Origin of the sequence: Prevotella sp. P5-108, from assembly GCF_002251385.1 — a bacterium.
Taxonomy (GTDB): domain Bacteria; phylum Bacteroidota; class Bacteroidia; order Bacteroidales; family Bacteroidaceae; genus Prevotella.
Map to the genome: position 1 here is coordinate 1 of NZ_NPJJ01000058.1, position 57671 is coordinate 57671.

The window sequence follows — 57671 nt, forward strand, 5'->3', positions numbered from 1 at the left end:
GATAGATCCTTTCTAATTACAGTTCGAGGGAAGATATGGTGTTCAAACAGGCGATTTATCCATGTTTAACCCAAATCGATCATTAGAACTTACTTGGATTTTGCTTTTAGAAGAGTGGATTTTGTTTTGGGTTAAAATGCGCGAAACAGGGGGCCATACATGAAGATGGCCATATACTTGACCACATCGGGCCTTGAGCAGGCTGCATCATACGATTTTCTCCCCCAGCCATCACTTTCCTGCCGATTTCCTTGGCGCGTGTGTACATTATTATTATATTTGCAATGTAAACATCTTAACCCCTGACCATGCGCCGCCAGATTGTCATAATGCTGTTGGGGCTCATGACCACTCTGAGCCTCCCTGCTTTCGCCAATATCGAAAGCAGAGAGAATGACCACGCCACCCAACCCTACAAATACATAGGCAAAGAGCTCGACCGCACCCACGGACTGGACTGGTATGACCACGGTGCCCGCCACTACGACCCCGTCACGGGAAGATGGAACGTAATGGATGCCTTGGCGGAGAAATATTACCCATGGTCGCCATACGTGTCGTGTGGGGACGACCCGGTAGATGCAGTTGATATTGATGGAGATAGTATTTTTTATTTCAAACCTATTATTAAACAAAGGGTAACTACAGGCTATATACCATTTTATGTTAAAAAAGCTGATGGCCAATATAAATTTTATTCCAAGAATGGAAAATGCTATACTGGTAAAAACGTTTTTATGGGCCAAGTCTTGAATGCCTTGAAACTTTTATCTTTAACTCCTACAGGGAAAAAACTTATAAACACACTATTAGGGAGAAAAAATATAATCATTAGATATGGAGAAAATGGAACAGAGGGAAATGTCGTAACATGGAATGATGTTATAAACGAGGGCGGCATAAATGAGAATGGTAATATAACCCGTCCTACATATATAGCTTTAGGACACGAATTAGCGCACGCTGTGGACCAGTTATATAAAAAAACAGAATATGGGATTTGGACTAAGGGGCCTAATTCTGAGGACATACCTAACACAGAGAAATATGCCACATATATAGAAAACGAAATTAGAGCAGAAGCAAAGTTGCCTCTGAGAACTCATTATGCAATTATTGGAAATAAAGGGTATGAGCCCACGAGAATTATAGATAAGAAAACTAAAAAGAATTTGTTTTATGGTAATTAGAATTATTATTTTGCTATTGATGTTTGCAGCTAATGCATCAGCACAGAACTGGAAGGAAATCTCGAAAGCGGTCGCTATCGAGCATAAAAAACTATTAGGCGAAGCGGAAAAGTTTATAATGCATAGTAAAGTAGATTATTATAGGAAATTGCGGAATAGAACCCACTTCTATAACATTGAGAGCTTTCATGTCAACCATAATGACACTCTCATAATGATTGAACTCTACCCGTCTACTGGTTATGGCCGCGGCACCATTTGGAAATATTGCAGTAATTATCAGGATGTTTTTGCACGAGACTATGGCAACAGGTTAGTAGAATATTACTATCATAAAGGGAAAATTAGAGCTATGAGAGATTATGAGCAGATGTACTATGATTATGATTTCCGGAAAATGTGCAATGACTGGGATTTCCTGGAATATGAAAAAAAAAGGAAGAAACTCCTTTACGGGGGTGCGGAAGTATGGAGTGTCAGAATAATTACAAAAATAATCATTGACGGCACAAAATATAGGATATTTACACACGAATTGAAGTAAGAAGGCACTCATAGGCAACAGGGCTGACGACAGCCATGCGCGCCGTCCGATACGGACACGCGTTTCGGACGATACGGATGTGCGCACCGTCCGATGCGGATGCTCGTTTCGGACGATGCGCATCAACCAATGACATGGATAGCACGACTGAAGCGACTGAAGGGCACGACTGAAGCGACTGAAGGGCACGACTGAAGCGAATGGTTGGCACGACTGAAGTGACTTGGTGGCACGACTGAAGGGCATGGATAGCGTGACCCGACGCGCTGACTGGCGCAACCAGTGGCATGGCGACACTACCCTACTGGCTGACAATGATGACAGAGGTGGAGACAGATGTGCAGACGGTGTCTGCAGGACCGCTATAGAGAAAAAGGTGCGGAAGGAAGAAGGTGATGATTTTTTTTGCTACCTTTGCAGTAGATTCATTCACGATAAGCCGTAGATAAATCATCAAACTTAGGTTTATGACAAGAACAAGGAAAAGTATACCTATAATAATATACCACACTGCACAATATGCCATGTATGCATATTGCATCTTCGCCTTTCTCTCGCTGGCCATCTCCGTTTGCGGAGAACTCGGCATGCCCATCAGCATGGGCCACATGGTGCTTACCGTAGAGCATTTGTTGCTGCGGCTTACCCCTATTGTCTTATGGGCAATGTTCAGTCTGGCACTACCTGCAGACACAAGACTGCTACGATACTGCAGCAAAGTGGTGACGATATGCTATATGCTCACATTCATCCTGGGGCTATGCTTCAGGTCCAATCTGGTGACAATGACGGAAGACGGACAGACACCCCAGATGGTGACCGTGCTTACCTGGATACAAGGCACAATAGGACTGCTCTCGGTCATCGCATCGCTGATGGCAGGCTGCCATCTGTACAGCAAGTATAAGGGGAACATGCACAAACTGGGCATAGCCCTTGTTATGGTGTTCCTCGTATGGCTGGCAGGCTCTAACATCATCCCGTCGGCTGTGTTCTATCTGGCAGGAAACACGCAGCAGACAGCCATCACCTGCGTAAACATCATCATTGAGGTCAGCAGCACATCGGTGTATATATACGCATACTACATGATGTGCAGGGCGATAAACGACGGAGTGCAAGACACCCCAAGAGACAAGACCATGTAAGATAAAAACAATTACCCACAACCACACGCGACAGATATGATATCCATCCATTGCACCCTCGTAGGTTTCAGACATCACGCATGGCGTGGCACACAGCTCGAAGAGCGACTGGCTCGGGCCATAGGCCAAGAGGTGGTGCTGATGCGCGACCGTGAAAACCACCGCAACCCCGAGGCCGCCATTGCCTGCATAGACAGCGAGGTGGTGGCATATGTCAACAACGACGACTGCCACCGCATAGCCGCCTATCTCGACGCCACGGAGTATGGGCTGCTCTACGGCGTGATAACTGCTGCCGACGCCCACTCCTGCCGGTGTCATGCCGAGATGGAGGTTGACAAGGAGATATACATAGAACCCCTGATGAGCGACGGGCGATATGACGAATGGGATGAAGCCTGGAGCCATATACCCATAGCCCGACTGGGCGACGACGAACTGCGCCAGGACATGCTCCAGCGCCATGTGCTGGCACAGCTGAGCCACCACACGGCGGCGAGCGACAATCTGTGCAGAGACATAGAGCGATATATGCAAGGGATGCGCTATGACCTGAGTGGCGAGGCTTCGCAGACGCGGCGCACCATAGCCGACAGGCTGCTGGCGAGTGGCGACGAGCAGCTGGCAGAGTATGGCCGACGCATGGATGTGGCCATAACCGAGATGGGCAACAACGAGGTGTGTGCAGACATAGCCCACCACATCACCCGCAGACTGGCGCAGAGTGCGGGCGTGGCCGACGCGCTGCGACACATAGGTGGCATAGACCGCCACGAGATGGAGCAGGCGCTGAAGGCTATGCCCCACGGGCTGCACGACGAGTATCGGCTGTCGGTGGCCGACTTTGTGTCGCGCGCCTACTATCTGCAGATACCCCGCCGCATACTGCGCCGTTTTGTCAGTGCCGAGCTGCTGCTGGACCGTCTCGTCCATGCCGATGCCGCCGACGGCGCCAACGAAGAGATAAGACTTGCCGCCATCGAATATATAAGTCGCGCCAACCCATATATCACCCCGGGATGGCTGTCGAGGGCCGATGCGCTCTGGAGCGACATCATCGAGCAGTATGCCCTAAGGCTCACCCGCCTCAACGGCGCCAAGGACACGCTGTTCAACGCACGGTTTATCTGCCAGGTCATGGGCAGGCTCATAGACCTGGGCATCTATGACGATGCGGTGTCGCAAGCCGAATACGGACGACGCATGGCGCTGAACGGAAGAGACATGCGGTCGTCGATAAACCGGGCACTGATAGACGACGAGGAGACCCGCAGAGCCATCGGGATGATGGTAGAAAGATACAGATAGGCAGAGGCCACGAGGGCGATGGCCATGGCTGTCACCACTGTTACACACCTGTTATATTTCATGTACACTATATCGTTGATGGCAAAGTTGGAAGTGCTTAACTTTGCAGTGTCTAATCAAAACTAACAGGTAACATGAAACAGAACAAAAGAAAAAGAAACAAGCTGTGGACAGCGATAGCTGCAACATGGCAGAGATGGAAACGACGACACCGCACGGCAGCCCAAACCATACTGGCAGACGAAGAACTGTGGCTGCAGGCTCTGATGACAGCATCACTGATAGCACTCTACATGAAAAAACACTGAGAAACACACTGACTGAAACACAACAGACAAACTACAGGATAACAATGGAAATTAAACTTACACGAATAGCCCGACGCAAGGACTACACCATAGGTAGGATGGAGATAGACAACGAGTATATCTGCGACACGCTCGAACCCACGTGGCGCGACCTGGCCCACGGCGGTCGCAAGCAGAAGGGAAAGACTGCCATACCCGAAGGGCGGTATGCCCTGGTGGTGACCAAGTCGCCTAAGTTCAAGAAGTGGCTGCCTCTGCTGCTCGGCGTGCCAGGTTTCGATGGTGTGCGCATACACTCTGGCAATACGCCCAAAGACACGCAAGGGTGCATACTGGTGGGACAAAACCGGAAGAAAGGCATGGTGCTCAACTCGCGCATAGCCATGGAAGAGATAATGAAGATACTGGACAGCCGCAAAGCCGGCGAACCGGTCTTCATCACAATCGTGTGAACGCTGCAGGAGCAGCACCACACGCCGGGTGACGACGGCAAGAGGCATGCCCCCTACAACAAAAATAATAAAACAATCTGCCAGCCACTGGAGCGCTGGCAGATTGTTTTGCGTTTATACCCAGAGGGTCGGCAGAAGGATGTCTATGACCGAGACTGCGATGGAGACACCCGGGCAGCCCACAGGGGCACGGAACAGCGGTGCTGCCATAGGAGCAGAGCCCAGGGGCGGGTCATCGCTGGCTGAGCTTGTCTATCATAATGCGGGCAGCATTGTCGGGTGCCACCTCGTCGCCCAACCTGCGCTGCACCTCGGCATAGCCCTCGAGCATGGGGGCGCGGTCGGCTCCGCCAGGGAGTATGCGCTCCAGATGGGCGGCGATGCCTTCGAGGGTAAAGCGGTCGGCAAGCAGCTCGGGCACCACCTCGCTGTCGGCGATGAGATTGACCAGACTGATGAAGCGCACATGGATGATGTGGTTGAACGCAAAGCGGATGAGCCGTGGCACCGGCGTCTTGTAGCACACCACCTGGGGCACGCCGAAGAGTGCCGTCTCGAGGGTGGCGGTGCCGCTGGTGACGAGCGCCGACACAGCATGGGAGAGCAGCGGATAGGTCTCGTTGCGCACCATCGCCACATCGTGACCCTCGAGGAAGGGCGCATAGTAGGCATCGTCTATCGAGGGTGCTCCTGCCAGCACCATCTGGTACTGGCGGGTAAGTCCGCGCCGCTCGAGCAGCCGCTCGGTGGCAGCAATCATCATAGGCAGATTGTCCTTGATTTCCTGTCGACGGCTGCCGGCAAGCAGGGCTATGATGGGGCGGTCGACGAGCTGGTGACGGGTACCGAAATCCTGGCGCGACTCGGTGTAGGATGCCCTGAAGTTGCGCACCTCATCGGCAGTGGGGTTGCCCACATAGTGGATGGGGTAATGATGGCGCACCTCGAAGAACGGCACCTCGAAGGGGAGGATGGAGAAGAGCTCGGAGACATCGCGCTTGATGTTGCGGATGCGCCACTCCTTCCACGCCCATATCTTGGGCGAGATGTAGTAGAACACGGGGATGCGGGTATGGCTGTGCAGATACTGGGCGATATTGAGATTGAAGCCCGGATAATCGACGAGGATGACCACATCGGGCTGCCACTCCACAATGTCGCGCTTACACATGGCCATGTTGCGGAAGATGGTGGGCAGATGCAGCAGCACGGGCACGAAGCCCATGTAGGCCAGTTCGCGGTAATGGCGCACGCGGGTGCCGCCGACTGCCGTCATCAGGTCGCCGCCGAAGAAGCGGAACTGGGCGTCGGCGTCATACCTACAGAGCGACTGCATGAGATGGCTGGCATGCAGGTCGCCGCTGGCTTCGCCTACGATAAGATAGTATTTCATAGTTTCCAGTTGTTGACAGTATCTATCATCTGATAAGCAGTAACATCAATGGTGGTGGGGGTAACAGCCACATAGCCGTGGGCAAGTGCCCACTGGTCGGTGTCCTGGGCATCGGGCTCGGCATTGCGGTAATGGCCCACCATCCAGTAGTAAGGATAGCCGAGAGGATGGCGCTGGGGGGAGACCTCGTTGACCCACTCGCCGAAGGTCATGCGGCAGGCTCGGATGCCTTCAAAGGTCTTGCGGTCGGGGAAATTGACATTGAGGCAGACGCCCTTGGGCAGTCCCTCGGCCAGCACCCGCTCTACCACGCGGCGCACATAGTGGGTGAGGTGAGTCTGCGACGACTGGGGGTTGTAATCGCAGTTGGAGAACGCCACCGAGGGAATGCCCTTGATGCAGCCCTCGACAGCCACTCCCATGGTGCCCGAATAGTGGTTGTTGACGGTGGAGTTGTCGCCATGGTTGATGCCACCGATGACAAGGTCGGGAGTGCGTCCTCCACAGAGCTCATCGACAGCCAGTTTGACACAGTCGACGGGGGTGCCGTTGGTAGACCATACCTCGACTTCACCCATATTGTGGCGGCGCGTCAGGCGCAGGGGGACAGTGGCAGAGAAGGCGCATGAAAAGCCCGAGCGGGCAGAGTCGGGCGCGCAGACGATAATCTCGCCCATATCGCCAATCATCTCGACAAGCGAACAAATACCTACGGCATCGTAGCCGTCATCATTGGATACCAATATCAGTGGTTTATTAATACTCATTATTTTTCGTTATTTTTTCGCTACAAAAGTACGAAAAAAGGGCCAAGAATACGACTATATCATATAAAATATGTATCTTTGCAGTCTAAATAATCGATAGAATTACATAGGAAATGGGAAAAATTATAGCTGTGGCAAACCAGAAAGGCGGTGTAGGTAAAACTACTACTACGATAAACTTGGCCGCCTCGTTGGCAACTTTAGAGAAAACCGTGCTGGTGGTAGATGCCGACCCACAGGCCAACGCTTCGAGCGGACTGGGCGTAGACATCAAGGAGGTGGACTGCTCGCTCTACGAGTGCATCATTGACCATACCGATGTCAAAGAGGCCATCTACACCACCGACATCGACGGTCTCGACATCATACCCAGCCATATCGACCTGGTAGGCGCCGAGGTGGAAATGCTCAAGATAAAGAACAACCGCGAGAAGATGATGAAAGAACTCCTTGCACCCATGCGCGACGAGTACGACTATATACTGATAGACTGCGCGCCTTCGCTGGGACTTATCACCGTCAACTGTCTCACTGCCGCCGACTCGGTTATCATCCCCGTACAGTGCGAATACTTTGCGCTCGAGGGTATCAGCAAGCTGCTCAACACCATCAAGATCATCAAGAGCAAGCTCAACCCGAGACTGGAGATAGAAGGCTTCCTGCTCACGATGTATGACAGCCGTCTGCGTCTGGCCAACCAGATATACGACGAGGTGAAGCGCCACTTCCAGGAGCTGGTCTTCAAGACTGTCATCCAGCGCAACGTGAAGTTGAGCGAAAGCCCGAGCCACGGACTGCCCGTGATCCTCTACGACGCCGAATCGGCTGGTGCCAAGAACCATCTGAACCTGGCCAAGGAAATCATTGACAAAAACATGTAAGACTATGCCTCCACACAAGAAATTCAACATATCGGGCAAAGGCACCGCGCTGGGACGCGGACTCGATGCGCTCATCTCAACCGAAGATGTAAGGACGAGCGGGTCGTCGACCATCAACGAGATTGCCCTCAACCAGATAGAACCCAACCCTAACCAGCCACGCCACGAGTTTGACCAAGAAGCTCTCGACGAACTGGCTACAAGCATACGCGAACTGGGCATCATCCAGCCTATCACGCTGAGACAGGTGGCCGATGACAGGTATCAGATTATTGCTGGCGAGCGCCGTTGGCGTGCCTCCCAGCTGGCTGGGCTTGAAACCATTCCCGCCTACATCCGTACCGTCAACGACGAGAACGTGATGGAGCTGGCTCTGGTCGAGAACCTGCAGCGCCAGGACCTCAACGCCATCGAAATCGCTTTGGCCTACGAGCATCTGCTCGAAGGCAGCGGCATGACTCAGGAACGCATCAGCGAGCGCGTGGGCAAGAGCCGTACTGCCATCACCAACTATCTGCGTCTGCTCAAGCTGCCTGCTCAGGTCCAGATGTCGCTCCAGAAGAAAGAACTCGACATGGGCCACGCCCGCGCTCTGCTGTCGCTCGAGTCGCCTACCCAGCAGATTAAGCTCTTCAAGGACATCATCAAGAACGGTTACTCGGTGCGCAAGGTCGAAGAACTGGTGAAGCGCATCAAGAACGAAGAGCAGATGGACAATGACCAGAGCAACATACAGAAGAACCCGCTCAGCGAGAAGTTGGGCACGCTGTCCAAGCAGCTTTCGGGCGTACTGGCCACCAAGGTCCAGATGACCTGCACCAGTAAGGGCAAAGGCAAGATAAGCATCCCCTTTGCCAACGAGAGCGAGCTGGAGCGTATTCTGCTGATGTTCGACAAACTCAAAGGCTAATCAACGTGAAGTCATACACTAAGTTATATCTCATAATACTGGTGGTTTGCATGGCCATGACTATGCCCCTGGCAACCGCTGCCCAAAGCCGGAAGACCGACTGGGGCACCACTCCCGCGCCGCAGAAGAAGGACACGGTCAAGGTGGTAAAGGGCACAGCCGAGGCGATCAAGGACACGGTCAAGGCTGTCAAGGACGCAGAGACAGTTATCTCTACCAAAGGACTCACCACGCCCGACACTGCGCAGACTGTGCAGGCAGAGACGCCGCTGACCCTCACGCCCGACACGCTGACCCAGAAGAAGAAGAGAGACTGGAGCACGTGGCGCCCAGAGACCAAGCGCGCAATGTGGCTTGCCCTGGTGCTGCCCGGAGCCGGACAGATATACAACCGCAAGTACTGGAAGCTGCCCATCATCTACGGTGGATTTGTAGGCTGTGCCTATGCGCTGCGCTGGAATAACATGATGTACAAGGATTATTCCCAGGCCTACATGGACTTGATGGACAACGACCCCAACACCCAAAGCTACAACAAATTCCTTTATTTGGGCAACCAAATAGATAACAGCAACAAAGAATATTACCAGAAACTGTTCAAGAACCGTAAGGACAGATACCGCAAGTGGCGCGACATGAGTGTCTTCGCCATGGTTGGCGTGTATCTGATATCCGTGGTCGATGCCTACGTTGACGCGTCGCTGTCAGAGTTTGACATATCGAGAGACCTGAGTATGAAGGTAAGTCCCGCAGTCATCAAGGAGCGCAGCGAATGGACAAGCTACAATCCGCTCAACTCGTCGGCAGTGGGGCTGCAGTGCTCGCTGACATTCTGAACTATCTCTGGGAAGACAAAAGACAAACAAGAAAAGATATCTTATTATATAATGAAGAGAATATATGCGATTATGACCGTTTTGGCCCTGTGTGGATGGAATACTACCCAAGCCCAAAACGTGGAAACTGAAATAACGGTAACAGACAAAGGAAAAGAAGAAGTAATCGAACTGCCGCAAGGTATGATCACAGAGGTTGACAGCCTGCTGCATCTGTATAACACCAAGACTTACATGAAGCCGGCGACAGACTGCAATGTGCCCAACGTCAATCCCATATACACCAAGGAGGAGTATATGGAGAGGCTCAAGCGCATCCCGTCGGTGATAGAAATGCCCTACAACGACATCGTCCAGAAATTCATTGACCGCTACAGCAGCCGCTTACGCCGTTCGGTAAGCTATATGCTGGGCGCACAGAATTTCTATATGCCCATTTTTGAACAGGCGTTGGAAACCTACGGACTCCCCCTCGAACTCAAATATCTGCCCGTAATCGAGTCGGCACTTAACCCCAAAGCCGTATCGAGAGTCGGCGCCACAGGTCTGTGGCAGTTTATGCTCAAGACAGGCAAGAACTACGGACTGGAGGTCAACTCGCTGGTCGACGAGCGCCGCGACCCCGTCAAGGCATCCTACGCCGCAGCAAGGTATTTGAGCGACCTGTACAAGATATTCGGCAACTGGAACCTGGTGATTGCCGCCTACAACGCCGGACCTGAAAAAATCAACAAGGCCATTCACCGTGCCAACGGAAAAGCAGATTATTGGGAAATTTATCCCTATCTCCCCCAGGAGACGAGAGGCTATGTACCTGCTTTCATAGCCGCCAACTACATCATGACTTATTACTGCGACCACAATATCTGTCCGATGGAGACCGACCTGCCAGCCAAGACAGACACCGTGATGATAGACCGCGACGTACACTTTGAGCAGATAGCCCATGTGCTCAACATGGACGTGCGCCAGATAGAGGAGCTCAACCCCCAGTATCGCCGCGATATCGTCAACGGCACCTCCAAGCTGTCTGCGTTGAGGTTGCCATCGACCCAAATCACCCAGTTCATCGACAATCAAGACTCCATCTTCGCCTACAACGCCCAGGACCTGCTGTCCAAGCGCGAGGAGGTGAAGGTCAACGACGACGTGCCCACCTACACCAAGTCGAGCAAAAGCAAGAGCCGACGCAAAGGCAGAAGAGGCAGAGGCAGCAGACGCGTGACCATCAAGAACGGCGATACGCTGTCTGAAATTGCACACCGCAACCACACCACGGTAGCCAAGCTCAAGAGGCTCAACAAGATAAGTGGAACCAACATCAGAGCCGGCAAGAAAATCAGAGTCAAGTAAACCCTCGTATATCAACCCTACAACCCTAAGGATATGGAAAGTCAGTTGCCTAAGACCAAAGAAGAACTGGAAGAGCAGATGGTAGACGATGCCTTCCAGCACCTCAAAGATACGTATCTCGCGTCGCGCCACCGCAAGAAAATAGATATTATCAACAAGGCTTTCAACTTCGCCCGCCAAGCCCACAAGGGCGTGAAGCGACTGTCGGGCGAGCCCTATATCCTGCACCCCATCGCTGTGGCGCAGATAGCCTGCGAGGAGATGGGACTGGGCTCGACCAGCATCAGCGCAGCCCTGCTCCACGACGTGGTCGAAGACACCGACTACACCGTCGAGGACATCGAAAACATCTTCGGTGCCAAGATAGCGCAAATCGTTGACGGACTGACCAAAATCAGTGGAGGCATCTTCGGCGACCATGCCTCGGCACAGGCAGAAAACTTCAAGAAACTGCTGCTCACCATGAGCGACGACATAAGGGTCATCCTCATCAAAATCTGCGACCGACTCCACAACATGCGAACCCTCGAGTCGCAGCCCGCCAACAAGCAGTACAAGATAGCAGGCGAGACCCTGTACATCTACGCTCCATTGGCCAACCGCCTGGGTCTCAACAAAATCAAGACCGAGCTCGAGAACCTCAGTTTCAAGTTCGAGCACCCCGAGGAGTACGCCAACATCACCAACAAGCTCAACTTCACCAAGGAGGAGCGCGACAAGCTCTTCGAAGAATTCACCGCCCCCATCAGGCAAGCCCTCGATGCGGCTGGGGTGAAATACAAGATTATCGCCCGCGTCAAGAGCCCATACTCTATATGGAACAAGATGCAGACCAAGCACGTCACCTTCGAAGAAATCTATGACCTCCTTGCCGTACGTATCATCTTCACGCCCAAGGTAAGGGAAGAGGAAATCAACGAGTGTTTCAAGATTTACGTCGCCATAAGCCGCATCTACAAGTCTCACCCCGACCGCCTGCGCGATTGGCTCAACCACCCCAAAGCCAATGGCTATCAGGCTCTGCACGTCACACTGATGAGCAAGCAGGGACGATGGATAGAGGTGCAGATACGCTCCGACCGCATGGACGAGATAGCCGAACAGGGATTTGCCGCCCACTGGAAGTACAAGGAGGGCAACGACAGCCAGGACAGAGATATCCAGGAGGACGAGGTGGAACTCAACAACTGGCTGCGCACCATCAAGGAGATACTCGACGACCCACAGCCCGACGCCATGGACTTCCTTGACGCCATCAAGCTCAACCTCTTTGCCTCAGAGATTTTCGTCTTCACCCCCAAGGGCGAAATCAAGACCATGCCCGCCGGCAGCACCGCCCTCGACTTCGCCTTCCAAATCCATACCTTCCTCGGCAGCCACTGCATCGGCGCCAAAGTCAACCACAAGCTGGTGCCACTGAGCCACAAGCTGCAGAGTGGCGACCAGGTAGAAATCCTCTCGTCCAAGGCACAGCACGTGCAGCCCTCGTGGATTAACTTCTGCTCGTCGGCCAAAGCCAAGGCAAAGATACAGGCCATCCTGCGCCGCGAAAACCGTGAAATCCAGAAGAAGGGAGAGCAGGTTCTGACCGACTGGATGAAGAAGAACGACTTCGAGCTTACCACCTCCAATCTGGACAAGCTCTGCGAGTATCACGACATGCAGAAGCACGACGACCTGTTCCTCGCCATCGGCGAGCGCACCATCCTGCTCGGCGAGAAAGACATAGACAAGCTCAACGAGAAAGACAAGAAGAGCACCTCGACCTCCAGCTGGCGCAAGTACGTGTCGTTCCTCGGCCTCGACAAGAAAAAGAAGAAGGATGAAGACGACACTGTGGAACCCGTCACCGTCAAGGAGGGGTTCAACAAGAAGAAGCCGTGCATTATCAACGAAGAGCACATCGGCAAATACTTCTTCCGCGACTGCTGTCACCCCATTCCCGGCGACGACATCCTGGGGTACATCGACAACAAGAACCATATCGAGATACACAAGCGCAACTGCCCCGTGGCGAGCCGACTCAAGACGAGCTACGGCAACCGCATACTCGACGCCAAGTGGGATATGCACCGGCTAATGTTCTTCGATGCGACCGTCGAAATCAAGGGTATCGACCGCAAGGGTATGATATTCGATGTGGCCAAGGTCATCACCGACGAGCTCGACATCAACATCCACCGCGTCACTGTCACCGCAGACGAGGGCATCTTCGACGGCTCGATAGAGCTTCGCGTCCACGACCGTAGTGATGTCAAACTCATCATGGACCGGCTCAAGAAAGTCGACGGCATACAGGAGGTGATGCGCATCAACTGATACTGCCGCCATGCCTGCCACAGGCGCACGCACAGGATATAGCAAGGTAAGACTCCACATCGGGTCTTACCTTTTTTTGTTGCCCTCCCAGCAGACGGGCATTGCCGCCTGCACGCCAGTCATTATCGCCACAGCCGCGCAGAGCCCATTCACGCTCGCACTGACCACGACGGGTGGCTCGTAACATAAGGCACGTGGGCTCGTGTCGTATGAAACGTGGGCTCGTGCCTTACGTTACGTGTCCTCGTACCTTACGTTACGAGCCAGCAACCATCATCACAGACACGACTATCCATGACCATTATTGCAATGTCTATCATAGCAGATGCCCAGATTGCACTGAGCAGCGCTCTCGCCCTGTTCGGCAGCGAGCCGATACCAGTGGGCAGCCTCGTCGTCGCTCTGGTCTACCCCCAGTCCTTCCTGAAAACAGAAGGCAAGATTGTACTGGCCGCGACCGTCGAAATCAAGAGGATCGACCGCAAGGGTATGAACTTCGATGTGGCCAAGGTCATCACCGACGATCTCGACATCAACATCCAACGCTTCACTGTCACCGCCGACGAGGGCATCTTCGACGGTTCGATAGAGCTTCGCGTCCACGACCGTAGTGATGTCAAACCCATCATGGACCGGATCAAGAAAGTGGATGGTATACAGGAGGTGATGCGCATCAACTGAGACTGCCGACGCGCCAGCCACAGACACGCACACAGGATATAGCAAGGTAAGACTCGCCATCGGGTCTTACCTTTTTATTCGGCAAGCCCCCATAGGCGGAGCCGTAGGGCTGACCTATGGGGGCGAGTACTGTGCAGACGGGGCTGCGGCAGCCATGCCGTCTTATCTCATTGTCTATTACCTTTTACAGCTTTACCACCTTACCCATAAAGAGGATGGCACCCGTGGTGTTCTCGCGGACGGCGTAGATGAAGGGGTGGTCGAAGGAGAGATTGGGCATAGGAGTCATAGCGCCGTCGATGCCAACCCCTGCCGACACACCTGCTGCCTTTGTGCCATTCTCATTTACATGGATGGCCACCTTGTGGGCGATGAGGTCAATGACAGTATTATTATATTCATTAATAATTTTAGGAATTCCAGCCCAGTCAAGTGAGGGCATACCCAAAGATTCCATCGCGCGCATAATGTTCTTCCAACTGGCCTCTGCCGAGAAGCGTGGAAGCCGAATGATAGCCATGCCCTTGGTCATCTGGTTGTGCCATCCCCACCAGTCGGCTTTCTCAATAATATCGTTCAGGTATTCCGACTTCTTGGGCATCACCACCATCATGCTGTAATAGCCCTGTCCGTAAGGCATTTCCACCATCTGCAGCGAGTCGTCTTGATAGTGGTTCACCTCTTCCGTGTTGCACATGGTCATCACGTTGCGTTGGTTGCCATCAAGGCCATAGAATGGAAGGGCTTTGGATTCGGCGGCATTGAAAGGATTGGACCATTTACCGTCAAAATAGTTTGCATTTACTACAATGAATTCTGTTAGATTGTCTATACTCAAAGGGAAACTGGTGATAAGTCCTTTCGTGCTTTCCTTAGCCCATGCGTCAACCCGTTGCTGCATTGCTTTGGGATTGTTGCGAATATCCACCACGCTCAGGTTTGCCTTGTAATACTGATCCATCGTGCTCTTAAACCCAGACCGATAGGTATATTTCTTGTCCAACCAGGCGCTGTTGTTTAGGCCTATCTTGACGTATTGGTCATCTTCGCCCAACTTGTTGAGCATAGCCAGATTCTCCTGGTTCAGACTCTCTATATCGTCATACCCCAAGGCTTCCACTATCTCTTTCGCCGCAACATCGTCAACGCCATTGGCCAGCATCGAGAGCACATACTGCATGCTCATGGGAGCCACGCACACGTTCTCACCCTGCTTCTCTGGGTCGGCCGAGAGCAAGGCCATCAACTTGTTGGCAAACTTGTTGCTCTGCTGTGCAAACTCGGTCTGCTGCACCTGGCTGTATGCCAGCGGTATGGGCTTCAGATCCACATCATTTCCACCGCCGTTTCCCTTGTCGTCGGTGCAACTTGCCATCGACACCAATAGCGCCGAAATGGCAAACATAGAAATCATCTTTCTCATAATCGCTTGATATTTATCAGTTAATATTATTTCTCTAATTTGAAGTATCTCCAGTTTGTGTGATATCCAAGAATATTACCTATCACATAATAGGTATCATCAGCATCCGAACCTAATGGATGGAAACTTAGATTTCATCCGAAATTGCCCTGGCAAGCATAATCTCGTTTGTAAGCCCTGCTTTCTCATACACTACAAGGATACTTGCAGCCGTCTATCACGAACAGGTGCTGCTGCACGATGCCAAGAAGGCCAACAAGGGCAGAAGCAGATAGATTTTTGCTTTCTTTGTCATAATGATGTCATTTTGAGTTTAGTCCAACGTTTCAGGTGTTTGGCTTCCTCCTTTGGGCAGCGTGGTCTGGTATATCGTGATGTGTTAGAGAACTATGGTTATACTAATAGCGTTTGTAGGCTTTTACGGCTGTAAAGATATGAATAATAAGAGAAACCACAAAAAAAAAGCAGAAAAATTCATTCTGTGACGAAAAAAAAGACAAAATGCTGAAACATCATGACTTATAAGGGTAATTGAAATGCTGTGCTTTATCCCAAATCGGTCATTAAGGCTTGCATGGATTTTACTTTAGAAGAGTGGATTTGGGTTGGGTTAAGCCACAGGTCTGATACTCTGATTGCCCATAACCCACCATCTTAATCCTAACAAACCACATAGCAGCAAGTTCCCAAGCAGCGGCAACTCTGAACCGCAGGTCACCGGCGCGGAGCGGAAAGGTAAAGGAGTTGCGATTCCCCAGCCCAGGGTTGCGGGCGAAGCACGCTACCCTGGGTAGCTGACACCACTATTATAGCTACTCTGTAGGAGTTGCGCTTAGCCGTAGGCGTCATGTGTGTCTCGTGCGCTTCGATATTCTCTGGATATACTCGCATAAGAAGATACAAAAAGTCCGCCGTTGGCGGTAAAAAAAGTCCGGCTTGCGCCGGTAGAAAAAGTGATTAGCTTATTTCTTGTCGATATATAACACCTCTTCTTCATTGCTCTCTTCGAAGAACCATACAAGCAGTTGTTTTTTTACCGCCAACGGCGGACTTTTTGAACGGCCAACGGCCGCTTTTTTTACCATGCCGGCTGTTGTCGCCATGCGTCGCATGGCGCTGGGGATGGTGGTGATGACAAGGAGGAAAACTCGTTTTCCAACTGGCGTCACCGCCGTCAACAAAAAGGCGAAGCCGACAACAGCCGCCATGGCTTTTTGTATTTATATCATCCTATATATTATGTCCTGCTGCAGGTAACGCCTACGGCTAATCGCAACTCCGTTTCCTTTCCGCTCCGCACCGGTGACCTTCGGTTCAGAGTTGCCCCCATCTACGACCAGGGCTGGACCCTACACGGTGGTAGCGTCCAGCCCTGGCTGTATCTGTGCGCCCGTAATGGGCGGCTGTGTCATTATAATATAATAAGGTGTACCCTCTCTCGCCGCTCAGACCATTCCTCCGAGCTGGCGCTTCAGCTCCTGCAACTGCGAGCGCACGGAGATGAGCGTCTCGAGCACCTCGCTGCTGCGGTCGGCGCCCCGGCGGTTTTCGTTGAGCATCTTGCGGGCGGCGGCGAGCTTGAAGCCACGCACCTTGACCAGATTGTATATCGTCTTGAGCAACTCCATATCCTCGGCGGTATACTGGCGCACCTTGTTGAGCGCCTGGGTCTTCGGCTTGAGCTGTGGGAACTCCTTCTCCCAGTATCTCAGCGTGCTCTCGTTGACCCCCAACTGCTGGGCCACTTCCTTGATGGAGTAGTACAATTTCAGTTCCTTGTCCTTTTTAAGCATCTTACTTGTAGCTTTTTATTCCAATTTCTTGCAAAAATACTCAAAACTTGGTAACTTTGCAAGTGTTTTCATAAAATGTTGAATATTAAGCATAATAAAAAGCAAAATAAAGATGATGACAGCTAAAGAAATCCGCGACTCGTACAAAAAATTCTTCGAGTCTAAAGGACACGTTATCGTTCCGTCGGCCCCGATGGTAATCAAGGACGACCCTACGCTGATGTTTACCAATGCCGGTATGAACCAGTGGAAAGATATCATACTGGGTACCAAGGACCCCGAGCCACGCCGCCGGGCCGACACGCAGAAGTGTCTGCGCGTAAGCGGCAAGCACAACGACCTCGAGGAGGTTGGCCACGACACCTACCACCACACCATGTTTGAGATGCTGGGCAACTGGAGCTTCGGCGACTACTTCAAGGAGGGTGCCATCGACTATGCGTGGGAGTATCTCGTCGACGTGCTGCATCTCGACCCCAACGACCTCTATGTCACCGTCTTCGAGGGCTCACCCGAAGAGAATATCCCCCGCGACGAAGAGGCTGCCCGTTACTGGCTCAAGCACGTGCCCGCCGACCACATCATCAACGGCAACAAGCACGACAACTTCTGGGAGATGGGCGATACCGGCCCCTGCGGCCCCTGTAGCGAGATTCACGTAGACTCTCGTCCCCTGGACCAGCGTGGCGACGTGCCCGGCCGCGACCTTGTCAACAAGGACGACCCACAGGTCATCGAGATATGGAACATCGTGTTCATGCAGTTCAACCGCAAGGCCGACGGTTCGCTTGAGCCGCTGGCTATGAACGTCATCGATACCGGTATGGGCTTCGAGCGTCTGGTGCGCATGATGCAGGGCAAGCACTCCAACTACGATACCGACATCTTCCAGCCCATCATCAAGGAGGAAGAGCGCATCACCGGCAAGAAATACGGTGAGAGCGAAGAGACCGACGTGGCTATGCGCGTAGTGGCCGACCACCTGCGTGCCGTGGCCTTCTCTATCGCCGACGGTCAGCTGCCGTCCAATGCCAAGGCTGGCTACGTCATCCGCCGCATCCTGCGCCGTGCCATCCGCTATGCCTATACCTTCCTCGGACAGAAAGAGGCATTCATCTACCGTCTGCTGCCCGTGCTCATCCAGGAGATGGGCGACGCCTTCCCCGAGCTGCCCGCACAGCGCGAGCTCATCGCCCGCGTGATGAAGGAAGAGGAAGACTCGTTCCTCCGCACGCTCGAGAAGGGTATCAACATGCTCCAGAACGCCATGGACCAGCTCAAGGCTGAGGGCAAGAACCAGCTCGACGGCGTTCAGGCATTCCGACTCTTCGATACCTATGGTTTCCCCCTCGACCTCACCCAGCTCATCTGTCGTGAACACGGTTTCACCGTCGACGAAGAGCAGTTTGACGCCGAGATGCAGAAGCAGAAAGAGCGCGCCCGCAATGCCGCTGCCGTAGAGAATGGCGACTGGGTCGACGTGGCCGAAGGCAACCAGCAGTTTGTGGGTTACGACTACACCGAATACGAATGTCACATCCTGCGCTACCGCAAGGTGACTCAGAAGAAGAACACCTTCTACGAGCTGGTGCTCGACTATACACCCTTCTATGGTGAGATGGGTGGCCAGGTGGGCGACACCGGCGTGCTGGTAAGCGAGGACGAGACTGTAGAGGTAATCGACACCAAGCGCGAGAACAACCAGTCTATCCACATCGTCAAGGCTCTCCCCAAGAATATCAACGCACAGTTTATGGCATGTGTCGACACCGACAAACGTGCCGGCAGTGCTGCCAACCATACCGCTACCCACCTGCTCGACTATGCGCTCAAGCAGGTACTGGGCGACCACGTAGAGCAGAAGGGCTCGTATGTCAGTGCCAATACGCTGCGTTTCGACTTCTCTCACTTCCAGAAGGTTACTGATGACGAACTGCGTCAGGTTGAGCGTCTTGTCAACGACATGATACGCCAGGACATCCCTCTCGACGAGCATCGCGACACCCCCATGGAGGAAGCCAAGGAACTGGGAGCCATCGCCCTCTTCGGCGAGAAGTATGGCGACCGCGTACGCGTGGTCCGTTTCGGTCCCTCATGCGAGTTCTGTGGTGGTATCCACGCCCAGAGCACCGGCCGCATCGGTATGTTCAAGATTGTCAGCGAAAGCTCGGTAGCCGCCGGCATCCGCCGTATCGAGGCACTTACTGGCAAGACTTGTGAAGAGGCTTACTACGCTCTCGAAGACAGCATGCGCCAGATTAAGGCTCTCTTCAACAATGCCAAAGACCTGCAGGGCGTCATCGCCAAATATATCGAGGAGCACGACGCCATGAAGAAGGACATCGAGGCATTCCGTGCCCAGGCTGTAGAGCGCATGGCGAAGACTCTGGTAGAGAAGGCCAGCGTCGTCAATGGTGTCAACGTCATCAAGGCGGTCATCCCCTTCGAGCCATCGGCAGCCAAGGATCTGGTGTTCAAGATCCGCGAGGCTCTGCCCGAAAATCTGCTCTGCGTCATCGGCTCTACCGCCAACGAGAAGCCTATGCTCTCTGTGATGCTGAGCGACGACATGGTGAGCAGCCATGACCTCAACGCCGGCAAGATGGTACGCGAAGCCGCCCGCCTCATCCAGGGTGGTGGCGGTGGTCAGCCCCACTACGCCCAGGCTGGTGGCAAGAACCTCGACGGTATCTCTGCCGCTGTAGACAAGGTTATCGAGTTGGCCAATCTGTAAGCAGACATCTCCTGAGTACATATAACGCAAGTGGCAGCCCATTCCGGCTGCCACTTTTTTTGTTACTCCGTTTGTCAAAGCCAAATCGGTCATTAGGGCTTGCTTGGTTTTTGCTCTTGCTTGACTACATCGGGACGCGGCAGGCTTCAGCATATTATTTTCGCCCCCAGCCATCACTTTTCCCCCGATTTCCTTTGCGCGTGTGTACATTATTATTATATTTGCAATGTAAACATCTTAACCCCTGACCATTCGCCGCCTGATTGTCATAATGCTGTTGGGGCTCATGACCACTCTGAGCCTCCCTGCTTTCGCCATTGCCGGAAGCAGAGAGAGTGACCACGCTACCCAACCCTACAAATACATTACTCTTATGGAAAAGGAAAAAGACTGGGTGCCCACTTTACCCGACCAATAAATAAAATTCTTAATCTCAAAAGTAGATAATATGTATAGGCTTATAACTTTTATACTTTTATGCGCGAATATATGCATCGCAGATATATTTGCCGCTACTGTAAAGGAGTGTGAAGTGGACAGTATGTACAACGACACGCTCATCGTAGGCAAGAAAGTGATATGCGGGCAAAAAATCTATCCACAAAGAGATGATGTCATAACTGCGTGCTTGGCACACGAAAAAAGATTATACCTTGTAGGGAAGTTGAAAGACACTCTTCTCGTCATCACCGATGACCCCGCTCTCTTTTCTAATGATGCATTCTGCGATGTCAACTTCAAGCATTTCAAGTCCCCATACTATAAATGTATCAAGAAAAAGCAGGGGAAGACACGGTATGTACATGTAGTCAACGAAACAGACACTTTGATATTCAAGAAAAACGACAGCAAGTCCAGCTACAGTTTGCAAAGAGGAATATCAAAAGGTCTTTCCATATCATGCACATTTACTGATTTGCCAGACCACGTTTCCCTTCTGGAGGAGTTTTTCAGCCAGCCGTTCAAAATCGACTCTGATAAAATATCCCATGTCATTATACGCCCCCTCAAAAATGACGAACGCATTTGGTACTCAAAATACGACATTCCCATGAATAGTTCAAAAAGCCTATTCCATGAAATTGTCTTAGATAAAGATCAAAACGAGATAATAGATATAAATCCATATATAACAACCTTCAAATAGTATTCATTATGAGATACTCATTTTTATTAATCACACTATTGGTTGCTGGTATCAGCAATTTGTGGGGATTCACGCCACACCCGCCATGTGAAAAAGACACTCTCCTGCTTGCACAAGGCCCTTATCTTTCAGGAGATACTATTTGCTATCATTCCAAAATAGGGGTGCGTATCTTTCCGAAGTACGACTCCTTTGAATATGCAGTTCTGGCACGTTCGTTGGGATTATACCTTGTTGGTATTGTGAAAGATACAATGGTTGTCATCACCGACAATCGCAAATACTTCTATAACAACTCGCTGCAGAATTTAACGACGAAAGAATTGAAGAAACGCTATAGAAGCAAGTTCAAGATATACATGGAAGAAACGAGTGGCCCCGCAAATTATGCAATACTAACCAATAAGACAGACACATTGATTTTCGGCCGCTATATGGATGATGGAGTGTTCAGCCTAACCACTGGAAGCGTAGAGGGAAAATTCTGTGACACGGACAATCTGCAGGCTGGTGTTTATTGTGCCAATATTGCTTCGGAATTAGGTTTTGTATGGGATGACAAATACCCAGTAAAACACATGGTTATAATGTGTGCCGGAACCGACGAGGGGAATACGTGGTATGATAAATATGAGATAGGACACAGACGGTATATAGATAAATTTCTAGGAGCATCCACTCCCCTATTCTATAATACTATCTTTTTGAACCTGGATCATGACAGCAGTGGAAAATCCTTTGTCAAGCGCATTAGAATAAGTTGGTTTCGCAGGGAGGAGAGTCTCTATAAAGATTATGACTTCCATGACGCGGATGAGTAGCTTTGTCCTCGTGCAGGCTACATCATACGATTTTCTCCCCCAGCCATCACTTTCCCCCGATTTCCTTTGCGCGTGTGTACATTATTATTATATTTGCAATGTAAACATCTTAACCCCTGACCATTCGCCGCCTGATTGTCATAATGCTGTTGGGGCTCATGACCACTCTGAGCCTCCCTGCTTTCGCCATTGCCGGAAGCAGAGAGAGTGACCACGCTACCCAACCCTACAAATACATTACTCTTATGGAAAAGGAAAAAGACTGGGTGCCCACTTTACCCGACCAATAAATAAAATTCTTAATCTCAAAAGTAGATAATATGTATAGGCTTATAACTTTTATACTTTTATGCGCGAATATATGCATCGCAGATATATTTGCCGCTACTGTAAAGGAGTGTGAAGTGGACAGTATGTACAACGACACGCTCATCGTAGGCAAGAAAGTGATATGCGGACAAAAAATCTATCCACAAAGAGATGATGTCATAACTGCGTGCTTGGCACACGAAAGAAGATTATACCTTGTAGGGAAGTTGAAAGACACTCTTCTCGTCATCACCGATGCCCCTGCTCTTTTTTCTAATGATGCATTCTGCGATGTCAACTTCAAGCATTTCAAGAGCCCATACTATAAATGTATCAAGAAAAAGCAGGGGAAGACACGGTATGTACATGTAGTCAACAAAACAGACACTTTGATATTCAAGAAAAACGACAACAAGTCCAGCTACAGTTTGCAAAGAGGAATATCAAATGGTCGTTGCTTATCATGCACATTTATTTATTTTCCAAGCAACGTTTCCAAGCTGATGTATTTTTTCAGCCTGTCGTTCAAAATCGACTTTGATAAAATATCCCATGTCATTATACGCCCCCTCAAAAATGACGAACGCATTTGGTACTCAAAATACGACATTCCCATGAATAGTTCAAAAAGTCTATTCCATGAAATTGTCTTAGATAAAGATCAAAACGAAATAATAAATGAAGATATATATATGACAACTTTCAAATAGTATTCATTATGAGATACTCATTTTTATTAATCACACTATTGGTTGCTGGTATCAGCAATTTGTGGGGATTCACGCCACACCCGCCATGTGAAAAAGACACTCTCCTGTTTTCACAAGGCCCTTATTATTCATGCGATACTATGTGCTATCATTCCAAAATAGGGGTGCGTATCTTTCCGAAATACGACTCCTTTGAATATGCAGTTCTGGCACGTTCGTTGGGATTGTACCTTGTTGGTATTGTGAAAGATACTATGGTTGTCGTCACCGACAATCGCAAATACTACTATAACAACTCGCTGCAGAATTTAACGACGAAAGAATTGAAGAAACGCTATAAAAGCAAGTTCAAGATAGACATACAAGATAGGTATGACCGAGCAGATTATGCCATACTAACCAATAAGACAGACACATTGATTTTCGACCGCTCTGGGGAAGATGAACTGTTCGACCTACTCGCAGGAAGCGTAGAGGGAAAGTTCTGTGACACGGACGATCTGCAGGCTGGTGTATATTGTGCCAATATTGCTTCGGAGTTAGGTTTTGTATGGGATGACAAATACCCAGTAAAACACATGCTTATAATGCGTGCCGGAACCGAAGGGAATACGTGGTATACTAAATATGAGATAGGACACAGACCGTTTTTAGATAAAGAAGCATTCATTCCCCTATTCTATGATACTATTTTGTTGAACCTGGATCATGACAGCAGTGGAAAATCCTTTGTCAAGCGCATTGGAATAAATTGGTGTAACTGGGAGTAGAGTCTCTATAAAGATTATGATTTCCATGACGCGGATGAGTAGCTTTGGCCTCGGGCAGGCAGTATCATACGTTTTTCTTCCCCAGCCATCACTTTTCCCCCGATTTCCTTTGCGCGTGTGTACATTATTATTATATTTGCAATGTAAACATCTTAACCCCAGTCCATGCGCCGCCAGATTGTCATAATGCTGTTGGGGCTCATGACCATACTGAGCCTCTCTGCTTTCGCCATTGCCGGAAGCAGAGAGAGTAATCACGCTACCCAACCCTACAAATACATAGGCAAAGAGCTTGCCCGCCCCCATGGCCTCGACTGGTACGACCACGGTGCCCGCCACTACGCCCCCGTGACGGGACGATGGAACGCAGTGGATGCCTTGGCGGAGAAAGACTACGCATGGTCGCACGATGAGCGTGCATCATACGCAGATGGTTCACTCTCAGAAAAAATGGGAGGACTACCTGTTCTTATCGTGGGGCATGACGGATATACACGAGGATTTATTTATAATGATAGAGAAATAGAATTGGTTAGGAATGGAGCGCAAATCTATTAAGTGGAAGAGTAAGAATATGTCTAAAAGGCCTTTGAGAGTTTTATTGACTTTGCTTTTTGCATTTGTGATGATGCTATTGGTTGGTTGTAAACCTACTTTGGTAGAATTTAAGCATATTTGCGGAGATGGCATAGAGCTAACTGAAATAAAACAGAACGACTCGATTATTAGTATCATAAATGACTATATAAAACGGCACCCTAAATACGATACCATTGTCTTGAGTCGTCCCATCTTGCTGTCTCGGAATGATAGTATTGTGTTGAAGGGTCTCATCTTAGGGCCAGGGTACCGTCCTCTTTATGGGCGACGAGAAAAATTGGATACACTATGGTTACATGGGAAATGTGTGATATGCTTTGACTCCATCAGCGATAGAGACCTGTACTATAAAGAAGGCTTTGAAGAGTACAAGAAAAAATACAAAAATGTACAAGATATTTATATACAAAGCAATGGATATGTCGTTGATGGTGAACTTTATAATTATATTTTCCGGTCTATCTATATAGACAGAAAGGATGATAAGTTAATAGTAAATACAAGGCCAGACACCCTGTTCTTACCAATATTTGAGAAATCAAATAATAGATTCACCTGTCCTAACCCAAGTTTCGTACCATAGAATTATTTTAACCCAAATCGGTCATTAGGCCGTTTGGGGTCAAAGGTATCTTCGGCTCTTAGGGCAGCGCCTTGCCATTGTCCCAGGGGCCGTACCTTGTGTCCATTGTGCCTTGCGCTGTTCTACGACAAGGCTTTGGGTTAGCCAATCTGTAAGCAGACATCTCCTGAGTACATATAACGCAAGTGGCAGCTCATTCCGGCTGCCACTTTTTTTGTTACTCCGTCAATCAAAAGTATCTTCGGCTCTTGGGGCAACGCCTTGCCATAGTCCCAGGAGCCATACCTTGTGTCCATTGGGCCTTGCGCTGTACTACGACAAGGCTGTGGGTTGGCTAATCAGCCCAAATCCATCCATTCTCATCTGGCTTTACGTTGTCATAATCTTCTGGCTTGGCGAAAGAAATGGTCTCAGTTGACGCAGCCATAATCGCTACTGTTCCGATGTTGATGACTTGGACGGCGGGTTTCTGATAATTTTTCTTCTCCATAATTACTAAGGTTTAATTCATTATTTATTACTCAAGTGTTACATTTGCGGCACAAAAGTAGGAAGAAGAAACGAGAATGGCGTGTAGCTTTGCCGTTTTAGGTGTGGCTTTGCGTTATTTTGGGTGTAGCTCTGGCAGAAAGGCTACACCCATTTTGACCGAAAAAGCCCTTTTCGCCACGCAGAAAGGGCTGTCCGTTTATCCCAAACATATATAAAACCCATTTTACACCAGTTGGATAAAAATATACTATTTATAGAGGAAACACACCTAATGGGTAGAACAAATACCATGCCCACCATGATTTTGCGACATCACACAAGAAGCGCTTCAGTTCGTTTGAGTATTCATGCCAAGTATTTCCTTGAATCATACGTTTATACATGATTTGTGTTTTATACTGATGGGGTGATAATTAGCCTCCAAGAATTATCTTTCTCTGTACGAGCTATATAGCCTTTGTCTGTAAGGAGTCGCAATTGCTTATTTACCGCTGTAAGACTGATACCGGCAGCCTCTGCCAATTGAGGTATAGTGCTATTCGGCTGCTCATACATGCGATTCAGTATTATGCTGGTGGTTGCACTACGGAATTTTACACGTTCGCCATCAAACCACCATACATTATCTCCGCGCTCAGTCAGGAACTGTATGTCGTATGATACCTCGTCAATAAAGAGATTCGCAAAATAAGTAAGAAACTGTTGGATGTCACGCTTTGAAGCATATGCGCCAAGTGAAGGTGCTGCACCGACAGTCAGGTCTGTACGATGCAATGCCTCTAAATATTCTTTTTTCTTACGGCTACGCACTACTATCATAGGGTAATCATGGCGAGTGAGGATGTAATTGACCATCAATCGAGCAATACGTCCATTGCCATCTTCAAATGGATGAATACGAATGTAGCGATAGTGGAATATTGCGGCAAGCTCTATTGGAGTGAACTTTCCCGATCTTTCTGCATCGTTGTACCAATCTACCAAATCGCTCATCAAAGCAGGAGTCTCTTCAGGCGTTGCATACTCGAATTGGTCACCATAACGAGTAATGACGGAATTGGGACGAGTTTTGTATTGCCCGGCATGAATGACGTAGCTCGTCTGAACACCTCCAGGCAGTGTGCGATATACTGTGTAATCCTCACGCAAGAGGGTCTTATGTAATGTTCGTATAAAATGCTGCGTCAAAGGAGTCTCTTTAAGTAGAGCCTCCTCCTTCATCATTTTTAGACCAACATTGCTGGCAGTCATTTCGTGTACATCACGAACATCAGCCTCGCCAACAATCTTTCCGAACATGAGCAAGATCTCTGTCTGTCCATAAGTCAGTGTATTACCCTCAATGTGGTTGCTGTTATAGTTGAAATCAATTGTGAATCGACGGCTAAGCATCTCTCTGTCTCTATCAGACAAAGGCTGCAAAGCGTTCCACTCATTCATTACATCTTCTATTTTTTTCATATATGCGCTTTTTGCAAGAAATCACATTAAAAGGTGTATGTCATCAACCTTTATCGGGTGTAAAGTTACAAAAATTTCCCTCAAACAATAGCAATATAACACATAAAAAGGTGTATTCTAATAACCTTTTTTAGCATTATTCGTTATTCTTGTGCTATTTCATCCGGCATTTTTGTGGTACTTTGTTTTGGTGATGCAATGTATCGTGCGTGTGCGTATATATTATAATGAGTAATCTGACAAAACAAGATTTTCATATTTGCTATCCATAGATAACAATACACAAATCTATATACCTTCTGCTGAATATACTATTCGTTTTATTGTTTCCTATTTCAGTTTGCCTTAACTGCCCTTAATAGATTTCCAAAACGTTCACGTGTGTCTGTATATTACTGATACACTATACTGTTTATATTCGATAGGTGGGGGGTATAGGAACCATTGGGCTGTCGGCTCTCGGCTTACTGCCGTTTCGACAGACCGTCGCGCCACGCCGTAGGGGTACATCCCTCCTTGGCTTTGAAGATGCGGTAGAGCTGGGTGCGCGCAGAGAAACCACACTCGGCAGAGATGGCGTCGTTGCTATAGTCAGGATATTCGCGCATCATATCCTTCGCCACCTGAAAACGTATTCCGCTAAGCCATACGCGGAAGGTGCTGTGCTGACACTGGTCAAAATACTGGGTGAGGTCCCTCTTAGAGATGCCCACGCTGCGCGAGAGGGTCAGCAGGTTGGCTGCGCTGTCCTTGTAGCCCATGTTGGCACACCAGTCGTCGAGCCGCTGCTGGATAAGGGTGCATCGCTCGGCAGAGAGCATAGCATGCCGGTCGTCGGCAATGGTCTCGCCCGCCACGGTCTTCTCCACAGCCACCGTCTGGGTCTTCTCCACAGCCACGGCGACAGCCTCTGGCTCAGCGTCTTTCTCCTCCTCGCTGTCCAAGAGTTCGTCGGTGGGCACATAGCTGTTGCCGAGCGAGATGAAGTTGACGATAAAGAACAGGAAGGCCAGCAGCCCCAGCGGGCCTATTATATATAATAAGGTGGTGGAAAGGATGGCTGCCGGTATGGCAAGCGCAGACACGCAGACGATGAAGACGCTGGCTCGCGAGTAGCGCACGTAGGGCATTATGTCAGAGGCTGCCATCGTCTCCAGCATGCGCCGGCGACGCAACATCTCGCGCAGGATGACACCCACGCAGTACACGTTGCCGATGACATAGAAGAAGAGCATGACGTAGAGCCACAGCCCGATGTGGAAGCTGCCCGCACGCCAATAGCCGATGCCGAAGACAGCCAGGATAATCAGGTAGATAGCCGAGCAAACCACCGTCATGCGGCGGCTGAACAGCTGTGTCGCCTCGACATTGTATATAGCCTTGGAAATCAGCATGAAGCACGGCGTGTAGACCAGCATGTTGACCACAGCCCCGAGGTCGTCGCCCGTGACCCTGATTTTCATCACCATCTGCAGCAGATAGTGTGCGCCCAATACCAGTAACGCCAGAAACAGCATCCACCGCGACCGCTCAAAACGACGGTTGCGCCAGTGCACATGCAGACTGCTGAGCCCGAGATAACCAGCGCTCATCAGCATGAAGACGAAGCAGGCGAACTGAAGTAGATATAGTTTGTCCATGTTACCTATGTAGTTAATTAAGTCATTCTTTATATGTCCCAACATGCAAAATTAGAAAAAACAACCCAAACAGCCATCGCAAATGACCATTTATTTTTAATGTTTTCGGCAAACCTGGCTCTCGGGCGATACCTTGCAGCCGCGAGTTGATGACAAATACGAGTGTAATCGTAAAAATCGCCATAAAGGAACGCCCAAAAACAAATAACAGGCTCATTTCTATCGCAATTCAGTCCAAAATGATTACCTTTACATCCAAATACAAACCATCACACCCTGCCAATGGCAACTTTATAAGTTACAACACTATGAAACAATTACTATCCCTACTCCTTCTCATGACCCCGTGCATGATTACTGCCCAGGTGAAAGTAATCCCAGGTGACACTTTGCCCTCGGAAAGAAAGCCTGTGTATCAGTACGACTCTACTGACATTTCTACCATCCACCCTGAAAAGTATATCGGGCAGAAGGTAATACTGTATCAGAACAAGGGAGTATTGCGGTATGGATGGGACAACAAAACCTATGATGCCCCATTGTTTACATATTTCGAGATAACCGGGTTCAAGGCACCACAGACTTTTCAAATGAAGAGATGTGACAATGGTGATGAATGTAGCTTTGATTTCTTCGGCAGTGGCGTCAAACCTGTTATGGCTGTTGGATATTATGAATCTATTGCCAAGGCAAGAGACAAGAGTCGATGGATAATAGAAGGCAAAGATGGAGTCTGGCAGATTGTCGACACTTGGCTTGGTGAAGGTGGCATCCGACATAAACTCAAGATGGTCGGAGACACACTATCCATAAGCCTCCATACGCTATGGGGGCAAAAGAGCTATGCCCACTATGTAGACATGATGGACAGATATCGCAACAACGAATGGGTCGTAGACGAGAACAACAGCTATGGGCGGGTTGATACGATAAAAGTCATCAACGGTACCCCTTATCTGGTATTCAAGGACGGCAGAAACAAGACATATACATTTGATATGAGCAGAGCACAAGGTCGTCATTACATCAGTATTGGTGACTTGCCATTCTTTACAAAATCAGATGGCGTCAAGTATGCTCACAAATACGGCATTACCCGATGGAAACAGATTCTTAGTGGTGACGTAAAGATAGGTTTTACCAAAGAGATGGTAGCATTATCAATAGGTTATCCCAACCAGTCGGCGTCAAAGACCAACGCCTACGATGACATGGACATTTGGGAGTACGGCACAGGATTGGAAACCATCGTATTCAAGAACGGCAAGGTTTGTGAGATATGGAACAAATAATGTAAGGGCAACTCATCGTTCGATGCCACGCCTTTCTGCACGCTCAACGCAGTGCTATTGGCAGCCCATACACACAACCAAGCCACCCCTCCACCGCCTACATCCCTTGCCAATGGGCGGCAGCGCATCCCTCTGGAATGGGAAACCGTCGAGAGCGGCATCGGCGGTAGCGCCCATGCAAAAGGGCACAGTCTCATGACCATGCCCTTTTCCATTATTCTTAAAGCGGTTATCCTACTTCTCCTTCTTCATACGCAGCTCGTAGAGGTCTTTGCGACGGTCGCGCAGATTGCGCACGCTGCCATAGGTATGCAGCTCGTTGAGCAGCGTCAGGTCACAGTCGGCCACCAGTATCTGCTCCGTGCCAGGCGTAGCCATGGCTCCCTTACCGTCGGTGGGGAAGGCAAAGTCGCAGGGGGTAAACACAGCCGACTGAGCATACTGGATGTCCATGTTGTGCACACGGGGCAGGTTGCCCACACTACCCGCAATGGCGACATAACACTCGTTCTCCACGGCGCGAGCCTGGGCACAGACCTTCACACGCGCATAGGCATTCTGCGTATCGGTGTTGAAGGGCACGAAGAGTATCTGCATGCCCTCCTCGGCCATGAGGCGCGAGAGTTCGGGGAACTCTACATCGTAGCAGATTAGGATGCCGATGCGGCCACAGTCGGTGTCAAAGGTCTTGACCTCGTCGCCGCGGCTCAAGCCCCAGCTCTTCTGCTCGTCGGGAGTCACATGTATCTTCTCATACATGTCATACGAACCGTCACGGCGGCAGAGGAAGCCCACATTGTAGAGACCGCCGTCGGCCTTGACAAAGGGCATACTGCCGGTGATGATGTTGATGTTGTAACTGATGGCAAGCTCGACGAAGCGGTCGCGTATCTTCTCGGTATACTGCGCCAGTCCGCGTATGGACTGCGCCTCGCCCATATCATTGAAGCGCGCCATAAGGGGTGCGTTGAAGTATTCAGGGAAGAGCACGAAGTCGCTCTTGTAGTCGCTCACCGAGTCGACGAAGAACTCCACCTGCTCGAAGAGGTCGTCCAGATCCTTGTAGGGACGCATCTGCCACTGCACCAGACCCAGTCTCACCGTAGGCCGTTTCTCCACATACGAGTCGGTGGCAGGCTGGTAGTAGATGTTGTCCCACTGGAGCAGCGTGGCACAGTGCTTGGACTCCTCGTCATTGGGCAGATAGTTGCGGATGACGCGGCGCACGTGGAAATCATTGGACAACTGGAACGTAAGCACCGGGTCGTAGATCTCGCGCGAACGTACCTTCTCTATATATTCCTTCGGGCGCATGGTGTCGGCATACTTGTAGTAGTTGGGTATGCGACCGCCAAACATAATGGCCTTCAGATTGAGCTTCTCACAGAGTTCCTTGCGGTATTCATACATGCGGCGTCCGAGTCGCAGCCCGCGATAGTCAGGATGGATAAACACCTCGATGCCGTAGAGGATGTTGCCTTGCGGGTTGTGGGTGTTGAAGGTCTCGTTGCCCGTCACCTTGGCATAGGTGTGGTCGCCCTTTACCATATTATAGTCTACGATAATCGAGAGGGCACAGCCTACAATCTTGTCGTCGACCACTATCACCACCTGACCCTCGGGGAAGATGGTAATGAGCGTCTTGATCTGCTCGTGGGTCCAGAAGACATCGTGGTCGGCATAGATGCGCTTGAACGATTTGGCCAGCTGGTCATAGTCTTCCATACGCAGGTTGCGCAGTTCCACTTTATTGATTTTGTGAGTCGTTTCCATAAAAACACTATTTACCTTGATGATATTAACGGTGCAAAAGTAGCAAAAAACCACCACATATATCGCAATTTCAATGGTTTTAACGCCCGTCGGGGTTATTTTTGGACGTTTATATTGGCTGTTAGTGGGTTTTTGCGTAACTTTGCATCCATCAACTACCACTAAGACCACCACTATGCATCGCATCGTTATCCTGCTATCCACCCTCTGCTGCGCCGTCACGCTGATGGCCCAGCCCGCTCTTCCCCCCGTTTTCGCCCAGACCGACGCCGCCCGCATGCGCGCCGACGCCATCACGCGTGTCTACCTCGCCCCGGTGAGGGTGATGCAGAGCCACGGCGCCACCCGCCCCGACGTGCTCACCCGCATCACCAACGGCCAGACCGAACTGGGCCGCAACGGCATGTGCCTGCTCTCTAATGCCGAGGGCGACACCGCCTCTATCACGCTCGACTATGGGCGCGAGCTCCACGGCGGACTCCGCCTCACCCTGGGCAGCAGCAGCCGCCCCGAGCCTTCGCTCGTGCGCATACGCTTCGGCGAGTCGGTGCAGGAGTGTATGAGCGACACCCGCAACACCAAGCCCTGCGTGGGCTATTCCACCGACGACCACGCCAAGCGCGACATCGTGGTCGAGATACCACGCGACGGACAGATGGAGATAGGCAACACGGGCTTCCGATTTGTGCGCATCGACCTGCTGCGCACCGGCGTCACCGTAGCCGTCAAGGAGGCTGCCGCCATCTTCCGCTATCGCGACCTCCCCTACGTGGGTTCGTTCAGTTGCAGCGACAGCAGGCTCGACTCTATCTGGCTCACAGGAGCCTACACCGTACAGCTGTGCATGCAGGAGTTTCTCTGGGATGGCATCAAGCGCGACCGCCTGGTGTGGATAGGCGACATGCACCCTGAGGTGGCCACCATCAACGCCGTCTTCGGCTACTCCGACGTGGTGCCGAGGTCGCTCGACTTCGCCTGCAGTGAGTTCCAGCTGCCCCGCTGGCTCAACAACATTCCCGCCTATTCGCTCTGGTATCTCATCATACAGCACGACTGGTGGATGCACCATGCCGACAGAGCGCTGCTGGAGCGCCACCGCGACTATATCACCCAGCTCGTAGACCAGATAGACCTTACGGTCGACAGCGTGGGCCGCTTCCGCGCCAACGTCTTCCTCGACTGGCCGTCGAGTGCCGACAAGGCGGGCGTGCGCATCGGCGTCCAGGCACTCACGGTGTGGAGCATGGATGCCGCAGCCAAGCTCTGCCGCATCCTCGGCGACTCGGCACGAGAGGACAAGTGTCGCGCCGTGGCCCGACGCATCAGCAGCCACATCGCCACCCCCAAAAAGCTGCGGCAGGCGGCTGCGCTCATGGTGATAGCGGGCTGCATGGACGCCGGCGACATGGCTGAGCGCTATATGCACGGCATCGACGGCTTCTCCACCTTCTATGGCTACTATATGCTCGAAGCCCTGGCACGCGCGGGCCGCTACGACGACGCGCTCGACGCCATCAGCCGATACTGGGGCGGCATGCTCGACCTCGGAGCCACCACCTTCTGGGAAGACTATGACCCGGCGTGGGGCAGCAATGCCAACCGCATCGACGAGATAGGCGACCCCGCGCGCAAGAATGTACATGGCGACTTCGGAGCCTACTGCTACCCGGGCTTCCGTGGCAGTCTGTGTCATGGCTGGGCTTCAGGTCCCACCGCCTGGCTGTCGCGCCACGTGCTGGGGTTTGAGGTAGTCCAACCGGGTTGCCGCGCCCTGCGCATACGACCGCATCTGGGTCATCTCGACTGGGCCGAGGGCTCCTACCCCACCCCCTATGGCGCCGTCAAGGTAAGGCACGAGCGCACCGCCGGCGGCCACATCAAGACCACCATCCTCGCCAAGCCGCGCGGCGTCAAGGTCATCACCGACAGATAAGCCCCCACCCCGCTGCCCACCACCGCGGCAACGCCCGAGACTATCTTGGCAAGAGCCCGAGATCAACTTTACAATGCCCGAGACTATCTTGGCAACGCCCGAGACTAACCTGGCAACTCCCGAGACTATCTTGGCAAGAGCCGAGACCAACTTTACAACGCCCGAGACTATCTTGGCAAAAGCCGAGACCACCCAGAAGCCTGGAGAGATGACATCAGCGCCGTCTCTCCAGGCTTCTGCTTTGTCCGAGTGCGTCTACATCCTGACGGCAAAGCACGAAATAGTGGTTTCGGGCTTTGCAACGATGATTTCCTACCACGAAACCATGAAATCAAGCCACGAAACAAGATTATCCGTCATCGCGGGCATGATGGCATTGACTGCGCCGACTTTGGCGACTAAAGCGCTGTCTTTTATAATAAAACCGACCGCTGCAGCGCACGCCGCGAAAGTCACAGAAATGGTCTAAGAAGTCACAAATGATAACAATTTATAATTATTTTGATAAAAAAGACGCCGAATTGTTTGCATTATTGATTTTATTCTTTAACTTTGCAATTGGTTAAACGTAATCCATTACACAGATGATGAATACTATTATTATTAGCAGCCTAATTATTCTACAGCCGATAGTTGTAGGTGAAGAGGCGTGCGTGGCAACATGATAATAAAGCATCCATCGAGAGACAGAGCCTTTCCACTTACAAGTGAGAAAGGCTTTTTCATTTTCAGGACAACCCAAACCAACGGTAAAAGCAAGTATAAAAACAAGTAGAGTTATGAGCGAGAGATTATTTGTATTCGACACCACCCTGAGAGACGGCGAGCAGGTTCCCGGATGCCAGCTCAACACCGTCGAGAAGATACAGGTGGCGCGCCAGTTGGAGCAACTCGGCGTCGATGTCATTGAAGCAGGCTTCCCGGTATCAAGTCCCGGCGACTTCAACTCGGTGATAGAGATTTCAAAGGCAGTGACCTGGCCCACGATATGTGCGCTGACACGCGCCGTGGAGAAAGACATAGACGTGGCAGCCGACGCCCTGAGCTACGCCCGCCACAAGCGCATCCACACAGGTATAGGCACCAGCGACGAGCACATCCAGTACAAGTTCAACAGCAACCGCGAAGAGATACTGGAGCGTGCTGTGGCGGCGGTAAAGTATGCCAAGCGCTATGTAGAGGATGTGGAATTCTACGCCGAAGACGCCGGCCGCACCGACAATGAGTATCTCGCCCGCGTGGTCGAGGCTGTCATCAAGGCGGGAGCCACGGTGGTCAACATCCCCGACACCACCGGCTACTGTCTGCCCGAAGAGTATGGCCGCAAAATCAAGTATCTCATGGAGCACGTGGACCACATAGACCGCGCCATCATCTCGACCCACTGCCACAACGACTTGGGCATGGCCACAGCCAACACCCTGAGCGGTGTGCAGAACGGCGCGCGCCAGGTCGAGGTGACCGTCAACGGCATAGGCGAACGCGCCGGCAACACCGCCCTCGAAGAGATAGCCATGATACTCAAGTGTCATCGCCAGATGGGCATCGAGACCAACATCAATACGCGCCGCATCAGCGCCACCAGCCGCATGGTGAGCAGTCTGATGAATATGCCCGTCCAGGCCAACAAGGCCATCGTGGGGCGCAACGCCTTTGCCCACTCCAGTGGCATCCACCAGGACGGAGTGCTCAAGAACGTGAGTACCTATGAGATTATAGACCCCAAGGATGTGGGCGTCGACGACACGTCGATAGTGCTCACCGCCCGCAGTGGCAGAGCTGCCCTCAAGCACCGTCTGAGCGTGCTGGGCATAGACTACGACGACCCTGGGAAGCTGGACAAGGTCTACGAGCGGTTCCTCCGTCTGGCCGACAAGAAGAAGGAGGTAACCGACGATGATGTGCTGATGCTGGCGGGTGCTGACCGCAAGGACTCCCACGCCATCAAGCTCGACTTCCTGCAGGTTACCACCGGCATGGGCGTGAGAAGCGTCGCCAGCATAGGCATCGACATCTCTGGACAGAAGTTTGAAGAAGCCTCGACCGGCAACGGCCCCGTAGACGCTGCCATCAAGGCGCTCAAGAAGATAATACTCAAGCAGATGACGCTCCGCGAGTTTACCATCCAGGCCATCAACAAGGGCAGCGACGATGTGGGCAAGGTACACATGCAGGTAGAGCACGACGGACATCTCTACTACGGCTTCGGAGCCAACACCGACATCGTCACCGCTTCGGTCGACGCCTATATAGACTGCATCAACAAGTTCAAGACCGCTGGCTGACTGTAGCCAGAGCACAACCTTTCAATACAGAGAATACAATGAACACGCTATTTGACAAGATTTGGGACAGCCACGTGGTACAGCAGATTGCCGACGGCCCCACCCAACTGTATATCGACAGACTCTACTGTCACGAGGTCACCTCGCCGCAGGCTTTCGACAGCCTCCGCCAACGGGGACTGCAGTGCTTCCGTCCCGGACAAATCTACTGCATGCCCGACCACAACATCCCCACACACGACCAGGACAAGCCGATAGCCGACCCTGTATCGCGGACTCAGGTGGAGACCCTCGAGCGCAATGCGGCTGAGTTTGGGCTGCCCTACTACGGTGTGATGCACCCCGACAATGGCATCATCCATGTGGTGGGTCCCGAGAAGGGGCTCTCGCTGCCCGGTATGACCATCGTATGTGGCGACTCCCACACCAGCACCCATGGCGCCATGGGGGCGGTGGCTTTCGGCATCGGCACGAGCGAGGTCGAGATGGTCATGGCTTCGCAGTGTGTGCTCCAGCAGAAGCCCAAGACCATGCGCATCACCATCGACGGCTGTCTGGGCAAGGGCGTCACCGCCAAGGACATGGCGCTCTATCTCATGAGCCAGCTCTCCACCTCGGGAGCTACGGGCTACTTCGTCGAATACGCCGGCGAGGCGGTGCGCAGACTGTCGATGGAGGGCAGGCTGACGCTCTGCAACCTGTCAATCGAGATGGGGGCGCGCGGCGGAATAGTCGCCCCCGACGAGGTGACGATGGCGTATGTCAAGGGGCGCGACTTCGCTCCCACGGGCGACGCCTGGGACAGGGCTGTGGCTTACTGGCAGACGCTCAAGAGCGACGACGATGCCGTCTTCGACCGCGAATACCACTTTGACGCCGCCTGCATAGAGCCGCGCATCACCTATGGCACCAACCCGGGTATGGGTATCGCCGTCACGGGCCACATCCCCACCCTGGAGAGCATCGAGAGCGAGGGCCGGGCATCGTTTGCCAAGGCACTGCGATACATGGGGTTCGCGCCGGGCGAACGGCTGCTGGGTCACAAGATAGACTATGTCTTCCTCGGAGCCTGCACCAACGGCAGGGTGGAAGACTTCCGCGCCTTCGCCTCTATCGTCAAGGGCCGCAAGCGTCACCCCGACGTGGTGGCGTGGCTGGTGCCTGGCTCGTGGCGCGTGATGAGAGAAATAGAGGCCGAGGGCATCGACGTGACGCTGCGCGAGGCGGGCTTCGAGATACGCCAGCCGGGGTGCTCGGCTTGTCTCGCCATGAACGACGACCGCGTGGGCGAAGGCAAATACGCCGTCTCGACCAGCAACCGTAACTTTGAGGGTCGGCAAGGACGCGGAGCACGCACGATACTGGCAAGTCCGCTGGTAGCGGCTGCGGCTGCCATCACCGGCACGATAGCCGACCCGCGAGAGCTGATGACCGTGTGAGTGTATATAATAAACACATAGCGGATTTGCAAATTTGAGTAAAGCGTAGCGAATTAGCTGAAATAGCGTTCGTTACGCTATATTTTTCTCTTGGCGAAAAGCCAAAGAAAACCACGATACAGCCAAACGGTGCAGAAGTTCAGTTACCACCTCATTACCCCCGTAACGGGTGCAGATTTCTTGCTAAATGGTTCTTTTTCTGCGATTTGCGTAATTCTGCATAGCTGTCGGTAACTCACTATAAACTAATTTTGTAACCAAAAAAAGGAGTGAGTTATGCGAAGTACATTCAAGGTCTTATTTTACGTGAAGAAAGGCAGCGAGAAGCCGAACGGCAACCTGCCTTTGATGTGCCGCCTCACGGTGGACGGAGAGATTAAACAGTTCAGTTGCAAGATGGACGTTCCCCTGCGGTTGTGGGACGTGAAAAACAACCGTGCTTCGGGCAAGAGCGTCGAAGCGCAGAGAATCAACCTCGCGGTGGATAAAATCCGAGTGGAGGTAAACCGCCGCTACCAAGAACTGATGCAGACGGACGGGTATGTTACCGCCGCCAAGCTCAAAGACGCCTATCTCGGTATCGGCGTCAAGCAGGAAACCTTGCTGAAGCTGTTCGAGCAGCACAACGCCGAGTTCGCCAAGAAGGTCGGGCACAGCAGGGCGCAGGGGACATTCACCCGTTATCGGACGGTCTGCAACCACATTCGGGAGTTCCTGCCCCATACCTACAAGCGTGAGGACATTCCGCTAAAGGAACTCAACCTTACATTCATCAACGACTTCGAGTATTTCCTGCGCACGGAGAAGAAATGCCGCACCAATACCGTGTGGGGCTACATGATCGTGCTGAAACACATCGTTTCCATAGCGAGGAACGACGGGCGTCTGCCGTTCAACCCCTTTGCAGGGTACATCAACTCTCCCGAAAGCGTCGATAGGGGCTACCTTACCCAAAAGGAGATACAGACGCTCATGGACGCACCGATGAAGAACACCTACCATGAACTCGTACGGGACTTGTTCGTCTTTTCCGTGTTCACGGGTTTGGCGTACTCGGACGTGAAGAACCTCACCGCCGACCGCCTGCAAACATTCTTCGACGGCAACCTGTGGATAATCACCCGACGGAAGAAAACCAACACCGAATCGAACATCCGTCTTTTGGACGTTCCCAAGCGTATCATCGAGAAATACAAGGGACTTGCAAGGGACGGTCATGTTTTCCCCGTTCCGAGCAACGGCAGTTGCAACAAGATACTCAAAGAGATAGGCAGACAATGCGGTTTCAAGGTGCGCTTGACCTATCATGTTGCCCGCCACACGAACGCCACGACCGTACTTCTGTCGCACGGCGTACCCATCGAAACCGTGAGCCGCCTGTTGGGGCACACGAACATCAAGACCACGCAGATATACGCCAAAATCACCGCCCAGAAGATAAGCCAAGACATGGAAACCTTGTCGCACAAGTTAGAGGAGATGGAGAAGAACATCTGCCGAGCCATTTAGTCACCTTAAAACAGCATACCGATGAAAGAAGAAAGGAACATCATCATGATAGATGAATACGGCAATATCTCCCTACCGACCGACATAGGCGCAACCGCCATGACCGAGTGGGAAATCTGCGAACTGTTCGGGGTTATCACCCCGACGGTTCGGGCAGGGATAAAGGCACTCTGCAAGAGCGGGGTATTGAAAGAGTACGGCATCAAACGCCTTGTCCGTCTATCGGACAGAAGCAGCATAGAGGTTTACGACCTCGAAACGATAGCCGCCCTCGCTTTCCGTGTCGAATCGTTCGGGGCGGCGAGAGTCCGCAAGCTATTATTAGACAGGATTATGAACGGGCGAAAAGAGAAAACGACGGTTATCGTGTCTGTCGTTGCCGACACCGAGCCGAGCCGCCGATGGATGGCGTAACGGTCAGTCGGTCGGGGTATCAGTCCGTAATACAGTCACACGGTCATACATTCATACGGTCATACCGTCGCACGGACAGAAAGGGGCTGTTTCCCGACCGCAGGAAAGCGGAACAGTCATTCCCGTTTACAAAGGCGAAGCAAGCACGGGGCTTTCCGTCGGCTGCAAGGTCGGGCGGCTACGCCGTTAGGGGAACAATCTCCACCCTCATGCTTCGGGTAGATTCTTCCCCTAAACCTTGCATCCGACCGCCCCGAGCAAAGAAGCCTTTGAAAACGGAAACGACCGCCCCGCCGCCCACCATCGACCGAAAGGGAAAAATAATAAGATGGGGTTCGGTATAGTCGGTAAAGTCGGCACAACGAGCGCAGACAGCCAAGTACACAAAGCGGATTCAACCGCCGAGCCGATAAGACACGGGCAGACCGCCGGCACACCGCAGGGTATTTACGGAGAAAATACCGTAGCTTATTAGGGAATTTTCCGAGCCGCAATACTCCATATCGCTGAAAATTCCCCAATAAGGCAAGGGGCAAGCCCCTCTGCACACCCCGTCGGGGACGGCTCTTTGCCGCCCCCGAAGATACAAAGAATCATTGTTTCACAAGCTAAAAAAGAAAGGAATATATATGGGTTTCGTAGTATTGCATATGGAAAAGGCGCACGGTTCCGACAGCGGAACGACCGCCCACATAGAGCGTTTCATCATACCGAAGAACGCAGACCCCACACGCACGCACCTGAACCGAAAACTCGTTGCCTACCCCGACGGGATAAAAGACCGTTCGGCGGCTATCCGGAGAAGACTGGAAGAAGCGGGGCTGACACGCAAAATCGGAAACAACCAAGTACGGGCAATCCGAATCAACGTGTCGGGAACGCACGAGGACATGGAACGCATCGAAAGGGAGGGGCGTTTGGACGAGTGGTGCGCCGACAATATGAAATACTTCGCCGACACGTTCGGAAAGGAGAACATCGTGGCGGCGCACCTGCATCGGGACGAGGAAACGCCCCACATACACGTCACGCTCGTTCCCATCGTCAAGGGAGAGCGCAAGCGCAGGAAAAGGGAGGAGCAGGCGAAGAAGCGATACCGCAAGAAGCCGACCGACACCGTGAGGCTGTGCGCCGACGATATTATGACACGCCTAAGGCTGAAATCCTACCAAGACACCTACGCCGAGGCGATGGCGAAATACGGGCTGCAAAGGGGCATAGACGGCTCGAAAGCACGGCACAAGTCCACGCAGCAGTATTACAATGAAACGAAGAAACTCGCCGACAGCCTCAAAGCGGAGGTGGTGGATTTGCAGCGTCAGAAAGAAACGGTGCAGGAGGAACTAAGACGGACGAAAAAAGAGATACAGACCGAGAAGCTGAAAGGGGCAGCCACGACCGCAGCCGCCAACATCGCCGAGAGTGTCGGTTCTCTTTTCGGCAGTAACAAGGTCAAGACGCCGGAGCGGGAGAACGCCGCCCTGCACAGAGAGGTAGCCACGCACGGGGAAGCCATCGAAGCCCTGCAAACCCGAATACAGACCATGCAGAACGACCATCACCGTGAACGGATGGAGCTGGAAGCCAAGAACTTGTCGGAACTTAGCCGTAAGGAGGCTGCGCATACGGAGGAAACCACGAGGCTCAAAAATCGGATTTTGTGGCAAAACCACATTATCGGCTGTCTCAGTTTCCTGCTGCTCAAAACAAGCGACATCTTCCGCAAGGCGGTACACGGCATTATCCGTCTGGCAAGGGATTATTACAAGCCCCGTTTCGATACGGAGCAAGTATCGGACATCAAGAGTGTCCTTAACCTCTTCGGTGATGATAAGCAGTCTCACCGTGCAGCCGGGGATTTTCTGTATATTACTGCCACGCAGAAAGGCAAACTGGATAACCGGGAGCAAATCAAAGCCAGACGGGAAGTCGATAACGTGGTAGAGGGGCGGTACGACCAACAGCAGAAGAGAGGCTTTTCGATGAGAAGATAAAAGATAGCTTCACGAAAAAATATACTCAAAATACTAAGAGTTTATTGATGTATAGCCAAATGAAAAAAGTAACTTTGCAAAAAATAGATGCAGAAAATGTGAGAAACCTCAAATCCGCAACCTATAGGGTTTAGTGGGATTTTGCTTGCAAAGCGACAAAATTCATTTTATTGTACATATTTCTTGCACAACAGAAATGTCGCAGACACAAAATCCCCTTACCCCATAAAGCGACTTGAGGTAATACGCTGGTTTAACCAGAAAAGCATGGTCTTTAACCAAAGTCTGTCTTGAACAGGTTGGCATAAGCATTGTTGTCTGAGTAAATATTCAATACATGCCTACGTGATGTCTTAATCCATTTCGCAGGAACAGAGATGAACTTGAAAACAAAGGTCTTGATTCTGCTGGTGGCACGCAATCCAAATTCATGGGTTTTCAATCTCTGCATAATAGCTTTGTAGAAGTTTCTGATGAGAGCTGTCATAAGCAGGAATACAGTATTCTGTGCCATGAACGATTTTGGCAATCGATTCCAGCCAAAGCCATTGTTCATGTCATCGAAGATGCGTTCCTTGCCACCACGAAGATTGTAGAATTCCACGATGTCTCTTGCACTCGACTTGTAATCGTTAGTCAGTATACATCTGTAGGTATATTCGCCTTCCCAAATGTCAAGGTCTCCATCTATTCGCCTTTGTCTCTGTATGACAAGACGATACGGTTTTCCTTTCCATTTCTCAACAAGGATGGAATTCAGCTCAAATTCAATACCGTTGATTTCAACAGTTTTCCATCCAGTCAAGGCAAACATGGAATCGTAGAAGGAAGAGCATCTGTTGGCACGAATATAAAAATGCCTGCAATGAGCCTCTACCATATCTACGATTTCCTCCGAGCATGAGCCGCAATCCATGCGGGCACGGGATATATATACTTCTGATGCCTCCAGTCGCTTGAAGATTCTTTCCAAAGTCTCTCTTTGGTTGAAGCGCACGTTTGTGTTGCCGTCTCTATTTTCAATACCGACAATCATGTCGTTAATGACTGCCACACCTGGACTATAGCCCAGGAACTTCTTGTAGGTTGGTTTTGCATCATGCTTCTCTGTTTCAATGAACTGATGGTCAAAGTCAAAATCATACTCTTGACCGGATTTCAATTGACCAGTAGCAAGCAGGGCTTTGATCAATAAGCAGTTCATCTTGTCTGCAGTATTGAAATCATAGGAGTTGCCAGAAGCAGATTTATAGGTGATGTTCTTACAAGTCAGTTCTTCGATAGCACGCAATATGGTGTCTGCGCTGCAAGTGCGAAGAGTTGGATGAAGAGACAAATGTTTCATCAAGTGAGTTGTAACATCCTCAATACATGAGCCGCCACAAAGATATACGCACATCAGAGAGCGTAGAATTTCGCTATATTGATAACCAAACATAGTGCATCTCAATCCCAAGGTGGAATCTATGGTTTGAGCTAAAAGAGCATCAAATTGCTCCATAATAGAAAAAATTCCTCCAAAAGGAGTGAGTTTCTCAGATTTTATTTGTATCTTTCCTCTATAAAACCTAATAGATTTCCGGGTAAGGAGTAACTAAAACAAAGGACTTTGGCCAAGTATTTCTTAAAATGGCACATAACATCCCACACCCACGTTTACGCGGATGTGGGGGATTATCATACTTTCCTCTTCGAGCTCAAGGCTCAAACAGGCTTCCATGGCCACCCGTGGGATAAGTTAATTTGCCAGCGAGGTCAGAACCATCACAAAGATAATAGCCTTTCCATGAGTGGTATATCGTTGTCACCCGTTTGAAGCGGACGATTGACGATCTTGTTTTTGGAAGTCAACGTAATCCGTCTTGTCGTGGATTACATGCCATGCGGCAACTAATAACTTTCTAGCCACAGCCACAATGACCTTCATCTTGTTTTTCTTTCTGACTTGCGTCTGGTAGTAGGAGAATCTGCTGAAAAAACAGTCCTTTGTCCTGCTTGCAGCCCATGCGCACTGAATGATGTTCTTACGCAAATAGACATTGCCGTGAGTTATGCGACGTGACTTGAACTTCCTGTTGGACTCGTCGTTTCTCGGTCTCAGCCCACTCCAAGCTGCAAGGTGGTTGGCCGTTTCGAACTTGCTCATGTCCCTTCCGATCTCTGCGATCAATGATGTGGCCGTACGCTCCCTTACTCCTGGTATGGTCTGCAACCGTCTCAACTCGTCAGGATATTTCTCCTGACATATCTCCAACATTCTCTCAAGGCACTCCTGCTTGTGTTCCTCGGCCAGGTCAAGCTCCTCACGCAACTGCCTGAGCACGTCTATCTCCGCTTGTGATACGACACCGGTCAGCGAGGCCAGTATTGTTTCCCTGCCGTGATGTTTGATGATGCGACCGTGGATTTCCTCAATCAGAATCTCCGGGTCTGTCACACCCTCGGATATTTTCCGCACCACGTCCTTGTAGCTCTTACAGTCCACGTTGGACACATAATTGCCCAGTCGGATATTGCATCGCTGCATCACGGCATCAAGTTTGGACAACTTGCGGACGATTTCCTCGTCAAGGTCGAAGATACGTCTGTCGTACTAGCGGAGCTGCTGTATATCCTCAGGTGGCACGAAACTGCTACTGATAAGATTTTTCATCGTGCACTCGGCAATCCATTGTGCGTCAGCAACATCGCTTTTGTGTCCGGGCAGCTGTTTGATGAAATAAGGGTTGACGAGCTGCAGGTGAAAATGGGGCGCAAGTATGCGCCAAATGGGAATCCAGTAGACGCTCGTACTCTCCATGGACACTTTCTCCACATGATGGGCGAGCAACAAATCACGCATCTGATGCAGTTGAAATGTTAAAACTCCGAAAACTTTCTCGATTAATTCGCCATTCTCGCTCAAAACACAAAGATATACACTATCTTTGTGAACGTCAAGGCCGCATACTGATCTCATAAGCCTAACTTTTAGAGGGTTAAACATTAAGACCTCAAAGATAATAAATAATTGTGACTTAGAGCACGCAAAATAGGATTGAGCGTATGTCGGCCTTGATTTTCCATGTTGTCGGCTTTTCGGGGAGGAAATCTATTAGGTTTTTTATCTCAACTGGCTTATAACTCGGGAATTTTATCTAAATTTGCCATGTCATATTAGAGTTTTGCTTGTCTTCTTTTCGCAACACTAAGGTAAGTGAAAATTCTGACATGGCAAAATCCTGGGCAACTTTTTGTTGCTCAGGCACTTATAAATAATGTTAAACTATAGTGTTGCGGAATTAAGGAGAAAGAAAATTTTTATTGGAGATGATAGTATGGCATTAGTAAAGCACGATTATCCTATTTTGGAATACGATACCGCATCAAAAGCAATCTTTCAGCCGGGAAATGGGAAAAAGCACTTCCCTAAAAAAGCCGTATTTGCATTTTTGGGGGATGAAGTGGAAAAGTATGCACATGCCCACAGTGGAATACAGATAGATGAATTTGAGAGTGCAACAAAATTATATCCCATCTATGAATGCTTTCATAATCAGGAAAGGATATGTTTATGTCCGGCTCCGGTTGGGAGTGCTGCTGCTGTCCAGATTTTAGAGTATTTAATAGCAGGAGGTGTGACAGAAATTATTTCTGTCGGTTCCTGCGGTGTATTGGAAGATATTCCGGAGAACAGATTCTTAATACCCGTTTCTGCATTGAGAGATGAGGGAACTTCTTACCATTATCTTCCGCCATCCAGAGACATAAAGATTTCAACAGCAGGAATAAGTGCAATCAAATTTGCTTTAAATCAAAAGAAAATCCCATATTTGGAAGTCAAGACATGGACAACAGACGGTTTTTATCGAGAAACACTGGAAATGGTGCAATACCGCAAAGAGGAAGGCTGTCAAGTAGTGGAAATGGAATGTTCTGCACTGGCTGCATGTGCAGAATTTAGAGAAGTAATATGGGCTATGTTGCTTTTTACAGCCGACACGCTCTCGAATCCTCATAAATACCAAGAACGGAAGTGGGGAAAAGCAAGTGTATCCACCGCCTTGGAACTGGCATTTGACGCTGTTGTATTAATCAAAGAATAAAGGAAACAAATCTATATGGAAAATACAATGAACAATCGGAATGAAATCCCACAACAAGTGAAGCAAGTCGTTTCCATAGCAGAAACCCTATTGCAGGGGCAGATATTGGGAATGTATTTATATGGCTCTGCGACAATGAATAAATTGCGTCCGGACAGTGACATAGATATATTGATAATAACCAGACAAGAATTGAATCTGTCAACGAAAAAGGAGTTGACCAAGCAATTATTGGAAATTTCCGGCTTCGTAGGTTGCGCCGAAAAAAGACCATTGGAGATAACTGTCATCCATCAAAAAGACATTATTCCGTGGCAGTTTCCGCCCAAATGCGAGTATATGTATGGGGAGTGGCTTCGGAAAGAGATGGAAGCCGGAATGATTCCGCAGGCGTGTTTCGACCCTGATATAGCGATTCTATTATGGCAGGCGAGAAAAAGTAGTATGACGCTGAAGGGCGCAGATTGCAAACAACTTATTCTCCCGATTCCGTTCCGCGAAATACAAAAGGCTATTCAATTTTCTCTACCCGGTTTGATTTCCAATGTTAAGGGAGATGAAAGAAATGTGCTATTGACGCTATCCCGCATGTGGTTTACATTAGAAACCGAAGACGTGACAACGAAAGATGTTGCTGCGGAGTGGGTGATTCCCCAATTGCCGGAAACCTTTTCTTCCCTGTTGAAAACGGCAAAGGAAGCCTATTTGGGAAACCTGTCTGACGAATGGGAAACAATGGAAAATGAAACGCTCGCGCTTACCGGGTTTATGAAAGGTCGGATTGAAGAATTGCTTAAAGCCAAAGGGTAAAGCAAGCAAAAGCAAGAATATCCCTACAATAAATAAACCGTTTGAAATGGTGCTGCCTCTTTTACAATAATACACCTATGAGAAAAGTAATCCTTTATATTGCCGTCAGTCTGGATGGCTATATCGCTGACAGCGAAGGTTCCGTTGAATGGATAAGCGGACAAGATAAAAACGTGGAGATGGAAGACACCTTTACTCCATTCTTCAGTGGTGTGGACACGGTCATTATGGGAAAGAGAACCTACGACCAAATTGTGACCGAACTTTCTCCCGACCAATGGCCCTACGGGGAAGCGATGACCTATGTATTGACTCATCACAGTGAAGAAGAGGGCACAGAAAATATCCGTTTCAGGAATATGGATGTATGCCAACTGGTAGAGGAGTTGAAACAGGAATCGGGTAAAGATGTGTGGATTTGCGGAGGTGCAGAAGTGGCGCAACAACTCATCGCAAACAATCAAATAGACATTTATCATCTGGCGATTATACCGGTTCTTCTCGGTAACGGCACAAGGCTGTTTGGTGCTACCGATAAGAAAATTGACTTGGAAATGATTCGTACCAAGAAATACAACGGCATAATAGAGGTGGTATATAGTCGCAGGAAGATTTGATGTTTACTGTTTTAAAATCTTCTCCCTTTAGAATACACGATTAAAGATTACGACCATATTTCCGATTTACTGCTCGTAAATTATTGATTAATAATCAGTTGTAAATACTAACATTATAAATTAGAGACTATATAAACAAGAAAAACATTCATACACATTTTCTATTTTTGAGAAAATTCGTATCTTTGCACATAAGAGAGTTATTTGACAGCATAGCAACGCAAAACGCTGAAATTCGCACAGTTGCTAAATCGTTACCTCTATTTCTCAAATAATTCGCTAAAAGTTTATTCTTCAATCGGTTAAGTCAAACCGATAAAAATCTAAAATATAATAAGGTGTAAAGACCATAATGAATAAAGACGACAAGGAGATGAAACAGAAATTCAATGTCATTACCAGCACGTGCGTACCCATCGAACTCGAAAATATAGATACCGACCAGATTGTGCCGGCGCGCTATCTGAAAGCCACCACGCGCGAGGGCTTCGGCGACCTGCTCTTCCGCGACTGGCGCTACCACGAGGACGGCACCGAGGTCAAGGACTTTGTGCTCAACGACCCCAAGTACAAGGGCGAGATACTCGTGGCGGGCAAGAACTTCGGTTCGGGCTCGAGCCGGGAGCACGCAGCGTGGGCCATAGCCGACTACGGGTTCAGGGTGGTCATCAGCAGCTTCTTTGCCGATATCCACAAGAACAACGAACTCAACAACTTTGTGCTGCCGGTCGTCGTGAGCGACGGCTTCCTCAGCCACCTCTTCGCCGCGATACGCTCCGACGCCGACACGATGGTAAGAGTGGACGTGGTAAACCAGTCGGTGACCAACCTCGCCACCGGCGAGCAGGAGCACTTTGAACTCAACGGCTACAAGAAGTTCTGCCTGATGAACGGGCTCGACGATATAGACTTCCTCGTGGCCAACCGCGACAAGGTGGCTGCCTACGAGGCCAGCAGAAAGCAACAGAACAAGGACAACTAAAATCACAAGCGATATGAAACTCAACATAGCAGTATTGGCGGGCGACGGCATAGGGCCCGAGATTATGCAACAGGGAGTGGCAGTGGTCAAGGCCGTGGCAGAGAGGTTTGCCCACGACGTCAGCTTCACCCCCGCGCTCTGCGGAGCCGCCGCCATAGACCGGGTGGGCACCCCCTTCCCCGAAGAGACCTTCACCACGTGCATGAACGCCGACGCGGTGCTCTTCGCCGCCGTGGGCGACCCCAAGTTCGACAACGACCCTACCGCACGGGTACGCCCGGAGCAGGGGCTGCTCGCCATGCGCAAGCGGCTGGGGCTCTTTGCCAACATACGACCCGTGCAGACATTCACAGGGCTCATCCACAAGTCGCCATTGAAGGACGAGATAGTGAGCGGGGCAGACTTCGTGTGCATACGCGAACTCACGGGCGGCATGTACTTCGGCGAGAAATATCAGGACGATGACAAGGCTTACGACACCAATTACTACACGCGCGAGGAGGTGGAGCGCATACTCAGGGTGGCCTACGACTACGCCATGAAGCGCCGCCGCCATCTCACCGTCGTAGACAAGGCCAACGTGCTGGCGTCGAGCCGACTCTGGCGACAGGTCGCCAAGGAGATGGAGGGCCTCTACCCCGAGGTCAAGACCGACTACATGTTTGTAGACAATGCCTCGATGCGTATGCTCGTAGAGCCCACCTTCTTCGACGTGATGGTCACCGAGAATACCTTTGGCGACATACTCACCGACGAGGGCAGCTGCATATCGGGAAGCATGGGTCTGCTGCCGTCGGCGTCGACCGGGATCCACACGCCGGTATTCGAGCCGGTACACGGGTCATGGCCACAGGCGGCGGGGAAAGACATAGCCAACCCCGTGGCACAGATACTGTCGGCAGCGATGATGATGGAGCACTTCGGACTGGCTGCCGAGGGCGCACTGATACGCCGCGCCGTCGACGCCGCCCTCGATGCCCACGTGCGCACGCCCGACATTCAGGTCGAGGGTGGCCAGCACTACGGCACCCGCGAGGTGGGCGCATGGATAGCGGGCTATATCGCCACCCACTGACCTCGCGCCAACCACCGCGACCATCACCCCCACCCTATCGCTCACCCCCACCATCAACAAGCATATCAACCAAAGCAACAAGACAAATATGGACGAAGCAATCAAGCAAATCAGTGAACGCCTGAAAGGGCTGAGAGACGTGCTCGACATCACGGTAGAGGAAATGGCCAACACCTGCGGCATCACGACCGACGAATATCTCGCCATGGAGAACGCCGAGAGCGAGCTGCATGTGAGCAATCTGCAGAAGATAGCCTTGAAGTATGATATACCACTCGACGTGCTCATGTTTGGTGAAGAACCGCACATGAGTTCGTACTTCCTCACCCGCAAAGGTAAAGGACTGAGCGTGGAGAGACGCAAATCCTACCAGTACGAGTCATTGGCAAGTGGGTTTCGAGGCAGAAAGGCCGACCCATTCATCGTCACCGTGGAGCCAAAGCCCGCCGACACACCCATCGAGACCAACACCCACGCCGGGCAGGAGTTCAACATGGTGCTCGAGGGCGACATGGAGCTCACCATCGGCAAGAAGACGCTCACGCTGCACGAGGGCGACAGCATCATCTTCGACTCGACACAGCCCCACGGCATGCGCACGCTGGGCGAGAGCAAGGTAAGATTTCTCGCCATCATCTTTTAAGTTTTCACCCAGGATAACAACAACGCTACGATTATGATAGAAAGATTCTTAGCACAGACCACATTCACTTCAGAGGAAGACTTTAAGGAGCACTTGAAGTTCAAGACCAAGGAGGACTTCAACTTTGCTTACGACGTAATGGACGCATGGGCCGAAGAGGCTCCCGACAAGCTGGCGCTGCTCTGGACCAGCGAGCGGGGTGAAGAGAAACGATTTACCTTTGCCCAGCTCAAGGAGCAGACCGACCAGGCAGCGAGTTATCTGCAGAGCCTGGGCATAGGGAGGGGCGACATGGTGATGCTGATACTCAAGCGCCACTACCAGTGGTGGCTCGCCATGCTGGCGCTGAGCAAGATAGGGGCCGTGGCCATACCCGCCACCCACATGCTTACCGCCCACGACATCGTGTATCGCAACAACCGGGCAAGCATCAAGGCCATCGTCTGCGTGAACGATGACTACGTGACCGCACAGGTACATGCCTCGCTCGCCGAGAGCCCCACGGTCGAGGTGCTCGTCGCCGTAAACTCTGACACCGAACTGGGCAAAGCCGTGCCCACAGACTTCCACTGCTGGAACGAAGAGTGGGACAAGGCGCCTGCCTTTGTGCGCCCAGAGCATGTCAACACCAACGACGACACGCTGCTCATCTACTTTACCAGCGGCACCAGCGGCGAGCCCAAGATGGTGGCCCACGACCACCTTTACGCCTTAGGCCACCTGGCCACAGGTGTGTTCTGGCACAACCTCAACGCAGACAGCATACACCTCACCGTGGCAGATACAGGCTGGGGCAAGGCCGTGTGGGGCAAGCTCTACGGCCAGTGGTTTGCCGGCGCCACGGTCTTCGTCTACGACCACGAGAAGTTCACTGCCGAGAAAATCATGAGGCAGATAGAGAAATACCGTATCACCTCGTTCTGCGCGCCGCCCACCATCTACCGCTTCATGATACAGGAAGACTTCACGCGCTACGACCTCTCCTCGCTCAAGTACTGTACCACCGCGGGCGAGGCGCTCGAACCTGCAGTGTTCCAGAAGTTCTATGAGCTCACCGGCATACGCATGATGGAGGGTTTCGGGCAGACCGAGACCACCATGACCCTCGGCACCTTCCCCTGGAACACACCCAAGCCTGGCAGCATGGGCAAGCCCAACCCGCAATACGACATCCGTCTGCTCAAGGCCGACGGCTCGGAATGTGAGGACGGAGAGAAGGGAGAAATCTGTATCAAGGTGGGCGATCACAAGCCCTATGGACTCTTCAAGTGCTACTATCGCGACGAGGAGATGACCCACCAGGTGTGGCACGATGGTCTCTACCACACCGGCGACATGGCATGGCGCGACGATGACGGATACTACTGGTTTGAAGGCCGCATAGACGATGTCATCAAGTCGAGTGGCTACCGCATTGGGCCCTTCGAGGTAGAGAGCGCACTGATGACCCACGAGGCTGTGGTGGAGTGTGCCATCACCGGAGTGCCCGACGAGGTGAGAGGCATGGTGGTCAAGGCCACCGTGGTGCTGGCGCGCGACTGGAAGGACAAGGCTGGCGACGCCCTCATCAAGGAACTGCAGCAGCACGTGAAGCGCGAGACCGCGCCGTACAAGTACCCGCGCATCATCGAGTTTGTAGACGAGCTGCCCAAGACCATCTCGGGCAAGATAAGAAGAGTGGAAATCAGAGAGAAGGACCGCAAGTAGGCAGCAGCCGTGCCCGCGCCCGTGTCGCTAACCCTCTATCTGCCCCTCGCGCCAATTGACGAGGAAGAGACGCTCACGGGCTCGGGTGAAGGCGGTATAGAGCCAGTGGATATAATCGGGAGTAAGCATGTCGTCGGTCATATATCCCTGGTCGATGTAGACATGAGCCCACTGTCCGCCCTGGGCCTTGTGGCAGGTCACAGCGTAGGCAAACTTGATTTGCAGGGCGGTGAAATAAGGGTCTTGGCGCATGGCGGCCATGCGGTCGGCCTTGCGGGGCAGGTCGGCATAGTCGTCGATCACGCGCTGATAGAGCTGGTCGCTCTGCTCGCGGGTGAGCGCAGGCGCATCGGTAGAGAGGCTGTCGAGGACTACGGTAGACTGGTACTCATAGTTGTCGTAGTCGGGGAACTGGAGCCACACGTCGGCGAAGTTGAGACCGTGCATCTCGCGCTGACGGCGCACCTTGACCACGCGACAGCAGTCGCCATTGGCAATGAAGGCAAATGGCGGACGGTCTTCGCCCTGGACAGAGGCAGGCGGGAGATAATGGTTCTTGACTATCATGAGCCTGTCGCCCGAGGAGAGCAGGTCGTCGCCACGGTCGAGGATGGTGGAGCGTATGCCGAGATTGTAGATACGCGCCGTCTTGTTGGAGCGGGTCACGACGATGGTGTCGTCGACACCCACGTGGTGGTAGCTCTGGCTGAGCGCCTCGATGAGTTCGTTGCCGGGCACCACGCTGACATCGGCAAACCCCTGCAGACGTATGCGCGGCAACTGGGTCATGGCGTCGTGGGTAATCATGGTGCGTATCATGGTGGCGTTGTAGAGTATTCCGCTCTCTCCAGCCTGTCTTACCACCTCGTCGAGGTCGGCTTGGAAGACCGAGAGTCCATAGCCCTGGAGCACCTCGGCAGCGAGCGCCGGAGACTCTTCCTCGCCCACAGGCGGGAGCTGGGCGGTGTCGCCGATGAGCATGAGCCGGCAGTTGCGCCCGCCATAGACATAGGTGATAAGGTCGTCGAGCAGACAGCCCGTGCCAAAGACGCTCTCGCCCAAGCCCTCGTTGGCTATCATCGAAGCCTCATCGACCACGAAGAGGGTATCGGCATGGAGATTGTCGTTGAGATTGAAGACGCCGCCCCCCGCTGCCACGGAGCGCTCGCGGTATATCTTGCGGTGGATGGTGAAGGCTGCCATGCCGCTGTAGTGAGACAGCACCTTGGCGGCTCGCCCGGTGGGTGCCAGGAGCACCATCTTCTGCCGGAGACTGGCGAGCGTGCGCACCAGGGCAGCGGTGAGGGTGGTCTTGCCCGTACCCGCCGAACCGCGCATCACCATCACGGCATGGTCGTGACGGAAAGCGAGAAAGCGGGCTATCTCTGTGACAGCCCGATGCTGGTCGGCGGTGGGGCTGAAGCCCATCTGCTGCTCCACGCGTGAGATAAATTCGTCGATAGTCATAGTGATGACAAAAGTAATCATTTTAGGCGAGACGCCGACCGAGGGATGCAAGTTTTTTGGTCAGGGCGGCAAAACTCGCAACCACTCCCGGCGCCGTGGAGAGGGTCGTGGCTGGCTCGTGACATAAGGCACGTGGGCTCGTGACATAAGAAACGAGCCCACGTATCAATTGGCACGAGCCCTCGTTTCTTCCGTTACGAGCCGACAGCGATGGTCACGACGCCGCCGAACCATTGGTCTACAGCCACTTGGAACAACGGCCAAAGCAGCATGAAAAACAGCGGCGGCAGCCAAGCAAAAAGGAGCACTACCCGTGATGGTGGTGCTCCTTGTATATAGGATGGTGTGAGGTCTGAAGGGACTATCTGAAGATGGAGAAGTTGACACTGCCGTAGACTCTATGCTCCAGATAGCGCGGATGGCACACAAAATTGTTGGCCTTGCCATGCTCAACGACGAGGATGCCGTCGGGCTTGAGCAGATTGTGCTCGAAGATGAGGTCGGGGATGGTGTCGATGTTGTCAAGGGCATAGGGCGGGTCGGCAAAGATGAAGTCGAACTGCTGGCTGCAACTCTTGATAAACCTGAACACATCGCCGCGGATGAGCACGTTGGCATCGGTGCCCAGCTTGGTCATGCACTGGCGGATGAAGTTGGCATGGTCGCGGTCGGCCTCGACGCTGACCACCTGGGAGCAGCCTCGCGACAGCATCTCGAGCGATATGCTGCCCGTGCCGGCAAAGAGGTCGAGCGCCATGGCACCGTCGAGGTCTATATATCCATTGAGCACATTGAAGATATTCTCCTTGGCAAAGTCTGTAGTGGGTCGCGCCTTGAACGAACGTGGTATATCGAAGTGGCGTCCCTTATATATTCCTGTGATAATTCTCATCTTCCTCGCATATAAAGTGTAACTACATCGAGCGCAATGCCCTTGATTTCGGTGATAGGTGCACGGTTGAACTCTGCCGAGGGGCTCATGGTGTAAGCCTTGCGCAGATAACGGTGCAGAGAGGTCATCATCTCGTCGCTATCGACAGGGGCGCCCGCGATGTAGAGCTCGTCCTTGTCGGCATCCATCTGCAACTGCTGCCACACGTAGAGCATATAGTAGACGCTGTCCTGCGCGCGGGTGGCAGAGTAGGTGTTGCAGAAGCGGAAACGGTGCTTGTCGAAGGCGAAAATGCTCACACAGCCATCGTGGAAGTAGGCATAAAGGCGGCGGCAGAGATGGGTCTCGGCGCGACGGTGCATATAGCTCCACACGGGTTGCTCGACAGGCATGTAGATGACGTCGGCATAATGGTCGTCGATGACCGCCTTGAGGTCGCGGTTGATGGCCATGATGGCGACGGCATTGAGCTGGGGCAGCACGCTGCAGATTACCTCCGTATTGGCTTGGGCGGCAAAGCTGTAGCGATAGAGGGTCTCGGCCTTGGCCTCGTCGAACTCCTCTACAGGTACAATCATGGTGGGTGCCGACAGCATTACCTGTGCTCTGCCCGTAGGGTGAGAGAGCAGTTGGGACTGGCGGAACGCCTCGCGCAGGTTGGCTGCTATCGAGATGCCGCTCCTAACGGTATAGGTCTCGTAAGCCACGCCCTTGACTGCCGTCTTGTCGGCTATGGCAAAGGCGAGCGACGTGTCGCTGATGCGGAGTGTCATCCGCGGTTGCTTCATTGTTTCATTCCCAGTTTCCAGCATTGTTGTCAGGTGTTGTGAGGTCTCCTATTTTCAGTCCGGCAAATTTGCCGTTGTCATTGGCTTCGCGCGTGAGGCGCTCTATCTCTTGTGGATTGAGCCCCTGGAGGTAGTCGTCGTAGGTGGCTCCACACTCCATGAGGCTGACGGCTGCTCCCGAGGCACCGGTGGCTACCGCCGTGCGTATCTCAAACTTACGGCCGCCGCTGTGGGGGATGACGGCGGCAGTGGGCGTGAGCAGCCGGGCGCCGACAAGCGAGTCGACAGATGGTGCGTAGGTGCCGTGGGCGGTATGATAGGCTTCCTGGGCTGCACGTATCTGGAGCAGGCAGCCTATCACGGCCTGCTCACGCTGGTGGCGTTGGGCGTCGAAACGCATCGGCGCACTGATACTGAGCCAGCATAGCACCACAAGCAGCGCCACACATCCGCCCAAAAGCAAGTTGCTGCCTCTCTTGATATTCATACGAATGCAAAGTTAGACAAAAAACTCCGATTAAGGGGTGTGTGGCGCCAATAAATGATATGTGCAAGGCACAAAACTTACATTTTTGCTGCCCAGAGACCATGCAGATTGCAGTATTCGCGGGCTCCGGTAACGTGGGCAGTGGTCTGGAAGAGGGCGACGGGACGGTCGGTCGGCGTGAGTTCGCGTCGCAATACGCCCTCATCGGTGAGCAGCTCTATCCACTGGATGTAGTGCTCGGGGGTCATGGGATGCTCGACGCTACCTACGGTGACGCGGTAACCGCCGTCGACGCGCTCGATTACGGGCACGTGCTTCTCCTGGGCGGCATCGGTGGTGTTGGCTTCGAGCAGCTGCATGGGCTGTCCGCAGCACACGAGCGTGCCGGCGCCAGCATGCAATACTTCTACAATGTTGCCGCAGATGGGGCAACGGGCTACTTGTCTGATTGTCATCATATCTTATCCTTTCTTTAGAATGGTGAATAACAGTGCTAAGTTACGGCTATTTCGGATAGAATGGCACTTATGCCGCTTAACTTTAACGATTATTAAACCTTCAAGCGTCATCTCCACGCTTCCAAAGCAAGCCACGGCGGTCGCAAAGGCCATCAAAACCATCGCCAAGGGCATGAAAATTCGTCCTTAGGTGCCTATTTTTGCAAAAAACACGGTTTCTAAGGTGCCTATTTTTACAAAAAATGCCATTTCTATGATGCCTATTTTTGTAAAAAAATATGGTTTTAAGGTGCCTATTTCTGCAAAAGTTCGTATCTTTGCATAAGATAGGCGGCACCTCAGCCATTAAGCGAGCTTATGGCGTTCGGCTTGCACTATCTTTGCAAAAGATTGGCGCAGAGATAACTATTTGTACCATACTGACTGTCAAGGTCTGCGCGCAAACAGTCATCACGAAAACAAAAAAGACGAGAAGATGAAATACTTGGAAAGAGCCATCGACGGAGAACTGAAGAAATGGGGCGAAAGCGAAAATCACAAGCCGCTACTGCTGCGCGGCGCGCGCCAAGTGGGCAAGACTTCTGCCGTGCGCCATCTGGGCGAGCGGTTCAAACATTATGTGGAGATAGACCTGAACGATAGGCAGGATTTGCATACCCTCTTTGAAAAGGGATATAGTCCGCAGCAAATCTGCCAGCAACTGTCTGTGATACTGGACACTCCCATCGAAGAGGGCAACACGCTGCTGTTTTTCGATGAAATACAAGCGTGTCCTGCCGCTATCAACAGGCTGAGATACTTCTATGAGAAGATGCCTCTGCTCCATGTCATCGCCGCCGGTTCGCTGTTGGAGTTTGCGCTGAGAGACCTGCCATCATTCGGAGTAGGACGAATACGCTCGCTGTTTATGTATTCGTTCAGTTTCCAGGAGTTCTTATGGGCGCTCGACAAACGCACGCTCGCCGACATGGTGGTCCAGGCTACGCCGGAAGACCCATTACCCGAGCTCATCCACGCCAAGGCGCTGGAATACCTTAGGGTATTTCTCGTCATCGGTGGCATGCCCGAGTGTGTGGCCCGTTATGTGGAGACTGGAAGCATGCTGAAATGTCAGCAGATATTGAGCGAACTGATGATTTCGTATCAGGATGATTTCAAGAAATATCACGAGAAGATTCCCGTCAACGTGCTGAGAGACGTACTGCGGTCGGTAGCCCTGCAGGGACAAGGCAAATTTGTATATACACAAGTGGGCAGCGACTATCGCACCCCTGTAGTGAAGGAAGCGTTGGACATGCTCTGCATGGCGGGACTCATCTATACAGTGGTACACACCGACAGCAACGGTGTGCCGCTGTATGCTGAAGCCAAAGAAAAATACAAAAGATATATCTTTATGGATACGGGGTTGCTGCAACGGACTCTCGAACTCGACTTGACGGACATACTCGTCTCAGACGACATCAAACTCGTAAACCGAGGGGCTCTGGCAGAGGTATTTGTAGGCGACGAACTGGTGAAGAGCCGCCCGCCATACCTGAATGACAATCTCTATTGCTGGCACAGGGAGAAAAAGAACTCCAATGCAGAGGTGGACTACGTAGTCTCACGCAAAGGAAGAATATATCCGATAGAAGTAAAAGCCGGAGTACGTGGCACGATGCAGAGCATGCGCATCTTCATGGATGCCAAGCAACTGGACAAAGGCATCCGTACATCCCTGGAGAACTTCGGCGAATTTGACGACATCCTCATCTATCCGCTTTACGCTATAGGCAACATCTGCCGGTGATTACCGCGGCAACGGGGTCTACATCAGTGGCGAGAACATACGCACTACGCCGTCGGCGAGGCGCTGATGGATAGTGTGGTGCTGGAAAAGGTAGTTATCGTCCAGGGGACTGCAATGGGCGAGGTCGCCAAGGAACAGATGCTTCATGCGGAGCGCCATCTCGGTGTCGTAGATGAAAAGATTGGACTCGCAATTGTTCTCAAAACTACGGAAATCGATATTGGTGGAGCCACAGGAGCAGACCATATCGTCGATGATGAGCAACTTGGAATGGTTGATGCCAGGCTGGTAGAGGTAGAACTTGACTCCGGCATCGTGGGCACGGTCAATGTAGGAGCGGGCGGCGTGCTCGACAAACCAGCGGTCGGCATGCTCGGGCAGCATCACGCAGACATCGACGCCGGCGAGGGCCTTGGTGGTGAGCGCCATAAGCACGGGCTGGGGCGGGATGAAATAGGGCGTCTCAATGTAGACATACTTGCGCGCCTCGTAGATGAGGCTGACATAGCCCTGCATCAGTCCGTTCCAGGGAAGAAGCGGACTGCTCAGCACGACCTGTGCCAGACAGTCGTTGGGCTCGACAGTGGGGGCTGGATAGTACTTGTCGTCGCGCAGAATGGAATGGTCTACGAGATACCAGTCATCGATAAAGGAGC

At 51.6% G+C, this 57671-nt stretch carries 53 protein-coding genes and 1 pseudogene (1 of these 54 running past the window's edge); 35 read left to right on the forward strand and 19 right to left on the reverse strand.

The annotated features are described in order from the left end of the window. Positions 1 to 344: 344 nt before the first annotated feature. The 6 genes from CIK95_RS13230 (at position 345) to CIK95_RS11540 (ending at position 4950) form a co-directional block, all read left to right on the forward strand. Positions 345 to 1190: a M91 family zinc metallopeptidase gene (locus CIK95_RS13230; RefSeq protein ID WP_254046468.1), complete on the forward strand. Its 846-nt coding sequence runs from the start codon at positions 345 to 347 to the stop codon at positions 1188 to 1190. A 214-nt stretch (positions 1191 to 1404) separates the two neighbouring features. Continuing rightward, positions 1405 to 1734 carry a hypothetical protein gene (locus tag CIK95_RS12950; protein ID WP_144007819.1) on the forward strand — a complete coding sequence of 110 codons (330 nt, stop codon included), beginning with the start codon at positions 1405 to 1407 and terminating at the stop codon, positions 1732 to 1734. Between the two features lie 524 nt (positions 1735 to 2258). Further along, positions 2259 to 2882: a hypothetical protein gene (locus tag CIK95_RS11530; protein WP_094467062.1), complete on the forward strand. Its 624-nt coding sequence runs from the start codon at positions 2259 to 2261 to the stop codon at positions 2880 to 2882. A gap of 36 nt (positions 2883 to 2918) precedes the next feature. Next, the gene (locus CIK95_RS11535) at positions 2919 to 4190 is read left to right on the forward strand and encodes a hypothetical protein (RefSeq protein WP_094467063.1); all 1272 of its coding nucleotides are present in this window, start codon (positions 2919 to 2921) and stop codon (positions 4188 to 4190) included. Positions 4191 to 4324: 134 nt separating this feature from the next. Further along, entirely contained in the window at positions 4325 to 4498 is a 174-nt protein-coding gene (locus tag CIK95_RS13235) for a hypothetical protein (RefSeq protein WP_022310901.1), read from the forward strand. A 44-nt stretch (positions 4499 to 4542) separates the two neighbouring features. Then, a complete protein-coding gene (locus CIK95_RS11540) occupies positions 4543 to 4950 on the forward strand; it encodes a DUF5675 family protein (RefSeq protein ID WP_022310900.1) in 408 nt (135 codons plus the stop codon). Positions 4951 to 5182: 232 nt separating this feature from the next. On the opposite strand, the gene lpxB is transcribed toward CIK95_RS11540, so the two are convergent. Then, on the reverse strand, positions 5183 to 6343 hold the full coding sequence (gene lpxB, locus CIK95_RS11545; protein WP_094467064.1) for a lipid-A-disaccharide synthase: 1161 nt from the start codon (positions 6341 to 6343) through the stop codon (positions 5183 to 5185). Beyond that, the gene (gene surE / locus CIK95_RS11550; protein WP_173849878.1) at positions 6340 to 7110 is read right to left on the reverse strand and encodes a 5'/3'-nucleotidase SurE; all 771 of its coding nucleotides are present in this window, start codon (positions 7108 to 7110) and stop codon (positions 6340 to 6342) included. Before surE ends, lpxB begins: the two co-directional genes overlap by 4 nt. Positions 7111 to 7223: 113 nt before the next feature. Between surE and CIK95_RS11555 the strand changes: the two genes are divergently transcribed. The 5 genes from CIK95_RS11555 (at position 7224) to CIK95_RS11575 (ending at position 13409) form a co-directional block, all read left to right on the forward strand. Next, on the forward strand, positions 7224 to 7991 hold the full coding sequence (locus CIK95_RS11555; RefSeq protein WP_022310897.1) for a ParA family protein: 768 nt from the start codon (positions 7224 to 7226) through the stop codon (positions 7989 to 7991). Positions 7992 to 7995: 4 nt separating this feature from the next. Continuing rightward, on the forward strand, positions 7996 to 8901 hold the full coding sequence (locus CIK95_RS11560) for a ParB/RepB/Spo0J family partition protein (RefSeq protein WP_022310896.1): 906 nt from the start codon (positions 7996 to 7998) through the stop codon (positions 8899 to 8901). A 62-nt stretch (positions 8902 to 8963) separates the two neighbouring features. Next, positions 8964 to 9737, forward strand: a complete 774-nt coding sequence (locus tag CIK95_RS11565) for a DUF5683 domain-containing protein (protein ID WP_254046469.1) — start codon at positions 8964 to 8966, stop codon at positions 9735 to 9737. A 51-nt stretch (positions 9738 to 9788) separates the two neighbouring features. Beyond that, complete coding sequence (locus CIK95_RS11570; RefSeq protein ID WP_094384611.1) at positions 9789 to 11090, forward strand: lytic transglycosylase domain-containing protein; 1302 nt, start codon at positions 9789 to 9791, stop codon at positions 11088 to 11090. Between the two features lie 33 nt (positions 11091 to 11123). Beyond that, positions 11124 to 13409, forward strand: coding sequence for a bifunctional (p)ppGpp synthetase/guanosine-3',5'-bis(diphosphate) 3'-pyrophosphohydrolase (locus CIK95_RS11575; RefSeq protein WP_094467066.1), 2286 nt, complete (start codon positions 11124 to 11126; stop codon positions 13407 to 13409). A 288-nt stretch (positions 13410 to 13697) separates the two neighbouring features. Here CIK95_RS11575 and CIK95_RS13585 read toward each other — a convergent pair whose 3' ends face one another. Next, positions 13698 to 13826: a hypothetical protein gene (locus tag CIK95_RS13585; RefSeq protein ID WP_256387376.1), complete on the reverse strand. Its 129-nt coding sequence runs from the start codon at positions 13824 to 13826 to the stop codon at positions 13698 to 13700. Here CIK95_RS13585 and CIK95_RS13590 point away from each other — a divergent pair. Continuing rightward, positions 13791 to 14090 (forward strand): ACT domain-containing protein, encoded by a 300-nt coding sequence (locus CIK95_RS13590; RefSeq protein WP_256387377.1) that lies wholly within the window; start codon positions 13791 to 13793, stop codon positions 14088 to 14090. The two genes, CIK95_RS13585 and CIK95_RS13590, sit on opposite strands and share 36 nt — an antisense overlap. A gap of 184 nt (positions 14091 to 14274) precedes the next feature. Here CIK95_RS13590 and CIK95_RS11585 read toward each other — a convergent pair whose 3' ends face one another. The 3 genes from CIK95_RS11585 to CIK95_RS11595 all read right to left on the reverse strand — a co-directional run bounded on the left by CIK95_RS11585 (position 14275) and on the right by CIK95_RS11595 (position 17306). Continuing rightward, complete coding sequence (locus CIK95_RS11585) at positions 14275 to 15513, reverse strand: serpin family protein (protein WP_094467068.1); 1239 nt, start codon at positions 15511 to 15513, stop codon at positions 14275 to 14277. Positions 15514 to 16475: 962 nt separating this feature from the next. After that, the gene (locus tag CIK95_RS11590; protein ID WP_094467069.1) at positions 16476 to 16721 is read right to left on the reverse strand and encodes a hypothetical protein; all 246 of its coding nucleotides are present in this window, start codon (positions 16719 to 16721) and stop codon (positions 16476 to 16478) included. Positions 16722 to 16958: 237 nt separating this feature from the next. Beyond that, a complete protein-coding gene (locus tag CIK95_RS11595) occupies positions 16959 to 17306 on the reverse strand; it encodes a MerR family transcriptional regulator (protein WP_022310239.1) in 348 nt (115 codons plus the stop codon). Between the two features lie 112 nt (positions 17307 to 17418). Between CIK95_RS11595 and alaS the strand changes: the two genes are divergently transcribed. The 7 genes from alaS (at position 17419) to CIK95_RS11630 (ending at position 24980) form a co-directional block, all read left to right on the forward strand. Next, positions 17419 to 20040 (forward strand): alanine--tRNA ligase, encoded by a 2622-nt coding sequence (alaS, locus tag CIK95_RS11600; RefSeq protein ID WP_094467070.1) that lies wholly within the window; start codon positions 17419 to 17421, stop codon positions 20038 to 20040. A gap of 541 nt (positions 20041 to 20581) precedes the next feature. Beyond that, positions 20582 to 21187, forward strand: a complete 606-nt coding sequence (locus CIK95_RS11605) for a hypothetical protein (RefSeq protein WP_094467071.1) — start codon at positions 20582 to 20584, stop codon at positions 21185 to 21187. An 8-nt stretch (positions 21188 to 21195) separates the two neighbouring features. Next, positions 21196 to 22008 (forward strand): hypothetical protein, encoded by an 813-nt coding sequence (locus tag CIK95_RS11610; protein WP_144007822.1) that lies wholly within the window; start codon positions 21196 to 21198, stop codon positions 22006 to 22008. Positions 22009 to 22421: 413 nt separating this feature from the next. Then, positions 22422 to 23027 (forward strand): hypothetical protein, encoded by a 606-nt coding sequence (locus tag CIK95_RS11615; RefSeq protein ID WP_094384599.1) that lies wholly within the window; start codon positions 22422 to 22424, stop codon positions 23025 to 23027. A gap of 8 nt (positions 23028 to 23035) precedes the next feature. Next, positions 23036 to 23797, forward strand: a complete 762-nt coding sequence (locus tag CIK95_RS11620) for a hypothetical protein (RefSeq protein WP_022311239.1) — start codon at positions 23036 to 23038, stop codon at positions 23795 to 23797. Positions 23798 to 23998: 201 nt separating this feature from the next. Next, the gene (locus CIK95_RS11625) at positions 23999 to 24355 is read left to right on the forward strand and encodes a hypothetical protein (RefSeq protein WP_144007823.1); all 357 of its coding nucleotides are present in this window, start codon (positions 23999 to 24001) and stop codon (positions 24353 to 24355) included. Between the two features lie 16 nt (positions 24356 to 24371). Beyond that, positions 24372 to 24980: a hypothetical protein gene (locus CIK95_RS11630; protein WP_144007824.1), complete on the forward strand. Its 609-nt coding sequence runs from the start codon at positions 24372 to 24374 to the stop codon at positions 24978 to 24980. Between the two features lie 334 nt (positions 24981 to 25314). On the opposite strand, the gene CIK95_RS13240 is transcribed toward CIK95_RS11630, so the two are convergent. From CIK95_RS13240 to CIK95_RS12965, 4 genes are all read right to left on the reverse strand, one after another. Next, positions 25315 to 25470: a hypothetical protein gene (locus tag CIK95_RS13240; RefSeq protein WP_158215136.1), complete on the reverse strand. Its 156-nt coding sequence runs from the start codon at positions 25468 to 25470 to the stop codon at positions 25315 to 25317. A 395-nt stretch (positions 25471 to 25865) separates the two neighbouring features. Continuing rightward, positions 25866 to 26933 carry a Fic family protein gene (locus CIK95_RS11635; RefSeq protein ID WP_094467076.1) on the reverse strand — a complete coding sequence of 356 codons (1068 nt, stop codon included), beginning with the start codon at positions 26931 to 26933 and terminating at the stop codon, positions 25866 to 25868. A gap of 464 nt (positions 26934 to 27397) precedes the next feature. Then, positions 27398 to 28573 (reverse strand): helix-turn-helix domain-containing protein, encoded by a 1176-nt coding sequence (locus CIK95_RS13505; RefSeq protein WP_254046071.1) that lies wholly within the window; start codon positions 28571 to 28573, stop codon positions 27398 to 27400. Positions 28574 to 28595: 22 nt separating this feature from the next. Beyond that, positions 28596 to 28790: a hypothetical protein gene (locus CIK95_RS12965; protein WP_144007825.1), complete on the reverse strand. Its 195-nt coding sequence runs from the start codon at positions 28788 to 28790 to the stop codon at positions 28596 to 28598. 91 nt (positions 28791 to 28881) lie between these two features. Here CIK95_RS12965 and CIK95_RS11650 point away from each other — a divergent pair, with 91 nt between their 5' ends. Beyond that, the gene (locus tag CIK95_RS11650) at positions 28882 to 29865 is read left to right on the forward strand and encodes a hypothetical protein (protein ID WP_144007826.1); all 984 of its coding nucleotides are present in this window, start codon (positions 28882 to 28884) and stop codon (positions 29863 to 29865) included. Positions 29866 to 30099: 234 nt separating this feature from the next. Here CIK95_RS11650 and CIK95_RS11655 read toward each other — a convergent pair whose 3' ends face one another. Next, positions 30100 to 31638, reverse strand: a complete 1539-nt coding sequence (locus CIK95_RS11655; RefSeq protein WP_094389103.1) for a bifunctional GNAT family N-acetyltransferase/carbon-nitrogen hydrolase family protein — start codon at positions 31636 to 31638, stop codon at positions 30100 to 30102. A gap of 175 nt (positions 31639 to 31813) precedes the next feature. Between CIK95_RS11655 and CIK95_RS11660 the strand changes: the two genes are divergently transcribed. The 7 genes from CIK95_RS11660 to mobV all read left to right on the forward strand — a co-directional run bounded on the left by CIK95_RS11660 (position 31814) and on the right by mobV (position 41212). Continuing rightward, complete coding sequence (locus CIK95_RS11660; protein WP_094467078.1) at positions 31814 to 33571, forward strand: alpha-L-rhamnosidase C-terminal domain-containing protein; 1758 nt, start codon at positions 31814 to 31816, stop codon at positions 33569 to 33571. A 73-nt stretch (positions 33572 to 33644) separates the two neighbouring features. Next, entirely contained in the window at positions 33645 to 34040 is a 396-nt protein-coding gene (locus CIK95_RS11665) for a hypothetical protein (protein ID WP_094467079.1), read from the forward strand. Between the two features lie 310 nt (positions 34041 to 34350). After that, positions 34351 to 35856, forward strand: coding sequence for a 2-isopropylmalate synthase (locus tag CIK95_RS11670; RefSeq protein ID WP_094467080.1), 1506 nt, complete (start codon positions 34351 to 34353; stop codon positions 35854 to 35856). Positions 35857 to 35894: 38 nt separating this feature from the next. Continuing rightward, the gene (leuC, locus tag CIK95_RS11675) at positions 35895 to 37295 is read left to right on the forward strand and encodes a 3-isopropylmalate dehydratase large subunit (protein WP_094384579.1); all 1401 of its coding nucleotides are present in this window, start codon (positions 35895 to 35897) and stop codon (positions 37293 to 37295) included. A gap of 276 nt (positions 37296 to 37571) precedes the next feature. After that, positions 37572 to 38804 (forward strand): site-specific integrase, encoded by a 1233-nt coding sequence (locus CIK95_RS11680; RefSeq protein WP_044065638.1) that lies wholly within the window; start codon positions 37572 to 37574, stop codon positions 38802 to 38804. A gap of 21 nt (positions 38805 to 38825) precedes the next feature. Continuing rightward, a complete protein-coding gene (locus tag CIK95_RS11685) occupies positions 38826 to 39218 on the forward strand; it encodes a hypothetical protein (RefSeq protein WP_044065639.1) in 393 nt (130 codons plus the stop codon). 629 nt (positions 39219 to 39847) lie between these two features. Next, positions 39848 to 41212 carry a MobV family relaxase gene (gene mobV / locus CIK95_RS11695; RefSeq protein ID WP_173849879.1) on the forward strand — a complete coding sequence of 455 codons (1365 nt, stop codon included), beginning with the start codon at positions 39848 to 39850 and terminating at the stop codon, positions 41210 to 41212. A 274-nt stretch (positions 41213 to 41486) separates the two neighbouring features. Here the strand turns inward: mobV and CIK95_RS11700 are convergent, their stop codons facing one another. Both CIK95_RS11700 and CIK95_RS11705 read right to left on the reverse strand, forming a co-directional pair. After that, positions 41487 to 42785: an IS1380-like element IS942 family transposase gene (locus CIK95_RS11700; RefSeq protein ID WP_144007827.1), complete on the reverse strand. Its 1299-nt coding sequence runs from the start codon at positions 42783 to 42785 to the stop codon at positions 41487 to 41489. 231 nt (positions 42786 to 43016) lie between these two features. Next, positions 43017 to 44171 (reverse strand): annotated as a pseudogene (locus CIK95_RS11705) (IS110 family transposase). Positions 44172 to 44469: 298 nt separating this feature from the next. Between CIK95_RS11705 and CIK95_RS11710 the strand changes: the two are divergent. From CIK95_RS11710 to CIK95_RS11745, 7 genes are all read left to right on the forward strand, one after another. Then, complete coding sequence (locus CIK95_RS11710) at positions 44470 to 45297, forward strand: nucleoside phosphorylase (RefSeq protein ID WP_254046470.1); 828 nt, start codon at positions 44470 to 44472, stop codon at positions 45295 to 45297. 27 nt (positions 45298 to 45324) lie between these two features. Then, positions 45325 to 46107 carry an aminoglycoside nucleotidyltransferase ANT(9) gene (ant(9), locus tag CIK95_RS11715; protein ID WP_197065809.1) on the forward strand — a complete coding sequence of 261 codons (783 nt, stop codon included), beginning with the start codon at positions 45325 to 45327 and terminating at the stop codon, positions 46105 to 46107. A gap of 77 nt (positions 46108 to 46184) precedes the next feature. Next, positions 46185 to 46724 (forward strand): dihydrofolate reductase family protein, encoded by a 540-nt coding sequence (locus CIK95_RS11720; RefSeq protein WP_042519993.1) that lies wholly within the window; start codon positions 46185 to 46187, stop codon positions 46722 to 46724. Between the two features lie 373 nt (positions 46725 to 47097). Beyond that, positions 47098 to 47706, forward strand: a complete 609-nt coding sequence (gene leuD, locus CIK95_RS11730) for a 3-isopropylmalate dehydratase small subunit (RefSeq protein ID WP_094384703.1) — start codon at positions 47098 to 47100, stop codon at positions 47704 to 47706. Between the two features lie 13 nt (positions 47707 to 47719). Then, positions 47720 to 48781 carry a 3-isopropylmalate dehydrogenase gene (gene leuB / locus CIK95_RS11735; protein ID WP_094467081.1) on the forward strand — a complete coding sequence of 354 codons (1062 nt, stop codon included), beginning with the start codon at positions 47720 to 47722 and terminating at the stop codon, positions 48779 to 48781. Positions 48782 to 48869: 88 nt separating this feature from the next. Continuing rightward, complete coding sequence (locus CIK95_RS11740) at positions 48870 to 49424, forward strand: helix-turn-helix domain-containing protein (protein WP_094467082.1); 555 nt, start codon at positions 48870 to 48872, stop codon at positions 49422 to 49424. 33 nt (positions 49425 to 49457) lie between these two features. Continuing rightward, entirely contained in the window at positions 49458 to 51131 is a 1674-nt protein-coding gene (locus tag CIK95_RS11745; protein WP_094467083.1) for an AMP-binding protein, read from the forward strand. 27 nt (positions 51132 to 51158) lie between these two features. On the opposite strand, the gene CIK95_RS11750 is transcribed toward CIK95_RS11745, so the two are convergent. The 5 genes from CIK95_RS11750 to CIK95_RS11770 all read right to left on the reverse strand — a co-directional run bounded on the left by CIK95_RS11750 (position 51159) and on the right by CIK95_RS11770 (position 55223). Continuing rightward, complete coding sequence (locus tag CIK95_RS11750) at positions 51159 to 52598, reverse strand: ATP-dependent RecD-like DNA helicase (protein ID WP_094467090.1); 1440 nt, start codon at positions 52596 to 52598, stop codon at positions 51159 to 51161. A gap of 361 nt (positions 52599 to 52959) precedes the next feature. Further along, a complete protein-coding gene (gene rsmD / locus CIK95_RS11755) occupies positions 52960 to 53490 on the reverse strand; it encodes a 16S rRNA (guanine(966)-N(2))-methyltransferase RsmD (RefSeq protein ID WP_022311255.1) in 531 nt (176 codons plus the stop codon). Further along, on the reverse strand, positions 53487 to 54278 hold the full coding sequence (locus CIK95_RS11760) for a DUF3822 family protein (protein ID WP_158214786.1): 792 nt from the start codon (positions 54276 to 54278) through the stop codon (positions 53487 to 53489). Before CIK95_RS11760 ends, rsmD begins: the two co-directional genes overlap by 4 nt. 4 nt (positions 54279 to 54282) lie before the next feature. Further along, on the reverse strand, positions 54283 to 54765 hold the full coding sequence (locus CIK95_RS11765) for a hypothetical protein (RefSeq protein WP_094467084.1): 483 nt from the start codon (positions 54763 to 54765) through the stop codon (positions 54283 to 54285). 77 nt (positions 54766 to 54842) lie between these two features. Further along, positions 54843 to 55223, reverse strand: a complete 381-nt coding sequence (locus CIK95_RS11770; RefSeq protein WP_094384547.1) for a desulfoferrodoxin — start codon at positions 55221 to 55223, stop codon at positions 54843 to 54845. A 475-nt stretch (positions 55224 to 55698) separates the two neighbouring features. On the opposite strand from CIK95_RS11770, the gene CIK95_RS11775 reads away from it, so the two are divergent. Beyond that, positions 55699 to 57015, forward strand: coding sequence for an ATP-binding protein (locus CIK95_RS11775; RefSeq protein WP_022311259.1), 1317 nt, complete (start codon positions 55699 to 55701; stop codon positions 57013 to 57015). Positions 57016 to 57033: 18 nt separating this feature from the next. Here the strand turns inward: CIK95_RS11775 and cls are convergent, their stop codons facing one another. Then, positions 57034 to 57671: the final stretch of a cardiolipin synthase gene (gene cls / locus CIK95_RS11780; RefSeq protein ID WP_022311260.1), read on the reverse strand. 787 nt of this gene lie beyond the right edge of the window; 638 of the gene's 1425 nt are visible here — the last part of the coding sequence; the start codon falls outside the window, past its right edge; the stop codon is at positions 57034 to 57036.

What these genes read in the sequence shown, in the direction of transcription:
- CIK95_RS13230 (WP_254046468.1), top strand. Translation starts at nt 345, where the DNA reads ATGACCACTCTGAGCCTCCCTGCTTTCGCCAATATCGAAAGCAGAGAG.
- CIK95_RS12950 (WP_144007819.1), top strand. Translation starts at nt 1,405, where the DNA reads ATGATTGAACTCTACCCGTCTACTGGTTATGGCCGCGGCACCATTTGG.
- CIK95_RS11530 (WP_094467062.1), top strand. Translation starts at nt 2,259, where the DNA reads ATGTATGCATATTGCATCTTCGCCTTTCTCTCGCTGGCCATCTCCGTT.
- CIK95_RS11535 (WP_094467063.1), top strand. Translation starts at nt 2,919, where the DNA reads ATGATATCCATCCATTGCACCCTCGTAGGTTTCAGACATCACGCATGG.
- CIK95_RS13235 (WP_022310901.1), top strand. Translation starts at nt 4,325, where the DNA reads ATGAAACAGAACAAAAGAAAAAGAAACAAGCTGTGGACAGCGATAGCT.
- CIK95_RS11540 (WP_022310900.1), top strand. Translation starts at nt 4,543, where the DNA reads ATGGAAATTAAACTTACACGAATAGCCCGACGCAAGGACTACACCATA.
- lpxB (WP_094467064.1), bottom strand. Translation starts at nt 6,343, where the DNA reads ATGAAATACTATCTTATCGTAGGCGAAGCCAGCGGCGACCTGCATGCC.
- surE (WP_173849878.1), bottom strand. Translation starts at nt 7,110, where the DNA reads ATGAGTATTAATAAACCACTGATATTGGTATCCAATGATGACGGCTAC.
- CIK95_RS11555 (WP_022310897.1), top strand. Translation starts at nt 7,224, where the DNA reads ATGGGAAAAATTATAGCTGTGGCAAACCAGAAAGGCGGTGTAGGTAAA.
- CIK95_RS11560 (WP_022310896.1), top strand. Translation starts at nt 7,996, where the DNA reads ATGCCTCCACACAAGAAATTCAACATATCGGGCAAAGGCACCGCGCTG.
- CIK95_RS11565 (WP_254046469.1), top strand. Translation starts at nt 8,964, where the DNA reads ATGCCCCTGGCAACCGCTGCCCAAAGCCGGAAGACCGACTGGGGCACC.
- CIK95_RS11570 (WP_094384611.1), top strand. Translation starts at nt 9,789, where the DNA reads ATGAAGAGAATATATGCGATTATGACCGTTTTGGCCCTGTGTGGATGG.
- CIK95_RS11575 (WP_094467066.1), top strand. Translation starts at nt 11,124, where the DNA reads ATGGAAAGTCAGTTGCCTAAGACCAAAGAAGAACTGGAAGAGCAGATG.
- CIK95_RS11585 (WP_094467068.1), bottom strand. Translation starts at nt 15,513, where the DNA reads ATGAGAAAGATGATTTCTATGTTTGCCATTTCGGCGCTATTGGTGTCG.
- CIK95_RS11590 (WP_094467069.1), bottom strand. Translation starts at nt 16,721, where the DNA reads ATGGCGGCTGTTGTCGGCTTCGCCTTTTTGTTGACGGCGGTGACGCCA.
- CIK95_RS11595 (WP_022310239.1), bottom strand. Translation starts at nt 17,306, where the DNA reads ATGCTTAAAAAGGACAAGGAACTGAAATTGTACTACTCCATCAAGGAA.
- alaS (WP_094467070.1), top strand. Translation starts at nt 17,419, where the DNA reads ATGATGACAGCTAAAGAAATCCGCGACTCGTACAAAAAATTCTTCGAG.
- CIK95_RS11605 (WP_094467071.1), top strand. Translation starts at nt 20,582, where the DNA reads ATGTACAACGACACGCTCATCGTAGGCAAGAAAGTGATATGCGGGCAA.
- CIK95_RS11610 (WP_144007822.1), top strand. Translation starts at nt 21,196, where the DNA reads ATGAGATACTCATTTTTATTAATCACACTATTGGTTGCTGGTATCAGC.
- CIK95_RS11615 (WP_094384599.1), top strand. Translation starts at nt 22,422, where the DNA reads ATGTACAACGACACGCTCATCGTAGGCAAGAAAGTGATATGCGGACAA.
- CIK95_RS11620 (WP_022311239.1), top strand. Translation starts at nt 23,036, where the DNA reads ATGAGATACTCATTTTTATTAATCACACTATTGGTTGCTGGTATCAGC.
- CIK95_RS11625 (WP_144007823.1), top strand. Translation starts at nt 23,999, where the DNA reads ATGACCATACTGAGCCTCTCTGCTTTCGCCATTGCCGGAAGCAGAGAG.
- CIK95_RS11630 (WP_144007824.1), top strand. Translation starts at nt 24,372, where the DNA reads ATGTCTAAAAGGCCTTTGAGAGTTTTATTGACTTTGCTTTTTGCATTT.
- CIK95_RS13240 (WP_158215136.1), bottom strand. Translation starts at nt 25,470, where the DNA reads ATGGAGAAGAAAAATTATCAGAAACCCGCCGTCCAAGTCATCAACATC.
- CIK95_RS11635 (WP_094467076.1), bottom strand. Translation starts at nt 26,933, where the DNA reads ATGAAAAAAATAGAAGATGTAATGAATGAGTGGAACGCTTTGCAGCCT.
- CIK95_RS13505 (WP_254046071.1), bottom strand. Translation starts at nt 28,573, where the DNA reads ATGGACAAACTATATCTACTTCAGTTCGCCTGCTTCGTCTTCATGCTG.
- CIK95_RS12965 (WP_144007825.1), bottom strand. Translation starts at nt 28,790, where the DNA reads ATGAGCCTGTTATTTGTTTTTGGGCGTTCCTTTATGGCGATTTTTACG.
- CIK95_RS11650 (WP_144007826.1), top strand. Translation starts at nt 28,882, where the DNA reads ATGAAACAATTACTATCCCTACTCCTTCTCATGACCCCGTGCATGATT.
- CIK95_RS11655 (WP_094389103.1), bottom strand. Translation starts at nt 31,638, where the DNA reads ATGGAAACGACTCACAAAATCAATAAAGTGGAACTGCGCAACCTGCGT.
- CIK95_RS11660 (WP_094467078.1), top strand. Translation starts at nt 31,814, where the DNA reads ATGCATCGCATCGTTATCCTGCTATCCACCCTCTGCTGCGCCGTCACG.
- CIK95_RS11665 (WP_094467079.1), top strand. Translation starts at nt 33,645, where the DNA reads ATGCCCGAGACTATCTTGGCAACGCCCGAGACTAACCTGGCAACTCCC.
- CIK95_RS11670 (WP_094467080.1), top strand. Translation starts at nt 34,351, where the DNA reads ATGAGCGAGAGATTATTTGTATTCGACACCACCCTGAGAGACGGCGAG.
- leuC (WP_094384579.1), top strand. Translation starts at nt 35,895, where the DNA reads ATGAACACGCTATTTGACAAGATTTGGGACAGCCACGTGGTACAGCAG.
- CIK95_RS11680 (WP_044065638.1), top strand. Translation starts at nt 37,572, where the DNA reads ATGCGAAGTACATTCAAGGTCTTATTTTACGTGAAGAAAGGCAGCGAG.
- CIK95_RS11685 (WP_044065639.1), top strand. Translation starts at nt 38,826, where the DNA reads ATGAAAGAAGAAAGGAACATCATCATGATAGATGAATACGGCAATATC.
- mobV (WP_173849879.1), top strand. Translation starts at nt 39,848, where the DNA reads ATGGGTTTCGTAGTATTGCATATGGAAAAGGCGCACGGTTCCGACAGC.
- CIK95_RS11710 (WP_254046470.1), top strand. Translation starts at nt 44,470, where the DNA reads ATGTTAAACTATAGTGTTGCGGAATTAAGGAGAAAGAAAATTTTTATT.
- CIK95_RS11720 (WP_042519993.1), top strand. Translation starts at nt 46,185, where the DNA reads ATGAGAAAAGTAATCCTTTATATTGCCGTCAGTCTGGATGGCTATATC.
- leuD (WP_094384703.1), top strand. Translation starts at nt 47,098, where the DNA reads ATGAAACAGAAATTCAATGTCATTACCAGCACGTGCGTACCCATCGAA.
- leuB (WP_094467081.1), top strand. Translation starts at nt 47,720, where the DNA reads ATGAAACTCAACATAGCAGTATTGGCGGGCGACGGCATAGGGCCCGAG.
- CIK95_RS11740 (WP_094467082.1), top strand. Translation starts at nt 48,870, where the DNA reads ATGGACGAAGCAATCAAGCAAATCAGTGAACGCCTGAAAGGGCTGAGA.
- CIK95_RS11745 (WP_094467083.1), top strand. Translation starts at nt 49,458, where the DNA reads ATGATAGAAAGATTCTTAGCACAGACCACATTCACTTCAGAGGAAGAC.
- CIK95_RS11750 (WP_094467090.1), bottom strand. Translation starts at nt 52,598, where the DNA reads ATGACTATCGACGAATTTATCTCACGCGTGGAGCAGCAGATGGGCTTC.
- rsmD (WP_022311255.1), bottom strand. Translation starts at nt 53,490, where the DNA reads ATGAGAATTATCACAGGAATATATAAGGGACGCCACTTCGATATACCA.
- CIK95_RS11760 (WP_158214786.1), bottom strand. Translation starts at nt 54,278, where the DNA reads ATGAAGCAACCGCGGATGACACTCCGCATCAGCGACACGTCGCTCGCC.
- CIK95_RS11765 (WP_094467084.1), bottom strand. Translation starts at nt 54,765, where the DNA reads ATGAATATCAAGAGAGGCAGCAACTTGCTTTTGGGCGGATGTGTGGCG.
- CIK95_RS11770 (WP_094384547.1), bottom strand. Translation starts at nt 55,223, where the DNA reads ATGATGACAATCAGACAAGTAGCCCGTTGCCCCATCTGCGGCAACATT.
- CIK95_RS11775 (WP_022311259.1), top strand. Translation starts at nt 55,699, where the DNA reads ATGAAATACTTGGAAAGAGCCATCGACGGAGAACTGAAGAAATGGGGC.